At 54.2% G+C, this 57671-nt stretch carries 52 protein-coding genes (1 of these 52 running past the window's edge); 17 read left to right on the top strand and 35 right to left on the bottom strand.

The annotated features are described in order from the left end of the window. Together BW956_RS07805 and BW956_RS07800 are read right to left on the bottom strand one after the other, a co-directional pair. A protein-coding gene (locus BW956_RS07805; protein ID WP_076462201.1) for an HlyD family secretion protein crosses the window boundary here: on the bottom strand, positions 1–350 show its start. It extends 709 nt beyond the left edge of the window; only the first 350 of its 1059 coding nucleotides appear in the window; it begins with the start codon at positions 348–350; the stop codon falls past the left edge of the window. Further along, complete coding sequence (locus BW956_RS07800) at positions 350–826, bottom strand: MarR family winged helix-turn-helix transcriptional regulator (protein ID WP_076462199.1); 477 nt, start codon at positions 824–826, stop codon at positions 350–352. Before BW956_RS07800 ends, BW956_RS07805 begins: the two co-directional genes overlap by 1 nt. A gap of 249 nt (positions 827–1075) precedes the next feature. Here BW956_RS07800 and BW956_RS07795 point away from each other — a divergent pair, with 249 nt between their 5' ends. Continuing rightward, a complete protein-coding gene (locus BW956_RS07795; RefSeq protein ID WP_076462197.1) occupies positions 1076–3331 on the top strand; it encodes a TonB-dependent receptor in 2256 nt (751 codons plus the stop codon). A gap of 134 nt (positions 3332–3465) precedes the next feature. Further along, positions 3466–4086, top strand: coding sequence for a LysE family translocator (locus tag BW956_RS07790; protein ID WP_010323120.1), 621 nt, complete (start codon positions 3466–3468; stop codon positions 4084–4086). Positions 4087–4160: 74 nt separating this feature from the next. Here BW956_RS07790 and BW956_RS07785 read toward each other — a convergent pair whose 3' ends face one another. Both BW956_RS07785 and BW956_RS07780 read right to left on the bottom strand, forming a co-directional pair. Next, entirely contained in the window at positions 4161–5198 is a 1038-nt protein-coding gene (locus BW956_RS07785; RefSeq protein ID WP_076462195.1) for a TRAP transporter substrate-binding protein, read from the bottom strand. A gap of 11 nt (positions 5199–5209) precedes the next feature. Further along, a complete protein-coding gene (locus BW956_RS07780; RefSeq protein ID WP_010323118.1) occupies positions 5210–5980 on the bottom strand; it encodes a class II aldolase/adducin family protein in 771 nt (256 codons plus the stop codon). Between the two features lie 114 nt (positions 5981–6094). Here BW956_RS07780 and BW956_RS07775 point away from each other — a divergent pair, with 114 nt between their 5' ends. Next, the gene (locus tag BW956_RS07775) at positions 6095–7039 is read left to right on the top strand and encodes a LysR family transcriptional regulator (RefSeq protein ID WP_076462623.1); all 945 of its coding nucleotides are present in this window, start codon (positions 6095–6097) and stop codon (positions 7037–7039) included. A gap of 6 nt (positions 7040–7045) precedes the next feature. Here the strand turns inward: BW956_RS07775 and BW956_RS07770 are convergent, their stop codons facing one another. After that, a complete protein-coding gene (locus BW956_RS07770; protein ID WP_076462193.1) occupies positions 7046–7819 on the bottom strand; it encodes a leucine-rich repeat domain-containing protein in 774 nt (257 codons plus the stop codon). A 233-nt stretch (positions 7820–8052) separates the two neighbouring features. Here BW956_RS07770 and BW956_RS22750 point away from each other — a divergent pair, with 233 nt between their 5' ends. Next, positions 8053–10086 carry a methyl-accepting chemotaxis protein gene (locus BW956_RS22750; protein ID WP_076462191.1) on the top strand — a complete coding sequence of 678 codons (2034 nt, stop codon included), beginning with the start codon at positions 8053–8055 and terminating at the stop codon, positions 10084–10086. Positions 10087–10210: 124 nt separating this feature from the next. Here BW956_RS22750 and BW956_RS07760 read toward each other — a convergent pair whose 3' ends face one another. The 5 genes from BW956_RS07760 to BW956_RS07740 form a co-directional block, all read right to left on the bottom strand. Beyond that, positions 10211–10519 (bottom strand): DUF2149 domain-containing protein, encoded by a 309-nt coding sequence (locus BW956_RS07760; protein WP_100169786.1) that lies wholly within the window; start codon positions 10517–10519, stop codon positions 10211–10213. 1 nt (position 10520) lies between these two features. Continuing rightward, a complete protein-coding gene (locus BW956_RS07755; protein ID WP_139327147.1) occupies positions 10521–11015 on the bottom strand; it encodes a MotA/TolQ/ExbB proton channel family protein in 495 nt (164 codons plus the stop codon). Further along, positions 11015–14881, bottom strand: a complete 3867-nt coding sequence (gene cobN, locus BW956_RS07750; protein WP_217695109.1) for a cobaltochelatase subunit CobN — start codon at positions 14879–14881, stop codon at positions 11015–11017. Before cobN ends, BW956_RS07755 begins: the two co-directional genes overlap by 1 nt. Before the next feature lie 49 nt (positions 14882–14930). Next, the gene (locus BW956_RS07745; protein WP_076462190.1) at positions 14931–16865 is read right to left on the bottom strand and encodes a TonB-dependent receptor domain-containing protein; all 1935 of its coding nucleotides are present in this window, start codon (positions 16863–16865) and stop codon (positions 14931–14933) included. A gap of 182 nt (positions 16866–17047) precedes the next feature. Next, positions 17048–17380, bottom strand: coding sequence for a 4a-hydroxytetrahydrobiopterin dehydratase (locus BW956_RS07740; protein WP_076462188.1), 333 nt, complete (start codon positions 17378–17380; stop codon positions 17048–17050). A gap of 145 nt (positions 17381–17525) precedes the next feature. On the opposite strand from BW956_RS07740, the gene BW956_RS07735 reads away from it, so the two are divergent. After that, complete coding sequence (locus tag BW956_RS07735) at positions 17526–18533, top strand: MsnO8 family LLM class oxidoreductase (RefSeq protein ID WP_076462186.1); 1008 nt, start codon at positions 17526–17528, stop codon at positions 18531–18533. A gap of 140 nt (positions 18534–18673) precedes the next feature. On the opposite strand, the gene BW956_RS07730 is transcribed toward BW956_RS07735, so the two are convergent. The 3 genes from BW956_RS07730 to BW956_RS07720 are packed head-to-tail and all read right to left on the bottom strand — an operon-like array spanning position 18674 to position 21044. Beyond that, positions 18674–19321, bottom strand: a complete 648-nt coding sequence (locus tag BW956_RS07730) for a response regulator (protein WP_076462184.1) — start codon at positions 19319–19321, stop codon at positions 18674–18676. A 4-nt stretch (positions 19322–19325) separates the two neighbouring features. Further along, positions 19326–20588 (bottom strand): HAMP domain-containing sensor histidine kinase, encoded by a 1263-nt coding sequence (locus BW956_RS07725; RefSeq protein WP_076462182.1) that lies wholly within the window; start codon positions 20586–20588, stop codon positions 19326–19328. Between the two features lie 15 nt (positions 20589–20603). Continuing rightward, the gene (locus tag BW956_RS07720; RefSeq protein ID WP_076462180.1) at positions 20604–21044 is read right to left on the bottom strand and encodes a cupredoxin domain-containing protein; all 441 of its coding nucleotides are present in this window, start codon (positions 21042–21044) and stop codon (positions 20604–20606) included. Between the two features lie 164 nt (positions 21045–21208). On the opposite strand from BW956_RS07720, the gene BW956_RS07715 reads away from it, so the two are divergent. From BW956_RS07715 to BW956_RS07700, 4 genes are read left to right on the top strand one after another with little or no spacing between them, the layout of a single operon-like run. Further along, positions 21209–22384, top strand: a complete 1176-nt coding sequence (locus BW956_RS07715) for an ABC transporter substrate-binding protein (RefSeq protein ID WP_076462178.1) — start codon at positions 21209–21211, stop codon at positions 22382–22384. Then, the gene (locus BW956_RS07710) at positions 22384–23355 is read left to right on the top strand and encodes a YVTN family beta-propeller repeat protein (RefSeq protein WP_076462176.1); all 972 of its coding nucleotides are present in this window, start codon (positions 22384–22386) and stop codon (positions 23353–23355) included. The genes BW956_RS07715 and BW956_RS07710 overlap by 1 nt, the downstream gene beginning before the upstream one ends. Before the next feature lie 4 nt (positions 23356–23359). Further along, positions 23360–24100 (top strand): ABC transporter ATP-binding protein, encoded by a 741-nt coding sequence (locus BW956_RS07705; protein WP_076462175.1) that lies wholly within the window; start codon positions 23360–23362, stop codon positions 24098–24100. Next, positions 24091–24888, top strand: a complete 798-nt coding sequence (locus BW956_RS07700; protein ID WP_217695108.1) for an ABC transporter permease — start codon at positions 24091–24093, stop codon at positions 24886–24888. Before BW956_RS07705 ends, BW956_RS07700 begins: the two co-directional genes overlap by 10 nt. A gap of 32 nt (positions 24889–24920) precedes the next feature. Here the strand turns inward: BW956_RS07700 and BW956_RS07695 are convergent, their stop codons facing one another. After that, positions 24921–26648, bottom strand: coding sequence for a PAS domain-containing hybrid sensor histidine kinase/response regulator (locus BW956_RS07695; RefSeq protein ID WP_076462173.1), 1728 nt, complete (start codon positions 26646–26648; stop codon positions 24921–24923). Continuing rightward, positions 26632–27795 carry an alcohol dehydrogenase-like regulatory protein ErcA gene (gene ercA / locus BW956_RS07690; RefSeq protein ID WP_076462172.1) on the bottom strand — a complete coding sequence of 388 codons (1164 nt, stop codon included), beginning with the start codon at positions 27793–27795 and terminating at the stop codon, positions 26632–26634. Before ercA ends, BW956_RS07695 begins: the two co-directional genes overlap by 17 nt. A 225-nt stretch (positions 27796–28020) precedes the next feature. Between ercA and BW956_RS07685 the strand changes: the two genes are divergently transcribed. Next, complete coding sequence (locus BW956_RS07685; protein ID WP_076462170.1) at positions 28021–29328, top strand: NAD(P)/FAD-dependent oxidoreductase; 1308 nt, start codon at positions 28021–28023, stop codon at positions 29326–29328. Between the two features lie 352 nt (positions 29329–29680). After that, a complete protein-coding gene (locus tag BW956_RS07680) occupies positions 29681–31234 on the top strand; it encodes a methyl-accepting chemotaxis protein (RefSeq protein WP_076462168.1) in 1554 nt (517 codons plus the stop codon). A 17-nt stretch (positions 31235–31251) separates the two neighbouring features. Here the strand turns inward: BW956_RS07680 and BW956_RS07675 are convergent, their stop codons facing one another. Further along, positions 31252–31869 carry a LysE family translocator gene (locus tag BW956_RS07675; RefSeq protein WP_010323095.1) on the bottom strand — a complete coding sequence of 206 codons (618 nt, stop codon included), beginning with the start codon at positions 31867–31869 and terminating at the stop codon, positions 31252–31254. A 164-nt stretch (positions 31870–32033) separates the two neighbouring features. Between BW956_RS07675 and BW956_RS07670 the strand changes: the two genes are divergently transcribed. Then, positions 32034–33455, top strand: coding sequence for an aminotransferase-like domain-containing protein (locus tag BW956_RS07670; protein ID WP_076462166.1), 1422 nt, complete (start codon positions 32034–32036; stop codon positions 33453–33455). A 60-nt stretch (positions 33456–33515) separates the two neighbouring features. Then, positions 33516–33695, top strand: coding sequence for a PLDc N-terminal domain-containing protein (locus BW956_RS07665; protein ID WP_010323093.1), 180 nt, complete (start codon positions 33516–33518; stop codon positions 33693–33695). A 7-nt stretch (positions 33696–33702) separates the two neighbouring features. Here the strand turns inward: BW956_RS07665 and hypE are convergent, their stop codons facing one another. The 8 genes from hypE to BW956_RS07625 form a co-directional block, all read right to left on the bottom strand. After that, on the bottom strand, positions 33703–34731 hold the full coding sequence (gene hypE / locus BW956_RS07660) for a hydrogenase expression/formation protein HypE (RefSeq protein WP_076462164.1): 1029 nt from the start codon (positions 34729–34731) through the stop codon (positions 33703–33705). Next, complete coding sequence (hypD, locus tag BW956_RS07655) at positions 34721–35851, bottom strand: hydrogenase formation protein HypD (RefSeq protein ID WP_076462162.1); 1131 nt, start codon at positions 35849–35851, stop codon at positions 34721–34723. The genes hypE and hypD overlap by 11 nt, the downstream gene beginning before the upstream one ends. Further along, the gene (locus BW956_RS07650; RefSeq protein WP_076462160.1) at positions 35835–36110 is read right to left on the bottom strand and encodes a HypC/HybG/HupF family hydrogenase formation chaperone; all 276 of its coding nucleotides are present in this window, start codon (positions 36108–36110) and stop codon (positions 35835–35837) included. Before BW956_RS07650 ends, hypD begins: the two co-directional genes overlap by 17 nt. A gap of 3 nt (positions 36111–36113) precedes the next feature. Further along, positions 36114–36818 carry a hydrogenase nickel incorporation protein HypB gene (gene hypB / locus BW956_RS07645; RefSeq protein ID WP_076462619.1) on the bottom strand — a complete coding sequence of 235 codons (705 nt, stop codon included), beginning with the start codon at positions 36816–36818 and terminating at the stop codon, positions 36114–36116. A 62-nt stretch (positions 36819–36880) separates the two neighbouring features. Continuing rightward, entirely contained in the window at positions 36881–37222 is a 342-nt protein-coding gene (gene hypA, locus BW956_RS07640; RefSeq protein WP_076462158.1) for a hydrogenase maturation nickel metallochaperone HypA, read from the bottom strand. After that, the gene (gene hypF, locus BW956_RS07635) at positions 37215–39614 is read right to left on the bottom strand and encodes a carbamoyltransferase HypF (RefSeq protein ID WP_076462156.1); all 2400 of its coding nucleotides are present in this window, start codon (positions 39612–39614) and stop codon (positions 37215–37217) included. The genes hypA and hypF overlap by 8 nt, the downstream gene beginning before the upstream one ends. Positions 39615–39697: 83 nt before the next feature. Continuing rightward, positions 39698–41212, bottom strand: coding sequence for a GGDEF domain-containing protein (locus tag BW956_RS07630; RefSeq protein ID WP_175611980.1), 1515 nt, complete (start codon positions 41210–41212; stop codon positions 39698–39700). A gap of 304 nt (positions 41213–41516) precedes the next feature. After that, positions 41517–41834, bottom strand: a complete 318-nt coding sequence (locus tag BW956_RS07625) for an antibiotic biosynthesis monooxygenase family protein (RefSeq protein ID WP_076462154.1) — start codon at positions 41832–41834, stop codon at positions 41517–41519. 135 nt (positions 41835–41969) lie between these two features. On the opposite strand from BW956_RS07625, the gene BW956_RS07620 reads away from it, so the two are divergent. The 4 genes from BW956_RS07620 to BW956_RS07605 all read left to right on the top strand — a co-directional run bounded on the left by BW956_RS07620 (position 41970) and on the right by BW956_RS07605 (position 52162). Then, positions 41970–45308 (top strand): alkaline phosphatase family protein, encoded by a 3339-nt coding sequence (locus BW956_RS07620; RefSeq protein ID WP_083702974.1) that lies wholly within the window; start codon positions 41970–41972, stop codon positions 45306–45308. Positions 45309–45539: 231 nt separating this feature from the next. After that, complete coding sequence (locus BW956_RS07615; protein ID WP_076462152.1) at positions 45540–46355, top strand: gamma-glutamylcyclotransferase family protein; 816 nt, start codon at positions 45540–45542, stop codon at positions 46353–46355. A gap of 9 nt (positions 46356–46364) precedes the next feature. Then, complete coding sequence (locus BW956_RS07610) at positions 46365–47093, top strand: MBL fold metallo-hydrolase (protein WP_217695107.1); 729 nt, start codon at positions 46365–46367, stop codon at positions 47091–47093. Positions 47094–47119: 26 nt separating this feature from the next. Then, a complete protein-coding gene (locus BW956_RS07605; RefSeq protein ID WP_076462150.1) occupies positions 47120–52162 on the top strand; it encodes a diguanylate cyclase in 5043 nt (1680 codons plus the stop codon). A 12-nt stretch (positions 52163–52174) separates the two neighbouring features. On the opposite strand, the gene BW956_RS07600 is transcribed toward BW956_RS07605, so the two are convergent. From BW956_RS07600 to BW956_RS07555, 11 genes are all read right to left on the bottom strand, one after another. Then, positions 52175–52450: a hypothetical protein gene (locus BW956_RS07600; RefSeq protein WP_076462148.1), complete on the bottom strand. Its 276-nt coding sequence runs from the start codon at positions 52448–52450 to the stop codon at positions 52175–52177. A 61-nt stretch (positions 52451–52511) separates the two neighbouring features. Further along, on the bottom strand, positions 52512–53207 hold the full coding sequence (locus BW956_RS07595) for an aspartate/glutamate racemase family protein (RefSeq protein WP_076462146.1): 696 nt from the start codon (positions 53205–53207) through the stop codon (positions 52512–52514). Positions 53208–53231: 24 nt separating this feature from the next. Further along, positions 53232–53603, bottom strand: a complete 372-nt coding sequence (locus tag BW956_RS07590) for a hypothetical protein (RefSeq protein ID WP_076462144.1) — start codon at positions 53601–53603, stop codon at positions 53232–53234. A 72-nt stretch (positions 53604–53675) separates the two neighbouring features. Then, positions 53676–54035 carry a DoxX family protein gene (locus BW956_RS07585; protein WP_076462142.1) on the bottom strand — a complete coding sequence of 120 codons (360 nt, stop codon included), beginning with the start codon at positions 54033–54035 and terminating at the stop codon, positions 53676–53678. Positions 54036–54058: 23 nt separating this feature from the next. Next, on the bottom strand, positions 54059–54451 hold the full coding sequence (locus tag BW956_RS07580; RefSeq protein ID WP_076462140.1) for a VOC family protein: 393 nt from the start codon (positions 54449–54451) through the stop codon (positions 54059–54061). Positions 54452–54575: 124 nt separating this feature from the next. Next, entirely contained in the window at positions 54576–55001 is a 426-nt protein-coding gene (locus BW956_RS22745) for an NAD(P)H-binding protein (protein WP_276327825.1), read from the bottom strand. Beyond that, positions 54994–55308: an NAD(P)H-binding protein gene (locus BW956_RS22740; protein ID WP_276327824.1), complete on the bottom strand. Its 315-nt coding sequence runs from the start codon at positions 55306–55308 to the stop codon at positions 54994–54996. Before BW956_RS22740 ends, BW956_RS22745 begins: the two co-directional genes overlap by 8 nt. 122 nt (positions 55309–55430) lie before the next feature. Beyond that, entirely contained in the window at positions 55431–55676 is a 246-nt protein-coding gene (locus tag BW956_RS07570; protein WP_076462138.1) for a DUF2164 domain-containing protein, read from the bottom strand. A 285-nt stretch (positions 55677–55961) separates the two neighbouring features. Continuing rightward, on the bottom strand, positions 55962–56201 hold the full coding sequence (locus BW956_RS07565) for a hypothetical protein (RefSeq protein ID WP_244894333.1): 240 nt from the start codon (positions 56199–56201) through the stop codon (positions 55962–55964). Positions 56202–56239: 38 nt separating this feature from the next. Continuing rightward, positions 56240–56668, bottom strand: a complete 429-nt coding sequence (locus tag BW956_RS07560; RefSeq protein ID WP_076462136.1) for a GNAT family N-acetyltransferase — start codon at positions 56666–56668, stop codon at positions 56240–56242. A 102-nt stretch (positions 56669–56770) separates the two neighbouring features. Further along, entirely contained in the window at positions 56771–57223 is a 453-nt protein-coding gene (locus BW956_RS07555) for a DUF6714 family protein (RefSeq protein ID WP_076462134.1), read from the bottom strand. Between the last annotated feature and the right edge of the window lie 448 nt (positions 57224–57671).

The following is a 57671-nucleotide window of genomic DNA, read 5'->3' as shown; positions in this document are numbered from 1 at the left end:
GCCCTGGCAGCGCTCACGTTGGCCTTGGCTGCAACAATGGCAGCGTCAAGCTGGTTATTGATCTGACGTGCATCCTGCAGCGCCAGCCTAGCCTGCTCGACCGCAAGGCGGTATGGCTGATCATCAATCACAAATAACAGATCACCGGCTTCAACATGCTGGTTATTACGCACCTGAACGTCTGTCACCATACCGCTCACCTGAGGCGCAATGGCTGTTACAGGGTGCAACACACGTGACTGTGGGGTCATGGGCATCCAAAGATCAGCCAGCAGGTAGTACACAAACGTCACGGCAAAGGCGATCAGGGAAACCCGAACCCACCGGGCAAAACTTTGATCAGGTGTCATCAGCGCTTCTCCTGGTGGGTGGCACAGGCCACGGCATTGGCTTCCATCTTGACCAGAACACTGGCGAACGCATCCAGCTCCGCTTCGCTGATTCCGGCATAAATTTCATCGCGAATAGTGCCAATTCTGACCGCCAGTGCTTCAACCATCTCGGCCCCTTCTGGCGTCAACCAGAGGCAGTGCACGCGCTTGTCTTCAGGGTCGGTACGGCGCTCGACTAACCCTTGTTGCTGTAACTGATTCAGGGTTCGACTCAGGGATGACATCTCAATCGATAGCTTGGATGCCAGGGTTTGCTGGGTACAGCCTTCCCCGATTTTCTTAAGCAGCATCAATGCCGTCCAGCGCGATTCAGTCATGCCCAGCGGTGCAACGGCCTGGTTCACCGCACTTCGCCACTGCCTGTGTACACGCCCCAATACCGCCCCCAGAGACGGCTCGATGGTTGTGTGCAGCGAGGTTGATTGATTTGACATGACTGACTCCAAAATACTTAGCTTGCTAAGCATTATATCAATTCATTTTTAGTTAGCAAGCTAAGTAAATGAGCCTGAAGTCAATTGAGCACTCGAAACTGCGACCCTTTGTCACACTGCGACACTGTGTCTCATCCCAAGTGCAAAGGCATTGCCTAAAATCCGGCTCCATTCGTACACACTCTGCCCATTTGGGCCCCTTCTCATGGGCAGAGGTAGATAACCTCGTTCAACATGCCAGGAGTCAGGATGAGCCTGAATTACACCCAGCCCAATGTCCCCTATGGACGGCTTTCCCTTGCCATTGCCTGTATCACACTGGCCCAATCGGCCAATGCTCAGGATCCCATTGTGGTTGAAGGCACACTTCAACAAACGCCCCGCGATAATGCCGTACAGGTGGAGCCTTCGGCCCTGGAGCAGCTGCGCGCCGCAACCAGCGACAGCGCCAGCCTGCTGCGTGACGTTCCCGGCGTCAGCCTCTACGGAGCTGGCGGCGTGTCCAGTCAGCCGTCCATTCACGGCCTGGCGGATGACCGCCTGCGCGTAAAGGTGGATGGAATGGATCTGATTGCCGCCTGTCCCAACCATATGAACCCGCCCCTGTCCTATGTTGACCCCAGCAACATCGGCCAGCTCAAGGTGTTCGCAGGGATCACACCGGTCAGCCTGGGTGGTGACAGCATCGGCGGCACTATCGTTGCCGACAGGCCTGAGCCCGAATTTGCACGCACCGGTGAAGCCAACCTTATCAAGGGCGAAGTCGGTGCCTTTTACCGCAGCAACAACGATGCAATCGGCGGCAATCTATCCGCAACGCATGCGACCGAGAGCCTGAGCATCAACTACAGCGGCTCCTGGAGTCAGGCCGACAACTATACGGCCGGTGACGACTTCAAGGCTTTTACCGATACCGGCCGTCCCGGTCATGATTTGCCACTGGATGAAGTTGGCTCCACCGCTTATGACACCCAAAATCACAATCTGAACCTGGCTCTCAAGGCCGGTGATAATCTGTTTGAAACCCGGTTCAGCTACCAGGATATGCCCGAACAGCTGTACCCGAACCAGCGCATGGATCTGCTTGAAAACGAGCAGAAGCTGATTAATCTGGCCTGGACCCGTCGCATGAACTGGGGTGTCATCGAAACACGTGCCTATCATGAGCAGGTCGATCACTTCATGGATTTCGGTGACGACAAGCGTTTCTGGTATGGCTCGCTTTCAGGCCCCGGCAACCCGTGCAGCCCGATCAGTTTCCATGGTGACCCTGCCGGCACCTGCGCAGGCGGCATGCCGATGTATTCGGAAAGTAAAAACACCGGGCTAAGCCTGAAAGCCGATATCGACCTCAACGCTACCAACCTGCTCCGTGTGGGTACCGAGTTCCAGCGCTTCCGTCTGGATGATTACTGGACCGCTTCCGGCGGCGGTATGGGGCCAGGCACCTTCCAGAACATCAACAATGGCCAGCGTGATCGTAATGCGCTGTACGCTGAACTTGAAACTCAGCAAAGTGATCAGTGGCTGACACTGGTAGGCGTACGATACGAGCGCGTCAGCACGGATGCTGATGACGTACACGGCTACAACACCGCCATGACCGCTGCTGGCATGCAATACATGGATTCCATGGCCTTTAATGAGCAAGACCACAGCCAGACTGACCACAATGTGGACCTGACCGCATTGGCGCGTTACCAGTACAGCAACACCCTGGACATTGAACTGGGCCTTGCCCGCAAGGTGCGCTCACCCAATCTGTACGAGCGCTACACCTGGTCGACCTGGCCGATGGCCGCCACCATGAACAACTTTGTTGGCGACGGTAACGGCTATGTGGGTGATGTGAACCTCAACCCGGAAACCGCTTACACTGCATCTGCCACCTTCGACTGGCATGCCAGTGACCGCAGCTGGGTTGTTACCGCGACCCCGTTCTACACCCATGTCGACGACTACATCGATGCTGTTCAGCGTGCCGGCTGGGCAGAAGATCAGTTCAACGTGCTGCAGTATGACAACCAGTCAGCACGTCTTTACGGTGTCGACCTCTCCATGCAGTTGCCGTTGGCCAGCAATAGACTGGGTACCTGGGGTTTCAAGGGCGTGATCAACTATACCGACGGTGAAAACCGTAAAACCGGCGATGACCTCTACAACATCATGCCATTGAATGGCCGCTTCACGCTGACGCACCAGAAAGCCGGCTGGGACAATGCCATCGAATGGATTGTGGTTGATGAGAAGGACGAGGTATCAGACATACGCAATGAGATCAGCACCTCCGGGTACAGTTTGATCAACCTGCGTGCCAGCCATAGCTGGGATCAGGTGCGTTTGGACCTGGGCATCGAGAACCTGTTCGACCGCGCCTATGCCCTGCCGACCGGTGGTGCCTACACGGGTCAGGGTCGCACCATGTCCATGACCGGTATTCCCTGGGGCATTGCCGTACCCGGCATGGGTCGCTCCGCCTATGTGGGCATCAAAGTCATGTTTTGATTATCGCAGCTGTTCGGCGTCCGATAAATCGGGTGCCGTTCGGCTCTAATGAGCGCCAATACATTCACACGGCTGGCACACTGCGCTTTCCTCGCACATAATGCATGTCTCTTTGCCCTCGGGAGACTCAGGTCATGACAGTTGAAAGCGCATTCTCCTTTTTTATAGCCGTACTCATTTTCGGTATTACACCCGGCCCCGGTGTCTTTGCCATCATGGCGCGAGCCTTGATGCATGGTGCCACCAGCTGCCTGCCGATGGCGCTGGGCATGATTGTCAGTGACATCCTCTACCTGATTGCCGCCTGTCTGGGCCTGGCGACCATTGCCACCCATTGGTCCGAGCTCTTTACCGTGATTCGTATCATTGGCGCTGCCTACCTGCTCTACCTGGGCTACAAGATGTGGACCGCGCCCGTCTCCAGTGACGAGTTCAACGCCAGCAAAAGCCAGAAAGGCAGCGTAGCGGCCAACTTCCTGCAGGGGTTTCTGATTTCAGCGTCCAACCCCAAGGTCATCCTGTTCTACATCGCTTTCCTGCCCACCTTTATGGATCTGAGCGTGCTTAGCAGCGGTGATATTGCCCTGGCGTCAGTACTGACATTGGTGGGTCTGCTCATTGGCCTGATGGCGATTGCCGTTTTTGCCGACAAGGCTCGGGGTTTCTTCCGCTCACCGCGAGCCATGAAGGGACTGAATCGCAGTGCCGGGTCAATCATGGCCGGTGCCGGTGCTTATCTGGCGCTGCGTCACTGACGCCTTAGCCCCCCTCATAAGCACCATTGAAACGAAAAGGCCCTCAATCGAGGGCCTTGTTGTATATTAAACGATCAGTTTTTGCCGCTCTCATACTCTTTGCTGTCATAATCCGCAGCAATGCGCTTCAGATCTTCCAAAGCAGCCGATGCATCCACCGGACGATCCGCCACGGTTTCGATCCAGGCGTCGTACATGCCATCTACCTTTTCGGCAAAGGCCTGCGTGATAGGATCATCCTCAGACAGTTCCTTGATGCGGACTCCCATCCCCCTGGCATCTTCCAGGCCTGCCAGGTCGGAGTTGCCCCAGGCACGTCCCGCCAGTGCTGACAGCTTTTCACCGGACACCGACAGGATAGCCTGACGGTCTTCTTCACTCAGATCCTCAAACACGTAGGGGTTCATAAAGATGGTAAATGCTGTGGTATACATGCCGGACGGGAACAGCGTGACATCTGTGACCACTTCACTCAGGCGAGAATATTTAAGTTCCTGAGCCGGCAGAAAGACACCGTCAATCACGCCTTGTTGCATCATTTCGTACACTTTGGTCACGGGCGCAAACACAGGCACCACATCAAGGCGCTTGGCCAGATCATTAACAACCCCGCCACCGGTTCGCATTTTCTTGTTCTGCAGGTCCGACAGCTGATTCACCTCGAATGTGGTCATCAACTGGCCAGGGCCATGCACAAACATGCCCAACACCTTCAGACCCTCAAACTCTTGCGCGGGCTCAAAGTGCTGCTTGTATACACGCCAGAGTGCCACGGACAAGGCTTCGGGATCTGCCGTTTCACCGGGAATTTCGACAACCGCTGGCAGCTTGAAGCGTCCGGGCAGATAGCCGTTAACACCAAAACTGACGTCTGCAACACCATCCTCAACCAGGCCGAACATGGATTTGGGATGGCCGGAGCTGTACTCAAGCTCGATTTTTACACGCCCGTCCGTTGCTTCTTCGACCCAGTCTGCCCAGGTGGGCCAGACAACATCATTTTGACTACTGCTGGCCGGCAGCCAGGTCGCGACTCTTAGCGTAGTCTCAGCGAAGACGGGCGCGGACAGCAAAAGTGCACAGGTACATGAGATGGCTTTTATTATTTTCATGGTTGGGCCTTTTAATATTTATAGGATGGATCTTTTTTCTCAATCAAACGCTCCAGTGCCGCAACAGCATCACGGCCCGAGCCATATTTCGGATTAAACAGCGGGGTATCACGCGCACAGCGCTGCAAAACCTCATCGGGAATATCCAGGGTTTTACCCATGGATTGGGATGCCAGCTGCACCTCACAGGCACGGTTAAGCAGCCACATCAGGGAAAAAGCCTGCGGCAGGTCAGCACCGATAATGACCGGGCCATGATTTTTCAGCAGCAAAACCTTTTTGCCTTCACTGCTGGCGACTATTCGCTCACCTTCATCCATCCGCACGGTAATGCCTTCAAAATCGTGATAGGCGATCTGGTTATACAACTGTGCCGAGTAGAAATTGGTGAACGACAGGCCCTCCTCCAGGCAACAAACTGCCAGCGTCGGCGTAGTATGCACGTGCATAATGCAGTGGCCATCGGGAACCTGTTTGTGAATGGCGCTGTGAAAAGTAAAACCGGCAGGGTTAATCGGCCAATCCGAATCGCCGATGATATTGCCATCAATATCAATCTTGACCAAATTGGACGCACGCACCTCGCTGTAATGCAATCCAAATGGATTGATCAGAAAATGATCCGGTTCTCCGGGTACACGCAATGAGATATGATTATAAATTGATTCGTCCCAGTTAAGGTGATCAAAAATCCTGTACATACAGGCAAGATCCTGGCGCGCTTTCCACTCTTCTGCGCTGTATTTCAGCGGACGATCAAAATATAAATCCTGCTTTTTCATGTGGAATTATTCCCGTCTGTTTATTGTCGGGGTCCAGCATAGAAAAAGGGCTTGGATGAAAAAATAAACAATCCCGTATAGCGGGTATAGGCAATGCCTATAGGCTTGAATAACGTGAATACGAAACAGCTCACCTACTTTGTAAAATCCGCCGAATTGGGCAGCATCGCCGCCGCTGCGCGAGAACTGGATATTTCTCAGCCCAGTATCAGTCAGCAGATTTCCGTACTGGAACATGAGCTGAAAACAACACTGTTCAGCCGAGATGTTCGTGGCGTTTGCTTAACCGAAAACGGTGAGCGCTTTCTGGCACATGCCCGCTCGGTTCTGCGCCAGCTGAATCAGGCACAGTCGGAACTGCATCAGGCTTCGACAATACCGACCGGCCAGGTTGCGCTTGGTATGACCCAGCCAATCTGCAACATTCTTGCGGTACCGCTCGTCAGCATGATGGAACGGGAGTTTCCCGGCATTGAGCTCAGCATCTACACCGGCTATTCATCGGATCTCAGCCGCATGATGCAGTCGGGCACCCTGGATATTGCCGTCTCTTCACACGATGACAGCGATAACACCCATATCCGCCATGAGCGTTTTTTTCGCGAGAATATTTACCTGATTATCGGCCACAACCGGACGTTTGATTTCCCCGAGGAGTACCTGCAACAAGGCAGCATTCCCTTCCAGGCACTGCAGCATCATGATGTTATGGTTACCAGCCGTACGGACTCCCTGGGTTTTTTGATTGAGCAGTATGAGCAGGAAACCGGGCATTACCTGCGTAAGCGCCAGCCGTACGGCCAGCTGATGACCACATTAAGGTACGTGACCGAAGGACATGGCATGCTGATCACACCTTCATCCTCTTTCTTTCATCTGGAGCGCAGCCAGGAGGTACAGGCGCTGGAGATCATCGAACCTGCACTCTATCGTGATGTATACCTGATGACCCCTAGCGATCGCCCCCTCACCAATGCCATGGCGCAGGTTATTGAACAGATTCGTAACCTCACCACACAAGAAAATGCCAACGGCCACTGGCGAGGGTTATTAGTCTAGAAAAAATCAGGATTCACAGACCTCAGGACCATAAATAACCGCATCAGCACTCAACCGGGATTTCAGGCGACCCATATCCTCACACAGGTGGCGTTTCTGCTGCTTTTTACCGCCAATGCCGACCAATTGCATGCTGGCATTACCCAACAGAGGTTCTACCGAGCTGACAGGGTTGGAATAAATCTGCAGGCGCTTCAACTCCGGTTTGTCGGCCAGTGCGCTGATGTCGGATATGTGGTTATAGTTGAGTATCACCTCCTCCAGTTTGCTCAACTGGGCCAGCGCGCTTATATCGCTGATGTTATCCTGCATCGCAGCCACTATCCGCAGCTCCGTTAGCTGGGCAATTGCGGAGATATCGCTCAATTCAGAACTGAGATTCGCCTGCAGCTCTTCCAGATTCTCAGCCCTTTCCAGTCCCTTGAGCGTGGTCATCTGTTTGTTGCTGGCCACCGATATTTTACGCAGCGCAGGCATGTCTCCCATGCTTTCCAGGCTGGTCAGGTCATTACCCTGCAGATACAGCTCTTCCAGCCCCGTTAACTGTTCAAGTCCTTCCAGGCTGGTGATGCCTTTCTTCTGACACGACAGCTTCTTCAATTGCGACAGGTCTGTCAGTTCCTTCTTTTTCATGGCGTAGGATACACAGACCCCAAGAGGCAAGTCGGCAAACTGGTCGGTATAGGCTGCCCCCATTTGTGGCAGCTTTAGCAGTAACAAAAAGCCACCACCTGCCAACAGCGCCATGAGCACCATCCGCTTGAACACCTTCAAAAACATATACTCACTCCCTGAATGATCCCTGTCAAAAGTGGCCTTTGTTAGCGCCCATTCGGTTGAATTGAACGACAATTGTAAGGCAAACCCTGCGTAAAAGAGGGAAAATGGTACCAAAGAATTGTATTACCTCAGGGTGACATCAGGCTGTAATAGAGCCAACGCAGAGTAGCGGCCCTGAGATCTCCCCCACCTCGAGGGCGGGACACACCCGAGAGAGATTGCAAGGAACCACCATGGGACTATTTGAACGTATCAATCCACGCAGCCGTGCTGCCAGTACACCTGTTATCACAGTGCATGCATCACTTGCGCAGCTCAGTGACAGACTTAACGTCATCAAGCAGTCCCCGGCGCTGGTGATCGGCTTTGTATCACCCCATGTGGATATCGAGGCCGTTGCCAGGGCCATAAGGCAGCGCTTCCCCTCCATTCCGGTTAGCCTCAGTACAACCGCAGGTGAGCTCTGCAATGAAGGCAGCCGCCTGTACTGCGAGACCGGTAATCACTGGGATGATGTGGTGCTTCAGCTGTTCTCTCCGGCCGTTGCCAGCCAGGTAGAGGTCGTCAAGGTCCCGCTAGGCAGCGAAGACCTTCGCAGTGGCCAGGCGTCGATGTCGCTTCAGAAGCGTGTCGAGAAAATGACCGCGGCTATCCGCTCGCTGCGCGTCAACATGGCGATCAATTATCAGGACACACTGGCATTTGTGGTTTTTGACGGGCTCTCATCGTCGGAATCCTTTTTCATGGAAGCCCTCTATGACTCTGACCGTTTCCCTTGCCTCTTCGTCGGTGGCTCAGCCGGTGGCAAGCTCGACTTTCAGCATACCTGGCTACATGACGGGCAGCAGAAACTAAGCAACCACGCGCTGATTACATTCATCAAAATGCCACCCAGCGTGCGTTTTGGCGTATTCAAAACGCAGAACTTTGAACCCACATCATTCAGTTTCAATGTGCTGACGGCCTCACTTGAGCAGCGTTACATCCATCAGGTGATCGACAGCCGCGGCGAGATTACCACCATGGTAGCCCTGCTCGCCCGCCAACTTAACTGTCGACCCGATCAACTGGAACAGCAGCTGGCCGATTACTCCTTTTCAATTCGCGTGGGCGACGAGCTCTTTGTTCGCTCCATTGCGCGTATCGATACCGATGCCGAACGTGTTCACCTGTTCTGTGACGTCGCCCCGGGTGAAGAGCTGGTCATGGTGAAACGTACCAACATTATTCAGGCCACCGAGCAGGCGTTTGCACGCTTCATGCAGGGCAAGCCCGGTACTCCCATTGCGGGACTGCTCAACGACTGTATCCTTCGCCGCCTCTATAACGATAAAGACCTGCCGGGCATGGGACGAGTATTCGGGGATATTCCACTGGCCGGATTCTCGACCTTTGGTGAGATTCTGGGGCTTAACCTGAACCAGACGCTGACATCCATTTTCTGGTTCAACGTGGATGGCCCCCAGACGTCGTTCAAGGATGAGTATGTTGACGGTTTCATTGCCCGTTATGCCGAGTTCAAGGCCTTCTTTCTGCGCCGGCAGATCAAAAAACTGTCGGGGCTGAACCACGTCATCGTGAAGCAGATCGAGCAGTTCAAACGCGATGATTTCAGCACCTGCTTCGATACCCAGGGACTGGACTCGGCTCTGTTACCGGTATTTAACGGGTTGGGTGATCTTGGCAATGAACTGGCAATCGCTCGCGAAGCCCGACAGCGACTGGGTCATGAACTGAACCAGTGTGCCGGTAACCTGCACCACTCCGTTGACGAACTGACCGACCACGTCAGCACTCAGGTAAGCGCCGTCGACCAGGCAGGCGCCACCATCAACGCCATGTCGGTTCAGGCAGAGGAGGTGGCACAAAGTGCGCGTGAACTGGCCGTGTCCAGCAGCCAGATCCAGAACATTGTTCAAGTCATTCAGCAAATCGCGGACCAGACTAACCTGCTGGCACTCAATGCAGCCATCGAAGCAGCACGTGCAGGCGAGCTCGGCCGCGGCTTTGCGGTAGTTTCCGATGAAGTACGCAGCCTCGCGGAAAAGTCTCGCCACAGCGCCGATGAGATCGGTCAGGATATTGTGAAGCTGTCCGAGGAGATCAATAAGGTCGCGCAGCAGATCGAAGGCCAGTCCGGAGCGGTAGGTGAACTGTCTTCCATGCTGGATGCACTGACAGAGGTGAGCAACCTGACATCCAACAATTCATCCCGTACCAAAGAGGTTGCCGATACACTGCTGGCACTGACTGAGCAGACGGGGTAGTTGTTATAAAATCAAATCTTTTTGAGCTAACTACTATTAGCGGTAATAGCCAGCCTTAAGTTTTGCAGGCATTGGACTTCCCTGTCCAATGCCTATTCGCAACTTGATGGATAAAGGTTATGGTCTATTCCGGCACATACACCATGCGCCCATCAGGTAAACGATAGGTAATCCCGGCCTTTACGCCTTCCCCTTCTCCCATCTCTCCACTGCTTTCATAGCGGGTGAGTTCTTCCCCTTTTTTTACGGTTATGCGCATATTGTCCTGCCCCGGGTTTTCAACCACCACGACATTGTCGGTCGCAAAGGGATTCAGGGGATTGCGTACAACAACCAGCAAAAGGATGACCACGATCACCAGAAACAGGTCGATTAAATTGACAACCGAAAGAATGGGATCATCATCTTCATGGTCGATAAAACGTCCTGCCACCTCAAACACCCTCTTTTTTTTGGGCTGCCTGCTCACGTTCAATCAGGCGCAGTTCTTCAAACAGCCAGCGGCGTCGGATATTCAGGACAACAAAGCTCAAGCTGGCCGCAATCAGCGCCAGCGTTACACCAGCAAAAGCAACCACCATGTTTGAACCCACGGAGGCCACCTCATTTTCGGCCAGCGCCAGCAAAGCAGGGCCCATAGGTATCAGGGTTGCAACCAGCCCCAGCAAAGGACTGACCCTTGAGGTAAGACGCAGCTTTTCCAGACGTCGCATGATCCACAACTCCAGGTCATCACTGGTAATGCCTTGGCCTCTGGCAAAGTGGGTCAAACCCGAACGCACAGGGGAGTGGCGGAACATTACTCCATCTGCCAGCAATTGGCCGGTAGCAATCAAGGCATAGGCCAGGGCAACCAGAATCAGAACTAACGCCGGCACCAGGAAGATGCTGGTAATTTGATAAAGCAAGGCCTCAAATTGGCTCATCATCAGGTAATTTCTCTATTATTGAGGTGATTTTTTTGTTCACGGTGGGCTCGCCAGGCGCCCGATGCCAACAGCAGTAACATGAAGACCAGAGCCAGGCGGAATGACCAGTCATCCTGCTTCGGAGCATTCATTTCTTGTGCTTCCAGCACCTGCCCCTTCACTTGCTGACTTGGCTGCCCATCGTCCTTCATACTGATATCAGCGCTGTCTGCTGAAGAGGATGGTGAAGGCTGAGCAGACAGACCAAATCCAAGAGCCATATCCTGGATGTAGTCCACGGTTTTAGGTGCACCCGGCAGGGCGCCCTTTTCCTGTAAGGTTTGCCAGCGCTTTGTCAGTTGCTTGAGGGTAGTTTCATCTGCTTGCCAATACCCTTTGCGAACAGCTTCGACCATTCGCTCAATCAACTGGGACTGGGCATCAGGATTCTGCTCGGCAAACCATTCATTCAAACCCAAATCATGACGGTCCATCACATAGGTTTCATGCATGGCTTGCCACTGATCGGCACGCACCATGCCGGCATCCATTACCTGCCAGCCAAACAGGTTGTTGACGGGTTTCAGCATCTGGACAGCACCCGAGTAGCCCTCGGCCTGCATGGCCTTGATCCATTGCGGGTTTTGATAACGGGTTCTTAGCTCGGCAGATAGAAATGCTGCTGCATCAGCGATACGAGGACTATTGCCACGGTAATCCGACACGTACAGCGCAGGGTTTTCCCCTTTTTGCTGACGAACCGCAGCCGAAAGCCCGCCCAAATACTCGAAAGGATGGTCCGTTGACAGCAAACCATGCATTTGGCTGGAGCGTGACATCAAGACGGCATCGACCTGTGCCAGCTGATCTTGCAGCAAATTCAAATCGGCAACCGGCCTGCCCCATTCATGGGTGGTGAATACATGGGACTGGCTAGCCACGAACGTATCAGCTAATTGACTGTCATCCTCCCAGGCAGTGGAATTCATGGCGAGATCAGTGACGCCACTGCCATAACTGCCTGGAGGACTGCTAAATAACCGAGCACGTGACAATTGCCTGGCCTCTTCATCAGAAAGCCCTTTTTGACCCAAGGCATCGGCCAGCTGACGACTCTGCACCGCGATTGGGTTAGATGGATCATCCCGTTCGGACAGTAACTCAATGACTTCAGCATACTGCCGCATGAGGCCATCGAACTGATCCCGATAGACACTGGTCACCTGCAACAACACATCTATCCTGGGATATTTGAGCTCGGCTTGAGGAATAATCTCCAGTTTGCGCACACGGCCGCCTTCATCCCAGACCGGACGCACACCCAAGGCATGCATGATCTGAGCTTCAATCAGCCCTTGGGTACGTATGGCCTCTGAGGACCAGAGGGTGAAAGCCAGGCGACGCGGAGAGGTCCCTTCGTGTTCTTCCCGATAGCGCTCAACCAGCTGATCCAACATGCCTTCTGCAGCGGCATAGGCAGCCTTGTTGGGAATTTTGTCCGGCTCGAAGGCGTACAGGTTGGTACCACTGCTGGTAGCCGGGTTTCGCACCGGATCACCACCAGGGCCCGGTGTAACAAAACGGCCCTTAAGGCCTGCCAACAGGGCTTCCATTTCATTATCCATGCTCAGATGGACATCATTGTCGAGTGCCTGCTGCAACAAGGTCATCAGTGGCTCAGGCAATGCCTGTTCTGGCAATTTCCCGCTGGCTAGCGTCTCGGCCAGAAGCTGATAGGCAGGCTGCTGTTGCAACTGTTCAGACTCCAGCGCCAACAACTCATCACCTTCAACTCCAAGGGCATCAAAATATGGTATCCCGAGCTGCTGTAACACCGTCATGACTCGGTGTTCAGGCGCAGATGCTGTTCCAAAGGTATGCAGGCCCAGTGGAGTTGATGCTGCGGCCAGCTCATGCAGGTGATCATGCAGTGCTGCCGCAAATGCCGGCGGGTTGGAACTGAGGCCTTCCTCATCCCAGCCCATATCCAGATGCAGGTTCTGCTCGATGGCTGCATTCAATAGCTGCTCGCCCGCCTTAACCTTCACCGGACCCGAGTCCAGCATTTGATAGGTATGCATGAGTTCATGCAGGTGCGTCAGTTCAGCATACAGACCGGCTGGGCCAAAGGCCGGGGTCTGATGACTGATGACGATTGCTCGTCCACGTCGCTTGGCCTGGAGTGCTTCGCCGATATTGTCCTGGATGTAGGGATAGAATACCGGCAGGTTACCGACCGCCAGATTCGGATAATCGTAGGCCCAAAGCCCCCTATCCTTACCCGGTGTCCATTCCTGGGTGCCATGGGTTCCCAAGTGGATCAGGGCGTCAGCACCATACACTTCGCGTAAATATAGATAGCTAGCCAGGAATAAATGCCCTGGCGGCTGCGCACTGTCATGTACGTTCGCACCCAAACGGTCCGCGCGCGGCGGTTGAGGCATCCAGATGAAATTTCCCAGTTTAATGGCAGGGATAACAAACTGAGGTTCCCCATTCAGGGTACGGATGCTCCAGTGCTGATCAGGCTCTCCCCAAGTGTGCAGCACCTGATGCTGAATGTTGCCTGGCAAAGACGACAACCACTGGCGATAGCGGCTGACCGGGAAACTGATCGCCTGTCCCTTGGCCAACAGTGCGTCCAGCTGATCATGACGATAAAGTCCTGACAGCATGGATTGCGCCTTGTTGATCACGCCCTCCTCGTCCAGAGGTGACAGCGAATAGCCACTGGACGCCAGTTCTGCTGTTATGTCTGCAATACTGCGCGGTACATTCAAATGAGAAGCCGAGAGGTTGCGTTCACCCGCAGGGGAGTTCCAGAACATCAACGCCAGCTTGATGGATTCTGGTGCCTCACGCTGCAGCCTGGCCGTAGCCAGAAAACGTCCGATCAGCAGTTCAACTTGCTCCGGGATGGCCACACGGCGGCCATCTTCCATCGCTGACAGCACAAGCGGATCCGACATACCCCAACGCTCTGGCGTAGCCATGAGTACAGCAGCCATTCCTGCATCCATTCCCTGAACCTGACTGCGCCATTGAGCTAGGGTTTGTCGACTACTCAACCCCATCACCACAGGAATATTCAGCGCCCTGAAGGCCTTTTCCATGGCCTCACCGTCCAACATGTGCGTGGTGTTCAATAACAAGGTTGGCTTTGCCGGGGCCAGCATATCGTAGAGAGCATCACTCTGTTTACGGCCGTACCAAAACAGCAGTGGCACTGCTCCCGTAGACTCGATAGCAGCCACCAATTGATCATGAAACGCGGTCTGCTGATCGCGCAGTACACCCGATGACATAGCGATTGCCAATACCGGTGCATCCTGCTGCCAGCGATCCTTGCCCCAGGCAAAATAGGCATCCAAATCCGTGAATGGCTGCTTTGCTGCAGGGTGGTAGTAGCCAGCTGTCGGCAGAGGCACGGCGGGAGGAAGCTGTGCGGTAGACTCACCCCGATGCCAGGCAGACAGGTACTGCATCATGTGGGTCAGGTTATCCTTGCCCCCGGCAGCATAATACGCCGCCAGATCATGCAACACCCGTTCAGGCAACTGACCGCCCTTTACTGGACCCCCACCCACTGCCAGCCAGGGACGTGAGGAGTTCCCCAGCCATGGCTTGCTGAATGCCATCACCTGGCGTCGGTCACTGCCACGAGGGGTATCCAGAATCACCAAATCAGCGTCAAACCAGGCAGCGGCATCAGCTGGCGCCTGCTCGATCTGGAAAGCTGTCAATTCGATCCCGGCATCCAGCGCCAATACCTGTAGGTCAATGAACTTGCCCGTCGATACAAAATCATTGCTGATCACATGCACCCGCGCAGACTGCGTGTCGGTTGCGCTGACAGACGCTGAACCCGACAGCAGTGCAAAAAGCACACACCAACATAGAGAAAACCTTATATCTGTCATGGTCATCAGATCAGACTCAGAAACGCGCCGTCAGACCAACACGAACAGTCCGTCCTGGCTCTGCCAGACCAAAAAGCTCAGATTTATCCAGCAAGCGGGTATCCATCAGGTTTTCGACCCCGGCATTTACCGTCAGGGCAGAGTCCAGATTCCATGCCAGGTCCAAATGGTGCAGCGCATAGGACGGGGAATATTCACCATCGCCTACATACTGACGCCCGATCAACTCCGAACGCCAACGTACCTGACTACGCGGCTGAAAATGCCAGCTTACTGCCAGGTTGGCACTATGTTCCGGCCTGAACTCCAGTGGATCGCCGGTGCCCCGGTCTTCTGTATCCAGGAATGTGTAATTCAGGCTCAGATCCACAGACTGCAGCAGGTGCATACCCCAACCAAGTTCAACCCCATTGATCACCGCCTCATCGATATTTTCGTAATATCGAATCTCACGACCACGTATACCACAGTCAATACTGCAGACAGACTGAACAAGATTATCCAGATTGTTCCGGAACAGGCGTGCTGATGCGTTCCAGTTATCTGACATGTACTCCAAACCTAACTCTGTAGTAGCCGATTGCTCAGGCTCAAGGTCCGGGTTGCCATAGACCCAGAAGCGACCTCCAGCTGCAAGTACCTGATAGTCGGGTGAAAGCTCACTCAGAGTCGGAGCCCTGAAACCCTCACCATAACCGGCTTTCAAAACCAGGTTGGGACGTGGTTCATACACAGCATACAGACGTGGACTGACTTCATTGCCATAGCGTTCGTGGTTGTCTACGCTCGCGCCGGCAACCAGCTGCAGATTACGTGAGAGGGATACTTCATCCTGGAAAAACAGGCTTTTGTGTAAAGCAGAGTCTTTACCCTGAGCATCGACACGCGGGTCATACAGCGTTTCATGACGCAACTGACCGCCCAGTGTCAGCCAGTGATTTCTTCCCACTCCCGTCGAAAGGTGCCCCTGAGCAACGCGATCTTTGACCTTTTGCCGAGGCGTAGCGGTACTGCCGGCGGTCCGTGTATTGTCCCGTTCTACTGAGGACTGATACGCTGAAATAGCGCTACTTCCCCACGTCCAGTCCCCCTTGTGAGCGAGAGAAACTTGTTCAGTCTCGACCTCATCATCCGAGTTGTAGTAACCACTGCGACTCGCCACATTACGGTTGCGCTCATCCTTCCCTCGGGTATAGCCAAGATCGATGCGCTGATTGTCAGATGGTGTCCAGATCAAATTGCCATGCACTGAACGGCTATCTCTGGCTTCAATTTCGGATACCTGCGGATCTTCTATAAGCTTGAGCTCATTCTTCTCCAGCCACTGACCCGACAGATTCATGGCGAGGGTACCGGGTACTACAGCCCCACTCATATAAAAGGAGGTTTTACTGGCATCCCCTCCGTCTCGATCATCCTGCCAGACCCGCGTTGTGGAGACTTCGCCGCTGAACTCATCCTCGGGCACACGTGTAATCAGGTTTACGACCCCACCCAATGCATCCGAGCCATAGAGAGACGATAAAGGCCCCCTGACAACTTCAATCCTCTCGATAGCAGACATGGGCAGCCAGCCCAATTCGAAGTCCGTGTGTGCCATAACGCCATTGCTTGAACTGACACGACGACCATCAATCAAGTACAACGTATGCTCAACCGGCATACCCCGAATACTGATGCCACGTCGTGTTTGCCCAATTGAACGAGTATTTACGCCTTCTTCTGCACTAAGTGCATCAGCCCAATCATCCGCATTGGATAACTGGAGTTCTTCGCGGTCCACAATTGAAATACTGGCAGGCGCATCAGCAAGTGATGCGCCATGAAGATTGGCAGTTACAACCAGCACATCATCGCTTGCTTGAGTAGTTTCAGCCCAGACCTGGGCATTAAAACCTGTTACAAGTGTCAAGGCTGTGGCAATCAGTGCCGGATTGGAAGGGATGGACATGTGATACGGGGACTCCGAAATGCTATGTTATAAGATAACATTATCCATCAAATATCGGCTTATTCAATTCTCATTTACAAAAAGAACCCGCCCCCCTTTCATTCTGTAATGGAAAAACTGCAAAAAACGATGGATCTCGCTGCGTGATTCAAGTGCTAACGTATACTGCCAGGGCTCAGAATCTATATCCCAGGCAACTGATCAACTCGCGCCGCCAGAATGAAATCGTTCTCGTGTAACCCGCCGATCTTGTGTGTCCAGATTTCAATGCTGGCATGGCCCCAGCCGAACTGTATTTCCGGGTGATGCCCCATATCCTCGGCCAGCTCACCAACCTGATTGACAAACCTGAGCGCACTTTGAAAGTCGGCAAAAGTGAAATCACGCTTGATTCTATTGGCCTGCGGTGCCAACTCCCACTCGTTCACCTGCTCCAGGTAAGGTTGAATCTCCTCTCGAGTCAGCGCGGGGATACCGCCCTTACAGGGCACGCAACGGCTCTCTGCCAATGACATGGCACACCTCCTGCTCAATTGATGCATTCGTTTTCCAGTCTAGCTGCTATCGCATGTGTTTCCTTAAACCAGCTTAACGGGAGCAAAATGGATTGAACACAGCCGCCAATTTAGTTAACATATTAAGTTAATGAAGGAGATCCCAATGAACATCAAACTGTCGGTTGTTGACCAGTCCCCGGTGCATGGCTCCCACGCCAAGGTTGAAGCCCCGCGCCTTAGTATCGAACTTGCTCAGCTGTGCGACCAGCTTGGCTATTACCGCTATTGGGTGGCCGAGCATCACGACAGCGTTCATTTTGCCAACCCCTGCCCGGAAATTCTCGTCGCCAGCATTGCCAGCGTGACACAGAACATCCGTGTTGGCAGCGGTGGTGTCATGCTCTCCCACTACAGCCCGTTGAAAGTCGCTGAATGCTTCAAGATGATGGCGACGCTATTTCCGGACCGCATCGACCTCGGCGTTGGCCGCGCACCGGGTGGCACGGGTCTGACATCCCATGCACTGGCGTTCCCGCACGAACCTCATCATGGCGACCTGTACGCTAATCAGGCTCATCTGCTGGCGGGATTTGTGCAGGGTACCCTTCCGGATGACAACCCCTACAGCAAGATCAAGGTTCTGCCGGACAGCACGCCGACACCTGAACTTTGGATGCTGGGTTCCAGCGGCGGCAGTGCCGGTCTTGCCGGCCACCTGGGTTACAACATCGCCCTGGCCCGCTTCATCGACCCGGATAACTGCCACCCGTCCATTTTCGAGCAGTATGCCGAGGAATGGGACAAGGCCGGTCATCAGGGTAAAGCGAACAAAATGCTGGCCATCGCCTGCATCTGCGCCGAAACAGAAGAGGAAGCGCGCCTGCGCGCCGGCACTGCGGTGTACCGCAAACTGGCAGCACAGCTTGGACAGCGCGAAGATTTTCTGACGCCTTCAGAAGTACAGGATCGCTACCGCCAGATGTCCGCATCCGAGCAGAGCGCCTACGATCATATTCTGAGTGGCTACACGGTGGGTACTGCGGATCAGTGCTGGCAGGAGATAAACGAGCTGGCGAAGACGTTTAGCTGTGATGAAATTGCCACGGTAACCGTTACCCATAGTCACCATGATCGAATGGACAGTTACCGACTACTGGGCAGTCAGCTCTAATCGATAGATTCCCCTCGAATAGCGCTCTTCGTCAGGCACTATTCATTTTTTGCTCGCCGGCCTGGGTGTAATTTCAGGCCGGTTTTTTTTGTCCAATTTTAATCAAATCGATGAAGCTGATTGCCCAGGGCATATCCGCTCTATGCCTGCCCGCTCGGCCCCAGTCGCAACACCCCACACTCAATCGCCAGATGCACCAGTTCAGCCGTCGAAGAGACCTGCAGCTTGTTTTTCAACAAAGCGCTGTGGTTGGAGACCGTTTTCACACTGATGCAGAGCTGATCAGCAATGGTCTTTGGCGTAAGACCGCGTGCCAGCATGACAAAAATCTCAAACTCGCGTTGCGTCATACCGGACAGGCGTGGATCCATGCCACTGTTACGTTGCAGCGCAAGCCGCGTGGCCAAATCATGCTCAACATAGGGCTGGCCACTCAGTACCTTGCGTACCGCTTCAAGCAGCACTTCGGGGCTGCTGCTCTTGGTGATATACCCTAAAGCACCGGCATCCAGAGCCTGCTGCACCATGGGTAGTTCATCGTACATACTGAAAAACAGAATGCGCGCATCAGGCGCCCGCTGTAGTATACGACGCGCCACTTCGATACCACTGATATCGGACAGGTTAATATCCAGCACGGCCACATCGGCCGGCTGTTGCTGCCAGAGACTGACCGCCTCCCAGCCAGTGTCCGCTTCAATGATTTCGCATTCATCCAGCATCGCTGACAGCAGGCTTGCATACCCCTGACGTACGACTGCATGGTCATCACAGAGAAGTATTTTCATAGTATTAGTCCATTACCAGCGGGAGACTGAGTTCTATCCGCAAACCGCCGCCGGCCGCAGATAACAGGTGCAGGTCAGCGTTCATGTATCGCGCCCGCTCATGCATCGACCTGAGTCCAATACCCGGCCGCACATCTGCCGACAGCCCCTGACCGTTATCTTCGACTCTTACATTGAGGGTATCGCCACGAACCTGCATCCCGATTTCGACCAGAGATGCCTGCGCATGCCGCGCCACGTTGTTCAGCGCTTCCTGCAGCAAGCGGTAGAGATGGGTTGAGGTTTCATCGCTTAGCAGGGGCATGCCGCTAATTCCCAGTCGGCAATCGACCCCACTGCTGCGTTGCCACTGTTCCGCCAGACTTCTAAGAGAGTCTTCAAGCCCCAGTGGTTCAAGAATCACGGGATGCAAACTGCGAATCAGGCGCCTGAAACCCTGCTGCATGGCTTCACAGTCACGCACGATCAGCGGAGCACTTTTGCTCACCTTTTCCGCATCCCCCGATACCTGACTGATCAGATAAGCCTGTGCACGAATGCCGGTCAGGTACTGCCCCAGGTCATCATGCAGTTCTCTTGCCAGATAGGAGCGTTCCTTTTCCTGCAACACCATCAGCTCACGGGTTAGCCGACGGTTATCTGCCTGCTCCTGCTCAAGGGCCTCAGCCATCCGGTTGAAGTGGCTGGCCAAACGATTGGCCTCAGGCACCGAATAGGATTTGAGCCGGGCCGTGAAGTGCCCCTGTTGAATCTGATCAAGTGCGCGCAACACCTGACCAAACGGCCGCATGCCCTGAGACAGCCCCCAGCTGATGGCCAGTATCGACAAGGCAGCGCCACCCATGAACAGGGCAAAAACCTGCAGAGCAGACTCCCAGACTTCTTCCATTTCATCGGCCGGGTCTGCCATCACCACCAGGGTTCGGCCATCCGCCAGCGGACGCCGACGTTCAATACTCGGCATATCCTGGGGCCAGATCCAGGATGCGAACCACTCAGGTACTTCATCCATCTCAAGCGGCACAGGCGATTGGCCAGCACTCAGTACAGCCAAGTGCATGTGTCGCCATTCGATCGCCAACAGAGGCTCCAGGCGCTCGGGGTCCTGAGCTACTTGCTCCAGCAACTGGTCGGCCACCGCCATGCCCGCCTGAAGCTCACGCAGGATATCGGTCTTGGCTTGTCGCATCAGGCCAAAGAGACTGATCAGAAGCGCCAGCATAAACGCTGACGCGACCAGCAGGTTCAGGCGTACAACGGCTTTCATGGATCAGTCCGGTGATCAGCGAACGCTGAACACGCCTTCCATGCCCTTGTGCTCCAGGCCTTCCATGTAGAATTTGTACTCACCCGGTTTCACCGGCACGAAGTAGATTTCCGCTTCGCCTTCGCGCTCAAACTCAAGCTCTTTCAGGGATACCGCCTTGATCTCCATGTCGCCCGCTTCAACCTTGCGCAGGTAGATGGATCCGAAGAATTCCGGTGCCTTCATGGCGTATTCCTTACGACCTGTAGACTCAATTGCCAGCTTATAGGCCTGACCGGTTTCCATCTCATAACGGGTCTGGGACATGGAGTAATCACTTTGCTCACTGCCCAGCACCAGGTCCGGCAGACGCTTGGGTCGAATAGTGAGGTCGCCCTCGGCGGATGCGGGAACAGAGACCAGCACTGTTGAGGAGATCAGTGCAGCAAGGGTCAGAGAGCGGATGGGGGTACGCATGATAGATTCCTGTTTTTGTTGTGTCTTTTCCCCACCATCCTAGTGTGCTGCGCCCGTGGCAACATACTACTTCGGTACTGAATCTTTGCGACTTTCTGAATATTTCATCCTGCACGGTGGCGGCCTAAGCTGGGCCCCATAACAATGATAAGTTGCGAGTTTTAATGATGAAGACCCTGCCCCGCCTGCTGGCTGCTGCAGTTACGTCACTGCCTCTGATCGCCCACTCCGCTGCGCTGGAGATCAACATTGGCTATGTAGGATTTGAGCCTGACCACGGACCGGTTCTCTCCAATATTCTGCCAGAACCCGCAGATGCCGGCCTGAAAGGTGCCGAGCTGGGAATCAACGATAACAACACCACAGGTCGTTTTCTTAAACAACACTACACCCTGCACAGCGTCAGTACGGAGCAGCCCACAGAAGTGGTGAGTGCGGCTATCCGCCTTTACGACCAGGGCGTGCGTTTATTCGTGCTGAATCTGACCGCGGAGCAGCTGACTGCTGTCGAGCGAGAGTTGCCTGACGATGTACTGCTGATCAACTCCGGCAGTCAGGACAATCGCCTGCGCACCCAGGCCTGTGTCCCGGGCATGCTGCACACCATACCTTCCCGCGCCATGCTTACCGATGCTCTGGCCCAGTGGTTGGCCAGCAAACGCTGGAACCGTTGGTTGATCATTGAAGGCAACCAGAACGACGACCAGCTGTATGCCGCTTCACTGGAACGTAGCGCCAAACGCATGGGCGCCAAGGTCATTGAACGCAAACAGTGGGACTTCGATACCGACCTGCGCCGCACCGCCCAGAAGGAGCTTCCCCCGTTCACTCAAACCGATGAGTACGACGTCGTTGTCGTCGCCGACGAGCGTGGCGACTTTGGTGAATATGTCCCCTACAACACCTGGTACCCACGCCCGGTTGTGGGCACTCAGGGAATGAGCCCGGTTGCCTGGCACCGTGTGGTAGAAGCCTGGGGCGCTGCCCAGCTGCAAAGCCGTTTTGAAAAGCTTGCTGACCGCTGGATGAATAGCCGCGACTACGCCAGCTGGGCCGGTGTGCGTACGTTGGGTGAGGCTGTCACTCAAACCCGCAGTAGCGACCCGGCCGAACTGCAGCGCTTCATTCTGTCAGATAAATTCCAGCTGGGTGGTTTCAAGGGCCGCAAGCTGGACTACCGCGGCTGGAGTGGTCAGCTGCGCCAACCGATTCCGCTGGTCCATCCGCGCGCGCTGGTGTCCCAGTCGCCTCAGGAAGGCTACCTGCACCCGAAAACCGACCTCGATACGCTGGGATTTGATGCCAGCGAAAGCCAGTGTTCCGTTAAAGGAGATGCCTGATGTTCAAGCCCCCTTTCATTAAATCTCTGCTACTGAGTGCCCTGTTGGCTGCTCCTGCAGCCCAGGCTGCTACGGCCTACGTATCCAACGAGAAGGACAACACCCTGTCCGTTATCGATCTGGATACCCTTGAAGTGACCAAAACCATCGACGTGGGCGAACGCCCACGAGGCATCGCATTGTCCAAGGACAAGACCAAACTCTACATCTGCGCCAGTGACTCCGACACTGTTCAGGTGATGGACCTGGCCACTCACAAGATCCTGAACAACCTGCCTTCCGGCGAAGATCCCGAGCAGTTTTCACTGCACCCGGATAACCGCCGCCTCTACATTTCCAATGAAGATGATGCCCTGGTAACTGTCGTGGATACCGAAAGCCACGAAGTTCTGGCACAGATTGAAGTGGGTGTGGAACCGGAAGGGATGGCCGTAAGCCCGGATGGCAAATGGGCGGTTAACACCAGTGAAACCACCAGCATGCTGCACTGGATTGATACTGAAACGCACGAACTGGTCGACAATACACTGGTTGATCAGCGCCCGCGTCATGTTGAATTCACCAAAGAAGGCGACATTCTCTGGGCATCGTCCGAGATCGGCGGCACTGTTTCCGTGATCACCGTGGCAGACCGCCAGATCATCAAGAAACTGAACTTCAAAATCCGCGGTGTGCACCCGGATAAAATACAGCCTGTCGGTGTTAAACTCTCCGCCGATGGCAAGTACGCCTTTGTCGCACTGGGCCCATCCAACCATGTTGCCGTAGTCGATGCCAAAAGCTATGAAGTACTGGATTACCTGCTCGTAGGCCGTCGTGTCTGGCACATGGAATTCACGCCGGATCAGAAATATCTGCTGACCACCAACGGCGTGAGCGGCGATGTTTCCGTGATTGACGTTGCCGATATGAAAGTTATCAAATCCATCAAAGTCGGCCGCTACCCCTGGGGTGTGGTGACACTGGACTGATTGAATGAGCCTCAGCGTACACCAACTCAGTTTTCGCTACGGTCGGCGCCAGGCGCTGGACAATATCAACTTCAATTTGCAGGAAGGGCAATTGAATGCCCTGCTGGGACCCAATGGCGCAGGCAAGAGTACACTCTACGCCCTGCTCACCCAGCTCTATAGTCTGCAGGATGGCGAAATACGGCTGGATGGCCAGACGGTGAGGCAACATTCACGCTTACTGAAGCAAAAGCTCGGCGTCGTGTTCCAGCAAAGCACGCTGGACCCGGATCTGAGCGTGCTTCAGAACCTGGAATACCATGGCGCCCTGCACGGCCTGTCTTCACGTCAGGTGCGCCAGCAGGCCGATGAGCTGCTGGCTGAAATGGGGCTGGCGGATCGCCTCAAAGACAGTATCCGCAGCCTCAATGGCGGTCACCGCCGCCGTGTGGAGATTGCACGTGCCCTGCTCCATCAGCCATCCATTCTGCTGCTGGACGAAGCCACTGTTGGCCTGGATACAGCTGCGCGCCAGGCCATCAACCGTCATGTACGTCAGCTTTGCCAGGCACAATCGTTGACGGTGCTCTGGGCCACGCACCTGATCGAGGAAATCCAGCCCCAGGACCCGGTGCTGGTACTGCATCAGGGCCGCCTGCTGGCAGATGACAGTGCCGAATCCATCTGCATGCAACACAATGCTACCGACCTGTCTGATGCATTTGAGCAACTCACTGGCCTTAAGGATTCACCTGCATGCATCTGAACGCCTATTTCATCGCTTTCAAGGGCATTCTGAAGCGTGAATTTTTGCGCTTTATTCACCAGCGCACCCGCTTTCTCAGCGCATTGGTCCGCCCATTATTGTGGCTGGTCGTGTTTGCCGCCGGTTTTCGTGCTGCACTGGGGGTTTCAATCATCCCGCCGTACGAAACCTATATCACCTACGAAACCTACATCCTGCCGGGCCTTTGCTGCATGATTCTGCTGTTTAACGGCATGCAGAGCTCATTATCGATGGTGTATGACCGGGAGATGGGCAGCATGAAGGTACTGCTGATGAGCCCGCTGCCCCGCGCCTGGCTGCTGTTTTGCAAGCTGATCGCCATCGCACTACTGTCGCTGGCACAAGTGTATGCCTTCATCGGCCTGGGCTGGCTGGTGGATGTGGAGCCACCGCTCATTGGTCTGGTTACCGTGCTACCTGCCCTGCTCCTGACCGCGCTGATGCTGGGGGCAATCGGTCTGTTTTTGTCATCTCGGATCAGACAGCTGGAGAACTTCGCCGGGGTGATGAACTTTGTCATCTTCCCCATGTTCTTCATGTCTTCAGCGCTCTACCCATTGTGGAAGATGCGCGAGTCCAGTGAATGGCTGTATTGGGTCTGCAGTGTTAACCCCTTTACCCACGCGGTTGAGCTGGTTCGCTTTGCACTCTATGCCGAATTCAATGCCACGGCCTGTCTGGTGACAGCAGGCACGGCACTGGTGTTTACCGTGCTGGCGTTGATGGGATTCAAAACGGAGCAGGTCGCCAAAAGCAAGGCACGCTAGGGCGATAGTTTGTGCAAACAGAATGGCCGACGTCAGTCGGCCAGCAGATGTGTCATCAAGGCACGCAATTTGCCGGGCTTCACCGGTTTATTCAGCACCAGCACACCGGCATCCCGAAACGCCTGGCGTGTTTCCGAGCTACGATCGGCTGTCAGCATCACCATCGGGACAGAGTGCAGGCCGGAGTCATTCAATAACCGACGCAATTCCAGACCGGTTTGTGCGGCCTCAAGGTGGTAATCCGCCAACACCAGGTCAGGCGTCACAGCCTCAGCCGATACAACCGCCTCTTCCAGCGTTGCCGCCAACTCTGTCGTTACTCCCCAGCCAGATAGCAGTGCTTCCATACTGGCCAGGATTTCCGGGTCGTTATCCAGTACGAGAACACGCCTGTCAGTCAAGGCATCCGCATCCAGCTTGGGTGGCTGAACCAGGGGTGCGAGGCTACTGGGTGACTGCGTTGCCAAAGGCACACGCACCTGGAAACAGGAGCCGGACCCCACGACCGAGTTCAGGCTTAGCGGGTGCTCAAGCATGCGCGCCATCCGCTCGACGATGGCCAGCCCCAGCCCGACACCGCCCTTGCGGGACTGGTGATGACTCAAGCGACAGAATTCCTGAAAAATCGCTTCCTGCTTGTCTTCGGGAATACCACCACCGGTATCCCAGACCTGCAACAACAGGTGATTTGCCTGACGCCTCAGCCCCAGCAATACACCGCCGCTGTCCGTATAGCGAAAAGCGTTGCTGAGGAAATTACGCAAAATGCGTGTCAGCAAGCGTGGGTCACTGGTGATCCATAGATCGCGACTGTGTACCCGAAAACTCAGTCCGGCGGCTTCTGCTACAGGTTCAAACTCTCCCTGCAAGGATTCAAGCAGACGGCTGATGGGGAAACTCTGAAACTCCGGTTTGACCGCGTTCTGGTCCAGCTTGGAAATATCCAGCAGGTCCGTCAGCAACTGTTCGGCGCCATCAAGTGCCAGATGCACGCGGTCCACCAGTCGCGCTTCGTCCGCGGGCAACTCGCGCTCCTGCAGAGCAGCAATCAGCAGCCGAGCCGCATTCATCGGCTGCAACAAGTCATGACTTGCAGCCGCCAGGTATTTATCCTTACTGCGGTTGGCAGCTTCAGCATCCTCACGTGCCTGCAGTGCTGTCTGTTCTGCCTGCTCACGGATCTGAACTTCCTTCCACAACCGGTCGTTGAGCTGCACCAACTCGCGGGTACGCTCTTCAACACGCTGTTCAAGTTCTTCATTGAGCGAGCGCATGCGTTGCTGCACCCGTTTGCGCTCGGTGATATCCGCTACGAAGGCGACGATGGCAGTCTGATCTTCCTTCTGCCGCAGCAGAATGTTCATGGAGACTTCGACCGGCATACCATTGGATTTGCGCAGGCGCGTCTCGTACAGAAACAACTGGCCGTCATTTATCAGCCGCGCCGTCATCAAACGAAACTCCTGCTCACTGAACAGAAGATCAGCAGCGAAGTTGAGCCCGTCCGTCATCGACGCGGCACCCGGATACTCACAGATGCGGGCCAATGCCCGGTTAACCTTGTTGATACGCCCCGTCAGATCCATCTGAAAAATGCCGTGCAAGGCATTTTCGAACAGCCATTTATAACGGTTGCGCTCATCCTCAAGCTCTTCAACTTTGCTGAGCAGCTCGGGGTAATAGCTCTTGCGTGCCGACTGGCCACCCAGGCCAATCAGGTCTTCGAAGGTTGCTTCAGCCGTGTCAGAGGGCTTCTTCATATACCGCCTCAACGTCACGCAAGTTAGACTTGCGCGGGTTGGTCAGAATGCATGGGTCTTTAATCGCGTTTTGACTCAGATACGGGATATCCGTGAGGTGTACCCCCTGGTCCGCCAGGCTCTGATACAGGCCGACTTCGTGTTTCAAAGAGATCACGTGCTGCATCAGGCGGCGCTTGATCTGGGACTGGCTCAAGCCACGTGGGTCGATCCCCATGGTTTCAGCAACTACGCGAAAACGGTCGGTGGCGGAGATGTAGTTATAGTCAATTACATGCTCCAGCAGCATGGCGTTACACAAGCCATGTGGCAGGTCCAGATAACCGCCCAGGCTGTGGGACATCGCATGCACTGCCCCCAGAATGGCATTGGAAAATGCCAGCCCGGCCTTCATGGAACCCAGCATCACCTGTTCACGCAGATGGTTGTCTTCCGGTTGCTCAACCAGCAGCGCCAGATGGGTGTTAATCAGGCGAATGGCGTCCAGCGCATGCATATCGGTAAGCGGGCCGCTGCCGGTGGACACAAAGGCTTCAATCGCATGAACCAGTGCATCAACGCCGGTGCAGGCGGTCAGAAAAGCATCCATGGTGCGCGTTGTATCCGGGTCGATCAGCGCCACATCCGGTACAACCGATTTGCTCACAATGGAAAATTTGAGCTTCTCGTCCTGATTGGAAATGATGGCGAACTGGGATACATCGGCGGATGTACCGGCCGTCGTGGGAATAAAAATCAGCGGCGGAATCGGGCTTTCAATTCGGTCGATGCCTTCAAACTCGATAATGCTGCGGCCATGGGTACTGACAATGCCGATCCCCTTGGCACAATCCATCGGGCTGCCACCGCCCACAGCAACAATGACGTTACAGCCATGCTCGCGGTAGATTTCAGCCCCCAGTGCCACCTGCTCTACACGAGGGTTGGGTGAAACTTGGGTAAAACGAACACAGGGTAGGTCCTGCTCTGCCAGTAGTCCTTCTATTTCATCGACCCAGCCGGCCGCTTCAACACCGGGATCGGAAACCAGCAGCACCTTGCGTGCACCGAAGGTTTTGGCGTAGTTGCCAACGGTCTTGCGCGCGCCGCTTCCGAAGATGATTTCCGGAGAAACAAACTTGCGCAGACGAGAGATGTCCGAACTCATATTCCTGCCTCACGCGGGAGAGGAACCCCGCAACGTCGTTCTTGTTATCGTTTCGCCATTATACCTGTGAGGTGTGTCGGAGCCAGCCTACAAAAGTGCACAAAACGTCACAAAAGACGACAAGCTTTGTCCTCGATAAAACTTTAGTATTAGGTACTATTGTCCTCATTAAATCTCGCCAAGGCAGCAATGCGCTGTTACAGGTAACGGAGGACAATCCCCAATATGGATACCAAATCTCCCCTATATCAACATGTGGTTATTGTCGGCGGCGGCGCCGGCGGACTTGAGCTGGCCACCCGGCTGGCACGCAAGTATCGTCGTAAGGGCCTCAAGGTCACGCTGGTCGATTCCGAAACCACGCATATCTGGAAACCCCTGTTGCATGAAGTGGCAACAGGATCATTGGATGCCGGCATCGACGAACTGAGCTACAGCGCTCAGGCACGTAGCGCCGGGTTCAAATTCCAGGTTGGCCGCATGGAATCAATTGATCGCGAACAGCGGTGTATTCACCTGGCGCCGGTAAAAGGCCAGGACGGCAAGACACTGCTACCGCTGCGCTCGCTCTACTATGATTACCTGGTCATGGCCGTGGGGAGTGTCACCAATGACTTTGGTGTTGAAGGCGTTGCCGAACATTGCACCTTCCTTGATTGCCGCAGCGAAGCAGAGCAGTTTCGCCGTACCCTGCTGGAAGCCTATCTCAAGGCCAGCAACAGCCCTGACCAGCGCCTGCGTATCGCCATCGTGGGTGCCGGTGCTACAGGTGTCGAGCTTTCCGCCGAACTCTTTAACGCGGCACGCGAACTAGCCGCCTACGGTCTGTCCAAACTGGATCGGGACCGTATGGAAGTGATCCTGATCGAAGCCGGGCCCAGTATTCTGCCAGCCCTGCCCGAGCGTATTTCGACAGCAGCGCGGCAGGAGCTGAGCAAGCTGGGTGTGCAGGTGCGCGAAGATACACGTATTACCAGCGTTACCCCCGAGGGCCTGCTGACAGACAAGGGCGAGATGATCGAGGCCGAGCTCAAGGTTTGGGCTGCCGGTATCCGTGCGCCTGACTTTCTCACTCAGCTGGACGGGCTGGAGTGCAACCGTATTAACCAGCTGGTTGTTACACCTGACCTGCGCACGACACAGGATGATCGTATCTTCGCTCTGGGCGACTGTGCAGCCTGTCCCAAACCGGACGGCACTGGCAACGTACCGCCCCGTGCCCAGGCAGCACACCAGATGGCGACCCATATTTTCAAGCAGTTCCGCAAGATTGTGCGTGGCGAACCCCTGCCGGCGTATGAGTACAAGGATTATGGCTCCCTGGTCTCACTCAGCCGCTTCAGCACCGTCGGTAGCCTGATGGGCAACCTGACCAGCGGCAGCCTGATGGTAGAAGGACGGCTGGCACGTGTTGTCTATGTATCGCTCTATCGACTCCATCAGTTAGCGGTACACGGCTATATCAAAACCTTCCTGATCACGCTGGTGGATCGCATTAACAAGGTGATCCGACCACGACTTAAATTGCACTGAATCATCAAGCCTGCGGTCACACCGGATTTGCAGCACTGAGCTTTGCCGGCCCTCTGGGCCGGTTTTTTTTGCCCACGTACTAATTGATTTGTGTGCATTTCCCCCTAATTTTGCGGCGTCATAACAAACGTTTGTTTCATATGCATTACATTGACTATCACGAAAAACCCCATAGAATGCGCCCCTTTTTCGCGCTGGCCTTATAAATCATGCACATCTCGTTTTTTGACTACACTGAAACAGCTGTTTGCCTGTTTTGCACACCAGGCAACAGCAAGCCAGTCTCCTGGCTGCGGTATTGCCAAGCAACGGAACCTGACCAGGCTATAACCGAGTTTGAGGCGAACGACGCATGAGAAAGAATCTGCCAGTTACCAACACGGAACGCCGTTTTGAACCTCATGAGAAGTTGATTTCGACAACGGATACCAAAGGCAAAATTACCCACTGCAACGATGTCTTCGTCAATATCAGTGGTTATACCCGGGACGAATTGATCGGCCAGCCACACAATCTGGTCCGCCACCCGGATATGCCCGAAGCCGCATTCAAAGTAATGTGGGAACACCTGAAGGCTGGCAAACCCTGGATGGGGCTGGTCAAGAATCGCAGCAAAAATGGTGATTTCTACTGGGTCAACGCCTATGTCACCCCGGTAACCGAAAATGGCCACACCATCGGCTATGAATCAGTGCGCACCTGTCCTTCTCGTGAGGATGTGGCCCGTGCTGAACGTGTTTACACTCAGTTGAATCAGACCGGAAAGCTCCCCAGCCGTCTCCAGTTGCCCTGGCCATGGCTATGCCTGGGTGGCGGTACACTGGGCGCGGCGGCCTTGAGTATTGGCGGCTGGCCTCTGGCCGGATTGGGACTTCTGGCACTAACCGCAGGTGCTACCCAGCTGGCACAGCAACATCAACAGCAACGCAAGTTGAAAGACCTGGTGGCGCTGATGCCTGCAGCCTTCCGGCATCCGGTTGCAACGGCAACCTACACCGATTCATTAGGGCCTGTTGCTGAAGCAGAAGTTGCCATTAAAAGTGAAGCGGCACATCTGGATACTGTCTTGACGCGTATTGATGACGCCTCCTCCATCTTGAGCACCCAGGCCAGTTCAAGCCTGGAAATGTCCGAGCAGGCATTTGATGCCATGAATCGCCAGCAGCACGAAACGAATCAGGTGGCGGCGGCCATGCACGAAATGAGCGCCACCATCAACGAGGTTTCCGGACATGTCCAGGAAACCGCGCAGCAGGCAGAAAACTCCAGTCAGACAGCCCTGCGTGGCAGAGAACTGGCCGCCACCACCAGTGATTCAATCGCTCGGCTGGGTAAAACAGTGAGCGGTATTTCTGAAGCCGTGATGTCACTGGCAGAGCAGACCGAACAGATTGCACAGGCAGCAGAGATGATTGAGCAGATTGCCGATCAGACGAATCTGCTGGCCTTGAACGCGGCCATAGAAGCAGCCCGTGCCGGTGAGCACGGTCGCGGTTTTGCTGTGGTAGCTGATGAAGTACGAAGCCTGGCCCAGCGGACTCGAGAATCTACTCAGGAAATTCACGGCATCGTGGACGAACTTAAGAAACGAGCCAGCTACTCCGTAAACGTGGCCAAGGAAGGTGAAACCGAAGCAGCGGACGGATTAACCCAGGTTGAAGAAGCCGGCACCCTGCTTAATGACATTGCCGGCATGATGGATAACATCGCCAACATGTCCATGCAGATGGCAACCGCCATCGAAGAGCAGGCCCAGGTATCCGAGGACATCAACAAACAGGTCGTTAATATTTCCGACCTGTCAGATATCAGCCTTAACCGGGCGCGAGATTCGGCCGACACCACGCGTGAGCTGCGCAAGGTGTCGACCGATATGCACGAACTGGTAACCGGCTTCAAGCATTAAACCAAAGCCTGCCAGAATCACATCAGGATCATGGCCACGCAGGCAGCTGTCAGCGTGCCCATACCGAGATTGAAAAAGCGCCAATGGGCAGCTGTTTTCAACAGGCGGCCGATCATGACACCAAAGCCGGCCCAGAGCGAGATGGATGGGAAGCCAATCACCGCCATCACCACAATAAACAGCAGTGCCGAAGCCAGGAAGGCATCCCCGACCAGCGTAAAGGAAGCCAGACCTGAAATGGACATAACCCAGGCCTTGGGGTTTGCAAACTGGAAGGCAGCGGCCTGCAACAAACTCATGGGCCGAGCATCTTCATCGCCCTTGGTATCAGGCGGCGGTGCACTGGCAATCTTCCAGGCCAGCCACAACAGGTACACACTCCCCGCCAGTTTCAGCAATGTTTGAAACTCTGGCCACTGGGTAAACAGCGTTCCAAGACCCAGCGCGACCGCCACATTCAATAACGCACACCCCAGCACAATACCCACAATATGCGGAACCGTTCGGCGAAAACCGAAGTTGGCTCCCGAGGCAGTCAGCATCATGTTGTTAGGCCCGGGTGTTGCTGTCATGGTGAAGACAAACACCGCTACAGGGCCTAGCAATGGCAAGAGATCAGGCAAGGCATTATTCATGGCGGCAGTCCTGGATTGTAGGGGGTTCTTTAAAGTATTGATTGGCACAATTATCAAATTGAATTGATACAATTGACTCTAAACCCCAGCAGGTAATGTCACAATGTTTACTTTGTGACACATACAATCTATTGTCAGGGTGACAATTCTGCCGGAGACAGACCATGGATCTGCATGATCGCGCACGCCAACGCTGCCAGTGGCTACCCGAACTGCCCGCTTCAGCCTCACCTTTATACAAGGCACTGGTTGAACGCCTGGCCAGCGACATTGCCTCCGGCACACTAAAACCTGGAGACCGCCTGCCACCACAGCGTCTTTTGGCCGATGCCTTGCAGGTGACTGTGGGCACGGTTACCCGCGCCTATCGCGAAGCAGAACGCCGTGGCCTGGTAGAAGCTCGTGTCGGCAGTGGCACCCGCGTTAAAGGCGGACAGGAGCAGACGCCCCACTTCCACCACTTGAGTCGCGCAGGTCAGGACAGCATCGATCTTTCACTCAGTGTGCTGATTCCCAACCCGCTCAGAGAACAGCAGCTGGCCGCAACACTTGAGCAGCTATCGCGCATGCCTGATGCCATCCAAACGGTGATGAACTATCAACCCGAGCAGGGCTGCCCGCAACAGCGCGCCCAGCTCAGTGATTGGCTGGCTCGGCAAGCACTGGAGATCGGTGCAGATGAAATGATCATCACCGAAGGCGGGCAGCATGCAGATTTCCTTGCCTTGCAAGCTTTGATCAAGCCAGGTGAAGCCGTTGCCTCAGCTGCACTCACCTACCCGGGCATGATTGCAGCTGCACGCCAACTGGGCCTTAAACACCTCGCTGTGCCCTCGGATGCAGAAGGCATTCGTCCTGATGCCCTTGAGCGCCTGTGCCAGCAGCAACGTATCCGCCTGCTCTATGTGATGCCGGAATACAGTAATCCCGGCGGCGAACAAATGACCCAACAACGCCGTGAAGCCATCGTTGAAATTGCTCGCCGGCATGACATGCTGCTATTGGAAGATGGTGTCCAGTTTGTGCCCAAGGAACTGCGCGGTACGCCCCTGTTTGAGATGGCTCCCGAGCGCGCCCTGTACATTTTCAGTGTCTCCAAACTGCTGGCGGGTGGTTTGAGGTTTGGTGCTTTGCGCGCGCCAGCCAATCTGATGCCGCAGTTAAGAGCTGCCTTGCGTGCTCAATGCTGGGCGCCGCCCGGCTTGATGGGGGCCGTGGCCTGCCGCTGGCTGGCCAGTGGGGAGGCAGACGCCATCCTGAACTGGCAGTGGCAGGGCCTGCAGGAGCGCCAGACCCTGCTGCATGACATTTTGGCCGGTTACACCGTGCAGTCACACCCCTGTGGTTTCCACGCCTGGCTTACCCTGCCCGAGCCCTGGCGGGCTGCCGATTTTGTTCGTCACGCTGAAACCCGTGGCATTATCCTGATCGCCTCGGACCCTTTCTGTGTTGGCAGCCAACCCGCCCCCCAGGCCGTCCGCATCTGTCTGACACCTCCAGCTGACACCGACCGGTTAAGGGAAGGCCTGCTGCGATTACGGGAAATGCTGGATGAAGCGCCGCCCATGCTGGCACCGCTGATTTGACCAGGCCCCGTCTCGGCGTGTTATATAGAGTTACCCCCATTTTGAAGGAGTATCAGCAACATGAGTGTGGAAATTTCCGGTCTGTTTGGTCTGATTCTGCTGGTTCTGGATGTGATGGCCATCATCAAAACCATTCAAAGTAACGCCAGCACCAGCACCAAGGTCATTTGGGTCGTTGCGATCCTGCTGCTGCCCTTGCTGGGTCTGATTCTCTGGTTCCTGTTCGGCCCCAAAGGCTGACGGTCATTTAGCAAATTCTCGGCAGCTGCTCACCGGTCAGTGGCTCAAGCAAACGCCTGCCGCCGAAGCCGCTTTGCAGCTGCACCTTTCCTGGCAACTCTGCCACCACCTGTCCAATCACCTGCGCATCACACCCGTATGGATGTGCCCGCATACTGCTTAAAACCTCATCTGCAGCTGACGCTGACACAGCAGCCACTAACATACCCTCATTGGCGAGATACCAGGGCTCCAACCCCAGAATTTCACAAAAGCCTCTTACTTGAGGTCTGACTGGCAGCGAACCTTCCTGCAGCACTATTCCTGTTTGCGACATCTGGGCAAACTCATTCAGTACCGTTGCCACACCACCGCGTGTCGCATCACGAATGGCATGAATATCCGGGCTAACCTTTAGCATCTCCTGAACCAGTCCATGCAGCGGGCGACTGTCACTGCATACATCCATCTCCAGTGCCAGATCGCCGCGTGCCGCCAGTACGGCTGCGCCATGATCGCCCAGGTAACCGCTCGCAATCAGCACATCACCCGGCTCGCATCGACGGGCTGCCAACTCAACGCCCTGGGGTATAACACCAACGCCTGCGGTATTGATAAACACCCGGTCGGCCTTGCCTCTGGGCACCACCTTGGTATCCCCGGTCACAATCGACACATTCGCTTCGCGGGCAGCACTGGCCATGGATGCGACAATTCTTTCCAACAGAGCCCGCTCAAGCCCTTCTTCCAGAATCAAGGCACAACTGAGGTAACGCGGAATAGCGCCACCAACAGCCAAATCATTGATGGTGCCATTAACGGCCAGACAGCCAATATCTCCACCGGGGAACTCTATCGGGTCAACCACATAGCTGTCCGTGGTAAAGGCCAGGCGGTCCCCCTGGCGAATGAAGTCAGCCAGCTCTAAACGCGCCTGATCTTCTCGCTGGTACAGGTGTTCATTATCAAACGCCTGCAGAAACAGGGATTCCACCAGCTGACTGGATGCCAGACCACCTTCCCCCTGTGCCAGCGAGATACGTTCTTTATCCGACATCCCTGTGCTCCCCGGAACGATACAAATACCTGGCGGCGCAAGCACCTTCGGAGGACACCATCAATGCGCTAACCGGTTGTGACGGGGTACAGACTCTGCCAAACAACGGACAGGCCTGAGGCTGAAGTGCGCCCTTGAGAACCTGGTCACAGCAGCCCTGCTCAACGATGTCTGAAGGCTTGGAAGCATCACACAGGAAATGCTGCTCGGCATCGAAGTGACTGTATTCAGGCCTGAACTGAAGGCCTGAGCCGGCAACCTCTCCCAGCCCTTGCCAGTAATCACTGGCACGGGGCTCGAACAGCGTCGATATTGCCTGCTGCGCCTGTGCATTGCCCTGCTTTCGCACTACTCGGGCATACTGGTTCTCAATAACTGAAGTCCCGCAGGCCAACTGTTCCAGCACCATTTGCAGGGATTGCAGAAGGTCCAAAGGCTCAAACCCCGATACCACCAGTGGTTTGCCATAAGCTTGAGCGACAAACTCGTAGGGCTCGGTGCCAATGACCATGCTGACATGACCTGGCCCGATAAAGCCGTCGTTCTCAAGCTCAGGGTCGTCCAGCAGTGCTTTCAAAGTGGGAATGATGCTGATGTGCCGCGCCAGCATGGTGAAATTTTCGACGTTTTCCCGCTCAGCCTGCAACATGGTAAGTGCGGTTGCCGGAATCGTTGTCTCGAAGCCGATGGCAAAAAACACAACTGAATGATCTGGATGCTGTTTGGCCAATGCCAGTGCATCCATGGGGGAATATACCGTGCGCACATCAGCGCCGGCTGCGCGGGCCTGCAACAGGCTCATGCGGGTGCCCGGCACACGCAGGGCATCGCCAAAACTGGCCAGAATAACCTTTGGCTGCAGCGCAATCTCAATGGCCGTATCAATTGCATCCCTTGGCAGCACACATACAGGACAGCCCGGCCCATGAATCAGCTCCAGCCGGCTCGGCAAAAGCCGGTCCAGGCCGTACTTGAAGATAGTGTGCGTATGACCACCACAGACTTCCATCACCCGCACCGACTCGCGATTTGCCAGGGGCGCTGTATTCAGGAGTACCTTGATCCGCTGCAGCAGGTGTTCAGCCAGCTCGGGATCTCGAAATTCATCCACGAATTTCATGGCCGTCCATCTCCTGCTCCAGCGCTTTCATCTCGTTCAGTAATTGCAAGGTCCGTTGTGCTTCATCAGCATCAATGACACTCATGGCAAACCCGACATGGACCAGTGTCCACTGCCCTATCAGACTTTCGGGTTCGGTCGTTTCATCCAGCAGACAGGCCAGGCTAACCGAGCGCCTCACACCACTGATCTCTACCCAGGCAGTGCCCAAGTCAGCGTTATCAATGGCGATTATTTTCCCCGGCACACCCAGACACATGGCTTACTCCTGGTCAAACTGACGCTGGAGTGTTTCCAGCTCTTCCTGTAATTGATTGATACGGTCAGCCACCAGTGCCTGATACGACTCTTCCAGCCAATCAAGCCAGCCTTGCAAACCGGCCCCGGTTTGCGCTGAAAGCTCCAGCACTTCGATGTCGGGATTAATCAAACGGGCATTGGCGATACATTGCGCCACGTCGAAATCAACATGGGGCAAGAGGTCGATCTTATTGATCACCATCATCTTCGACGCCGCAAACATGTCTGGATATTTCAGTGGTTTGTCATCACCTTCGGTGACCGACAGGATCACCACCTTGGCCGCTTCCCCCAAATCAAAATTGGCCGGACACACCAGATTACCGACGTTTTCAATATAGAGAATGCCATTTCGCAGCATACCCAGGTCATCGAGTGCATGACTCACCATATGCGCATCGAGATGGCAGGCAGAACCAGTATTAATCTGCACCGCGTGAGCTCCCGTCTCGCGGATACGGTCAGCGTCACGCGTGGTTTGCTGATCACCTTCAATAACACCCACTTCAATACATCCGAGCTGGGCCATGAGCGTTTCTTCCAGCAAGCGCGTCTTGCCTGCACCGGGGCTGGACACCAGATTCAGCACCAGCAGGCTGGAATGCTCAAAGTGTGCCCGGTTGGCCTCGGCATGCCGATTGTTCAAGCTGAACAGATCCAGTTCCATTTTCAAATGGCGCCGTTCTTGTGTTTGCTCAGATACTTCATTACACCCACAGACTCCGCACATTACTCCACCTCCAGCTCCTTGATGGTCAGATTATCACCGCTGATCAAATCCACTGCGGCATGGCCACAGTGAGGACAGGGGTCGAGCCGACTGCTTGGGTTGGATATCTGACCACAGTCACGACAGCGCGCGGTAGCCTGTGACGGCACCATGTGTAAAGTAGCGCCTTCCGCAAGCGTACCCGGGCTGCAGGCGCTGAAGGCAAACTCCAGTGCCTCGGGCACTACCCCAGCTATGGGTCCAACATCGAGCCAGATAGCACAAACACGGCTGAAACCTTGCTGCTCCGCCTGTTGTTGCAGCAATTTGATCAAAGATCGACACAGTGATAGTTCATGCATTCGGCTCTCCTTCACCTTGCTGCTGCCCTTGCACTCGCGCCAGCGCTACAGCAGCCTGTCCCACACTCAATCCCGCATCGTTACAAGGCACTCGCTGATGACACAAGGGAGTGTACCCCAGCTGCGCAATACCCTGCTCCAATCGTTCACTCAAGAACCGGTTCTGCATAACACCACCGGTTAGAACAACATGCTGAAAGGGGTGCATTTGTCCCAACCGATACACCATGTCGAGCAAGCAACGAATCACCCCCAAATGAAAAGCGACAGCTATCTCGCATCTTGGGCGTGATGCCCGCAAATCATCGACCAACTGGTACCAGAGTGGTGCTGCCTCCAGTTGCAGCAGACCTTGCGCATTCTGCTGACATTGCAACGTATAAGGCTCTACATCCTGACAGTCAGACGACTGAGCCAACTGCTCCAGTTTGATCGCAGCCTGGCCTTCGTAGCTGATACCTTCAGCATAGCAGCCCAGTGCAGCCGCCATGGCATCAAACAGACGCCCCATGGAGCTGGTTATGGGTGTATTCACCCCTTTGTCGATCATTGCCGTGATGGTGTCCAGCGGTTTGTCTCCAAGGCAGCTCCAGACTGTGCGGGCAGCTGACCAGTCCATGCCGGCTTGATGTAACTGACTCGCCAGTATCCGCCATGGCTGAAGAATGGCCTGTTTCCCACCCGGCAGAGGGAAAGGCTTAACCTGCCCTACCCGGCGGTAGTTCGCATAATCACCCAGCAGGCATTCACCACCCCAGAGACTGCCATCTTCCCCATAGCCGGTACCATCGAGACACAACGCCAGCACAGATGGTCCATTAAGCGGGTAAGCATTATCCACCAGGCAGCTGGCCATATGCGCGTGATGGTGCTGCACAAATGCCAGGGGAGGAGAGTTTTCTGACCGGGCCTGGCGTGTACTGATGTAATTGGGGTGAGCATCACAGGCCAGCGACGCAATATCGGCCCGGCATTCTTGCTGCAGCTCTATCCGGGCCTGCCGGTGCGCCTGGTAAGCATCAGGCGCTGCCAGATCTCCAATAAAGGGAGTCATGTGCAGGCCCTGTTCATCACTGAGGCACAGGGTGTTTTTCAAATCCCCACCCAGTGCCAGCACCGGCACTTCAGGGTTAAAACCGGCCGGGAGAGGCAGGTACAAGGGCGCAAATCCTCGGCCAGGGCGCAATACCTGCAAAGCCTTCCCGGCAACCACTCTGACCACTGCGTCATCAATCCGGCGTTCAATAGGCCGGTCATGCAGCAACAACCAACCCGCCAGAGGTGCCAAGGCCTTACGGGCATCTTCATTGTTGATCACCTGCAACTGGCCACTGGGGTTGCCGCTTGTCATCACCAACGGGCCACCAAAGGCCTGCATCAACAGATGGTGGATGGGTGTGTAGGGAAGCATGATGCCCAGCTCATGGCTGTCTGGCGCGATGGACTCAGCCAGAAGCTGTTGCTGTGAGAGTGCAGCCTCGATGGTATGAAGAGAACGCTTTCGGCACAGCAAAATGGGCGCTTGAGGCGAACTCAGATAGTCGGCCTCGGTACTCGACAGCTCTACATGGGCCTTCGCTGCCTCAGTATCCGCAAGCATCAGCGCCAGCGCCTTGGCAGGCCTCCCCTTTCGCTGTCGCAGACATTTCACCGCTGTCTCATTACGTGCATCACAACAAAGATGGAATCCGCCCAGTCCCTTCAACGCGACAATCTCACCCTGCCGCAGTCGTTGTGCCAGGAAGGTAAAGGTATCTTCCGGAGTTATAGACTCTGCCTGGGGGTTCTCCAGCCACAAGCGTGGGCCACATTCGGGGCAGACATTGGTTTGTGCATGAAAACGGCGATGCTCCGGGTTCTGATACTCTTCATCACAGGCGGAACACATGGGGAAGCCGACCAGCGTGGTGCTGGCTCTGTCATACGGAAGCTTGCGAATAACCGTATAGCGAGGCCCGCAGTAGGTGCAATTAATAAACGGGTAGCGATAGCGGCGATTGTCAGGGTCAAACAATTCCTGCAGACAATCTGGACAGGTCGCAGTATCCGCAGGCATTCGCGTATGCTGAAAGCCGCTTGAGGAAGGCTGGATAGAAAACGCTTGCCGAGATATCTGCTCAAGGGTTAGAGCGTCGTTCACCGGTTCGATATCAAGTCGATGAATATCTGCCTGTGGCGGCAGCAATGCTGAAACCTGTTGAGTAAATATCTGACATTGCTGCTCATCAGCCCAAAGCAGCACTTCAACACCGCCAGCTGTATTTTTGACCTGTCCGGCCAACCCGCATGAACGAGCAACGTGCCAGACAACAGGGCGAAAACCTACTCCTTGCACACACCCCTGATAGCAAAGTCGAAACAGTTGAACTGAAGAGTCGGCATCCTTGGGCATACAACATCCAGCCAGGCATTCAGTTTTACTCTAGCGCCGAAGGCCCCGGCAAGCCAACCGATGATGCCAGGCTGTCAGGAAATTCAGCGCTTAGCCTGGCTCACCCCCGTGGTTCTGACAACTCTATCTCGTCCCTCATGCTTGGCCTGATAAAGCGCCGTATCCGCCGCGTACCAAATTCCTTCCAGGGTCCCCTTGGCCGGCACCAGGCCGATGCTGGCGGTGATCCCAAACCGACCGCCATCAGGACTCACCAGCTCTAATTGACGTACCGACTCCAGTATTTGGTTGGCAATCTGAGTTGCCGCTTCTATGTGGGCGCCAACCAATAACATGACAAATTCTTCACCGCCGACGCGGGCAACCAGGTCTTCTTTGCGACGATGGCGTGTAAGCACCTCGGCAAAGGCCTGCAGTGCAACGTCGCCGGTCTGGTGGCCAAAGCGGTCATTCACGCTCTTGAAGTGATCGATATCCAGCATCAGGAAAGAACAGTTCATGCCATCCCGGTTTGCCAGGCTCAGCATACCGGGGATTAACTGCTGCAGACCATTACGGTTATGCACCTGTGTGAGCTGATCAATAATCGCAATTTCTGAAAGTTTGCGATTGGTTTGGGCCAGTTGCTGCGACAACCGACGAAACTTGAGGATCACGTACCCTGCAATCATCAGTAGTACGGCGCTTATCCCCCCAACCTTGATCGCCAGCCAGTAGTTGTTCGGCTGCCTGTCTTCAAACAGAAAACCCTCGAGTGCGGGGACTGCAGAAGTCATGCCCAGGTCTCGGTAACTGTCAGCAATAAATTGCCAGCGCGCCGGGTTCATATGCCCCAATTGCACCAGATCAGGCAGGATCAAACGTCTGAGTGTACGCGCTTCAAAGCGAAGGTGATCGATGGATTTTTCCGGAGCATATTTCTCATGAATGACCTGCACCGACTCTTCAAGATTGGTCAATGCGTACTCCCAGCCCTTGAGCGATGCATCACGGACACGAGCCACAAGCTCAGGGTTGCGATCGGCCAATGATTCACGGGTAACCAGCACATCCGCATAGAAGTTCACGCCATAGTCACGCGGATTGATCAGATTATACTCAATACCCTGCTGGGTCAGCACATAAGGTTCATTCGAGATGTAGCCATCATAGGCATCCGTTTTTCCTCGGATCAGGTCCTCAACATCAAAGGATGTGTGCTGAAATTCGACATTGAGGTTGTTGTACTGATCCTTGCGCAGAACCGTCAGCAGCTCGGCACTCTCGGGTGGCGGCATCAACATGGCACGCTTGCCCGCCATATCTTCAACGGTTTGGATATTGGCGGATTTGAGGGTAATCCAGACAATAGGAGATGTTTGCATGATGGCAGCAACGGCCTGAACCGGCTTACCTTCCATACGGTCAATCACGACGCCGGAACTGGTGATCGCAAAATCGGAACGGCCAGACATCAGTTCATCCAGGGGATTCAATGCACTGGGACCACCTTCCAAGAGCTTCACATCCAGGCCGGCTTCTTTGTAGTACCCCTTTTCCAGCGCCATGTAATAGCCCGCAAACTGGAACTGGTGCAGCCAACGCAGCTGAATCGTCACGCTATCCTCAGCCTGACAGATCCCAGACATCGAAAGGACAAGCAGAGTTACCAGTGCATTCGTGATTTTTGACAATCCGATTTTGAAACCCGCCTTCAATTCGTATCACTTGCCATAAAGGTTATTGCGCTGGTTGGCTTCTCTTGAGCATTTTTCTCTGGCAAATGTCGTCCAGCAGTGCAGCCGTAGCTCAGGAAAAGACCTTATTGAGCATATGCCATTGGACTCGAGCCTGCCATGTATCTGAAAATACAAATCGCAAAAAGCTACGTCAGTTTAATGACAAGATTGTGACAAGGATTCCTTAAAGGCCGTATTCCCGTTCCACTTTTGCCACGCGTACACGGAAATCGCTATACCATTGCTCCCGCCCCAACTGCTGGGCTTGCTGGTGTTCGGCACACATTTTCCAGTTTTTAATCGCCTCAAGGCTCTCCCAATAAGACACCGTAATACCCAACTCTTCACGCACGGATTCAATACCCAGGAACCCCGGCTGTTGTTTTGCCAACTCGACCATACGATCAGCCATGGCAGCGTAGCCCTGATCCCCTTGTGTACGGTGATTACTGAAAATCACCGCATAGTAAGGCAGCTCGGGGGTATTAGCGATCATCGACATCCAGCCGGCTCCTTGTTGGTCACTTTACTAGCTCAGTATAACTGTGCGGGTTTCCCCTTCAGGGCTGTATGCAGGATAAATAAATGTGTTATCTCTTAGAGACGTGGAATCATTCATACCAATAAGGAGACTGTTTTGCATAATCAACCCTCACCGGAACACCCAGCCTCCAGCGGCTCCAGTATCGATATAGGATTGGGGTTTTATCATGAGATTGAAGGCCTGTTCCGCTTTGGTGAAAACAGTCCATCTTTGGAAGATGCGATCACTTTCGTATTCAGCCAAACGCTGCAAAGGGATCAGTATTTTGGTGCTTGGGCACAGGCATACCGCAATGGCGATGGTGAATATCGGCTTAGAATTACCAGCCCCAACGGTGATGTGTCTGCCTATCGAACGCTGATACCGAACTACATTCAAGCAGGTAAAAAAGCGTTAGCCAATTATTACGAATGCATTCCCGAATCGGCGCGCAAGGGATGGGAATTTTTGCTCCCGTTCGGATTGGCTATGACAAAGGTCAGATCAGTACAGCTACTTCATTTCCCGCCACTGGAAACCCTTACCTACAAGGACTACTTGTACTCGCCCACAAATCGCCGTTGGGAATGCCTTCTGGCCGAGAACGGGTTTGATGGCAATAAGAACGCATCGGTTGAACGTATCGTTGATGTGGCACCCATCGCTGCACCAGGTGGCGCTGGTCACGAACTAAGTGATTACAACAACGCTTTCATTGAATATGCAAAACTGCAGCTCAGCAACTACCTGCATCCTCTTGTTGAGACTCAGGGGAGCTTCACTCAACCAGTAGTCGCCTATGGCGAACCCGTGCATGCCTGGCTGAAAGAGGCTTTCTCGCTTGAGCAGATTCCCAAAACGCTCGACATAATCCAACTGAAACTTACGCCTGCTGAAGAGGGCCAGTCTACGCCAACAACCTGGGTGCTCTGTGCCAACCATCCCAGTGAATATCTATATGACACTGACCTGCCCATCCGCGACGCATTCAAACCCAATGGCGACTACCCGGCACCCATTGAGGTGATGTGCCAGGATCTGATCGCGGCGGGTTGGCAAGCGTACATGGCAGAACACCCCTGCGCCGACCCTCATAAGACACTGTCAGACCTGAAAACGCATTGGGGATGGGACGACAAAACAGGAACCGTCCTGAAAGAGCAAGCCGGCCCCATTCTGGCAATCATGGAATCGCAAAACCGGGAATTCAATCTCGATAACAACAGCTTCACACCAAGCACTGCTCAGGCTAGTGCAAACGCCTTTGCCCTTCTGCGCAGCACCGATTCAAACCGGTACATACCCTATGCATTTTTACCCCATGCCGAGGAGGCATTTGTACCTATTGAGTTGAAGCCAAGCGCATATTACCCGTCAAACCACCGTCTTATGCAGGTAGGCGGATATCTGGTGGAATGGACACCGCCATCATCCGACGATGAGGCTATCCATTACCGTCTTTTGAAGTACGATCGTAACAGCAGCAACCCACTGGCAGAGAAAACACTGGGCTACGGCTCTTGGCCCAAGGAAAAGTTTTTTGGTCATTACAGATCCAATTTTGGTGCAAGCTTTGACCAGATTGAGCTTATCGGCCTGCCCGGATATGTCCTCAGCATCATTCCGGCAGCTGGGCGAAGAAGCTATCAACTTTGGAGTTTTGACCCCTTTGCCGAAGAGGATTGCCTCTTCGCGGGAGAATTTAAAGAAGGCGGCTTCCGGGATATTGCATCTGACCGAGAGCTGCACCCAATCGGCAATTTTGTGCTTGACCGCAAAGGCGCTGAGTATCGCCTGTGGAGTTTTGATCCTCAGTCCCAGCCCCCTCTATCGTTACCGACCATTCAATCCGGGACCTGGAATGATATAACTGAAAATGATGCCATGGCGGTAATCGATATGCAGATTATCACCTGGAAGCCTTCCAGCCCTCACGAAGGCTGCAAAATCTGGCATTTTGATCCCAAGGCCTCAAACCCCTTGGGTGACAAGCCGATAAACACTGCCAAATTACCCGCGGGCTTTAGTGAGCATTCATTCTTGTTTGGCGTTGTACCCAGCCAGCCTGCAAACCCCGCTGCGGCAGAGAAACCCGGCACAATCGAGTTCATGCGCGAGAAAATCGAACATGTCGTGTATTACATGCTGGAAAGCAGGTCATTTGATAATGTTTTAGGCTGGCTGTACGAACGTGGCCAGCAAGAGGGTATCAACTGGATTGGTCCTCACCCGGATGGCTTTCGCGGCCTGGACACCTGCCTGTCCAATCCCATGCCGAATGGCGAAAAGGCCTTTGTCAGCCAGTATGAGGGCGGCAAACTGAGCAATGCCTTTGTATTGGGTGGGCCCGCTCAGGACCCCTGGCACGATAACAGCGACGGCCTGATGCAGATGTTTCATGGTTATGCCGGCTATTACGACAGGTCCCGGCCTACCATGGATGGTTTTGCATGGAACCAGAACAGCCCAGCCGTGATGTCCAGTTTCACCGCTGAACAACTGCCTGTTCTTAACGGACTCGCACTTAACTTTGCGGTCAGTGATGACTGGTTCAGCTCACTGCCGGGCGGCACCGATGTTAACCGAGGCTTTTCCGTCAGCGGGTCTGCCTATAACCGTTTAGGCACCTGGGAAGGCGGCAGCGCTTATCAAGACTGGCCTGATCAGGCACACCGCCAGTCTGTCTGGAAAACGCTCTGGAGCCACGGCAATAAAGACTGGAAAATCTACTACAGCATTCTCTGGCAAGAGGCGGTATTTACACACCAGCTCTACCTCAAAGGCCAGATACCTGAAGTGGATTCAGCCTGGGCGAAAGCAGTACTTGAACACAAGCACAGTGATACCTTGCCAGATTCACGCTGGATTTCCCCGCTGGATCAATTCTTTGATGACATCAAAAATAACAACCTGCCGGCATTCAGTTATCTGGAGCCGGCCTGGGTTGGTTCCGAATGTACGTCCTACCACCCAGGTTCTTCAGCATCTGGCATTAACTCAATAGTGCCGGGAGAACGCGCCCTGAATGAGATTTATCAGGCATTGAGCCAGAATCCGGAGGTCTGGTCGAAAACCTTGCTGGTCGTGACATTCGACAAGAGCGGTGGCTTATTCGATCATGTCGCACCTCCCTATGCCGCAAAACCCTGGCCGAAAGACTGCGTTGACGGGTTTGAGTTCGACATTCTCGGCCCACGAGTGCCTGCCATTTTTGCTTCGCCATGGATCAAACCCAATTCTGTACTTCGCAGCTCTGAAAACCAGGGGTTTGACTCGACATCTTTTGCCGCCACCCTTCTGGACTGGCATGGCATAGCAAAAAGCACCTGGGGACTTGGGGATCGAATTACTCAAGCCCAAACACTGGAAACACTTCTGAATGAGCCTAAGGCCAGAGAAAAAACGCCTGTCTTCACGCCGCCTTATGACAAAGACTTTCCTGACAGGAACTAAATGACGTCTGAGCGGATACCGCCGGCAGTCACCATAACTTTGACGACTGCCGGCACTTGTATTTCAGTTAATTGTAATTCCGGTTATAGAAATGTACCTGATAGCAGGTTAGTCTTTCTGGTGGCTTGTAAAACAGACACTTGAAGCCACACTTGTGTTTCACAGTTTTGCATTCAGCGTGACCTGAAGTGTCAATGAATGTGATGTATAGACAGGTACGATCTGCACCCAATGTTTAATTACTTCGGCTTTGGTTCCAACATGAGCATGCTGTCGCTGAGAGCCAAGGGCGTAGATCCCCTTGCATCGCGTAAAGCCGTGCTGCATGGCTGGCGACTGCGCTTCAATGTTCAGCATTTCTTCAGACACGAAGGCGGGGTTGGCAACATCGAATATACGGGCAACTCCAATGACCGTGTACTGGGTGTATTGCATGCCTGCCCGGATGAGGCACTCGCGCTTCTGGACGCTGCCGAAGCCTATGGACACGGTTATGATCGTATTGATATCGACGTCGAGACATTCACCAATAGCCATGATTTAGTCAGCGAGCGCGTAACTGCACTCGCTTACATCGGCATGCCCAGTTTCATCAATGAAGACTGTTTGCCCAGCCGTCGTTACCTGAACATACTGCTGGATGGTGCCCGACAGGCCGGTATAGACCCAGGCTACATCGAAACGCTCGCCCGCCAACCCGTCCACCAGCCTGAGCCTTATCCAGCCTTCAAAGCGCCCAGTGGTGACTACCCCTGCTATGACAGGGAAAGCCTGGCAAAGGAACCTCTCTACACAGCACTTTACGGAGCTGTTTTTGATATATCAGTGGCACGGCCCATGCATGAATACCTCAAGGGCTTTTTCGGCGGCAAGGATATGACGCTGTTTCATCTCCAGCGACTGGACAGCAGTAATGTAACCGAAACCATGGACGATATCCGGAAGGGACACCTCAATCAGGCTCAGCTCGACTACCTCAATGCTTACCTTAATGAGTATGCACGCGAGTACCGCTATGTGGGCCGATACAGTTATGACAATGAATAAGGATCCTTTATGACTCAGTCTACAGTGTCTTCCTTCCCGCCGGCTTTGGCACATGGCGAAATCGAAGAAGTATTCAAGGATGTTTTTTTCGTCAGCGGCGCCATGGAAACGCGCTTGATGGATCTGGACTGGCAGTTCAGCCGCAACATGACCATCGTCCGTGACGGTGAGCGCCTTATTCTGATTAACAGTGTGCGCTTGAGCGATGAGGGGTTGGCCACTCTGGAGCAGCTGGGCAAGGTGACGGATGTTATCCGCCTCGGGGCATTGCATGATCGCGACGATGCCTTCTACCTGGACCGCTACCAGGCACAATATTGGGTCATGCCCGGCCTTGAAGGTGCAGCCGGTACAACGGCAAAAACGCTTACCCCTGAAACTGACTTGCCCATTTCAGACGCGGCCCTGTTCCAGTTCAGCACAACACAGATTCCCGAAGGCATTCTGTTCCTGAGCCGAGAGGGTGGCATCGCCATTGCCTGCGATGCACTGCAGAACTGGCTCAGCCCCGATGAGCACTTCTGTGATGCCTCGCGTGAGCGAATGGAAGGCATGGGCTTTTTCACCCCAGCCAATGTTGGCCCGGTCTGGCAGCAAGCCGCACAGCCGGCTGCGGATGACTTCCAGCGTCTGAAAAGCTTCAGCTTCAAACACGCCCTTTGCGGTCACGGTGAACCTCTACGTGACCATGCACAAACAGCCTTTGCTGATACCTTTTCACGGTTGTTCAATTGCTGAATCGATCTCCTCGTCAACGACACCTGATGCAGAGCCACGTGGAGCTGCCCGGTTTTACTATTTTATCCTGCATCTGGCGGCATGCTGGACGGGTCGCTTATCGCGTCCAACGCCAGTCCGATGGCATGCACTTATGCGCCGAAACACTGGATGCGGAATATCCCGAGCGACGTCAGGTTGCAACGCTGCACCATGAGGCCAACATTCTTTCACGCCTGGAGAGTGTAGAGGGTGTTCGTAAAGTCCATGCGCTACTGCCCCACGGCAGTGGTAACCTGGCGCTAATAACCGACCTTTACACCGTTTCGCTGGACACTCTGTTGCATCACCGGGAACAGCCTCTGCCGGTGTCACAGGCACTGGAAATTGCCCTGGATCTGACGCAGACACTGAGCGACATTCACGCCCATAACATCGTACACAAGTCGCTCAGCCCCGCTAATGTGCTGATGGACCCGGATACCGGGGCGCTGAAACTGGCCGGGTTCAGTATCGCTTCTGAGCTGGATCAGGAACGGCAGAATACCGAACTTGATCATCAGCCCAAGGGAACACTGGCCTATATCTCGCCCGAACAAACCGGGCGCATGAATCGCAGCCTGGATTACCGCTCAGATTATTATTCGCTGGGCGTACTGTTGTACGAACTGCTCACAGGACAGCTCCCCTTCCGGGCTGACAACACGCTTGAATGGGTACATAGCCACATCAGCCAGGTGCCGGATTCGCCTGGACAGGTCAACACTCAAGTACCCGAGATGGTTGCCGCAGTTGTTCTGAAGCTGATGGCGAAAAGCCCGGAAGAGCGTTACCAGAGCAGCGAAGGGCTTATCCATGATCTGTCTCTGTGCCTGGCCGCCCTCAAGCAAAGCCAAAAAATACCCACATTCACCCTGGGCGAAAAAGACCACCTGCAGAAGTTTCTGCTGCCCCAGGCTCTCTATGGACGCGAGCGCGAGCTGCAGGAACTACTCGACCTGTTCGAGCAAGCCGTAGAAGGCCAAACACGTTTTTGTCTGGTACATGGTTACTCAGGCGTGGGTAAATCCGCACTGGTTAACGAAATCGACCGCTATCAGGTACGTGAGCGCGGTTTCCTGGTACAAAGCAAGTTCGACCAATATCAGCAGAGCGGCGCCTACTCCGCGCTGGCCGCAACCTTCCAGGCGCTGGTCCAGCAGGTTCTGCTGGAGCCCGAATCAGTATTGGCCCAATGGCGTAGCCGCCTGACAGCAGCACTGGCACCCAATGCTGCCCTGGTGATTGACCTTGTGCCCGAGCTCGCCCTGATCATCGGTGAGCAGCCACCTGTTACCGAATTGCCTCCGGCCGAAAGCCGTAACCGCTTGCAGCTGGTCCTGACGGCATTCCTGCGTGTGTTTGCAGGCCAGGGTCATCCGGTCGTGCTTTTCCTCGACGACCTGCAATGGAGCGATACGCCAACACTGGACCTGTTGCGCCGTATCGTGACCTCGCGTGAACAAAGCCACCTGCTGCTGATTGGTGCATTTCGCAGCAATGAAGTAGGCCCCGGTCATCCACTGCGACTCATGCTGGATGATCTGGCACAGCACCAACGATTACACGAGATCCCGGTGGGTCCTCTGGAACTGCCTTCGGTTGAACGCCTGGTTGCCGAAACACTGCGCTCCGAGCCCAGCGCCACCTGTGAATTGAGCCAAATGCTCTTCGACCGTGCGCACGGCAACCCGTTTTTCACCAACGAATTGCTGCGCCAGTTGCACTCTCAGGGGGCTATCTGGTCAGACCCAGGCAGCGGGCAATGGCATTGGAAGCTGGATCGCGCCAGCTGGGAAAACGCCAGTGACGATGTTGTAGAGTTCATGCTGACCAATTTGCGCCAGCTACCAACAGACACCCAAAGAGTGCTGCAGCTGGCAGCCTGCATTGGCAACACCTTCAACCTGCACACATTGGCTGCCATCTACGAACATAACGTTGCGCAAACGGCGCAAACGCTTCTGCCGGCGCTCAAGCAGTACACCCTTTTACCGCTCCATAACGATTATCGGCTGGTCAACCACCCTGATGAAAAGCTGGAGTTAAACCCCTACTACCGCTTTCAGCATGACCGCGTTCAGCAAGCGGCCTACAACCTGATTGACCCCGCAGCACTCCCCGGCATGCACCTGTTGGTAGGCCGGCTGCTGCTTCAACATGCCGGTGGCGCGATTGATAACGAGCAGCTGATTGATATTGTTAATCACCTGAATCAGGGGCGTGCGCTGATTGAATCAGACGTTGAGCGTGAGCAACTGGTTCAATTCAACTATCGTGCGGGCGTTCGTGCCCGCGAGGCATCGGCCTATCTGCAAGCACTGGAGTATTTGCAAACCGCCAGGGAACTGTTGCCAAAACAGGCCTGGTCCCTGATGCCGGAGCTGATGAAAAACCTCAGTGCCGAGATGCAGCTATGTCTCTATCTGACAGGACAGACTGACGCAGCAGACGAATGGCTGGAAGACATGCTGCATCATGCTGAATCCGACCTTCACCGTGCGGACATTCTTTCCATTCGCACACGCCAATGCGCCACCCTTGGCCGCATGGAAGAATCCATTCAAGCGGCGATTGAAGGCCTGGCTATTCTTGGGGTCGACTTCACCAAACAGCCTGGCTCCGAGGATGTGGCACGTGAACGGGAAAGGGTTACCGAATATCTGGCCGGACGCAAAATTGCCGACCTGGTGGATGCCCCCATCATTGATGACCCTGCCACGCTGACGGCCATGCGATTACTGATGGAAATCTTCGCTGCCGCCTTCCTCTCCGGCAGCAACCTGTTCAGCTATCTGGTGCTTAAGTCGGTTAACCTGGCACTGCACCGGGGCAACTGTCCGGAATCAGCTTTCGCCTACGCCGCCTATGGCATGCTGCTGTGCGGTGAATTGGACGAGCCCGCTACAGGTTTTGAATATGCCAAGGTCGGACTGGCGATCAATGAGCGACTGGATGACCTGAGTCTCAGAGCCCGTGTCATTTACGTCTACGCCATGTTTGTGCACCACTGGAGCCAACCCTGGTCCACTCTTACCCCATGGTTCCGCAAGGGGATAGAAGCGGGCTATCAATCCGGTGATTTGTTGTACCTGGCCTATAGCGCCCAGGATTGTGTGATCTGGGACCCTTCAATGGACCTGGAAACCGCACGCCGCCTGCATGAAGAGAACCTTGAAATTGTGCGCGAGTGTGCCTATCAGGATTCCCTCGACTCCGGCACCCTGTTCCTGCAGATGCAGCGCAACTTCCTGGGCGATACCCTGGCACCAGACACACTGAGCAGCGCAGATTTCGATGCCGCCCAGTGTTTTGCTGATATGCACGCGCGCCAGTTCAAGACAGGCATCGCCAATCACCATATTTACCATGCTGAAGTCAGCCTGTTGTACGGCGACTATGAGCGAGCGCTGGAGTGTGTTCGCCTGCAGGACCCCTTGATCAAGTCGGCGATGTCTCTGCCCCAGTTGGTGCGTTTCTACATCGTGGCCAATCTCACCCTTACCAGTGTTTTCCCTGACATGGATGAATCAACTCGGAACAGCACACGCCTGCGACTGGAGCAGGACCTCGCCCGCATGACTCGCTGGGCAGATAATTGCGAAGACAACTTCAGGCACCTGCAATGGCTGATGAGCGCCGAACTGGCGCGCATTGATGATGACTCAGAACGCGCACTGGAACTTTACGATGCCGCCATTGATGCCGCTCGCGCCAGCGGTTTCCTGCGGGACGAAGCGACGTCTTTGGAGCGTGCAGCCCGACACCTGCTGTCACAGGACAAGCAGCGCTCGGCAGAAGGCTACCTCCGCGGCGCCTACAACCTCTATAACCGCTGGGGTGCCAAGCGCAAATGTGAACAGCTGGAAGCTGAATTTCCCGTACTGCATCGGATACAGCAGTCTCATCAGCAAACAGTTGAAACACCGCTGGCCAACCTGGACCTGGCCTCTGTTATGAAAGCCTCGCGGAAAATATCCGGCGAGATGCGACTTGAGCAATTGCTGTACACATCACTGGATATTCTGCTGGAAAATGCCGGTGGCCAGTGGGGCTGCATCGTTGTCCGTTCCGGCGATCACTGGACCGTCGAAACCTCGACCCTGCACATGGACAGTCTCAAACCACTGGCACTGCCTGAACACTCTTTACTCAGCGATCATCAAGGCAACCGCATTGCCTTGCCGATGAGTGTGATTACCCAGGTGTTCCAACGCGACGAAGCCATTGTTCTCAATGATGCGGCCAGAGAAGGTCCATTTGTAAACGACCCATACTCCGTGCTGCAACAACCGCGCTCTGTGCTCTGCGTGCCGATAAAGCGCGATCGCTTTGAAGCAGCCATTTATATGGAGAACAACCTGAGTGACAGCGTGTTCACTGAGGACCGAGTGGAGCTGATTCGATTACTGGCAGCTCAGGCTTCGGTTGCAATTGAAAACGCACGGCTCTATTCGCAGGTGCAGGACTACTCCCATACGCTTGAGGCCAAGGTGGCAGAACGCACGGCAGAACTGGAAAAAGCCAACAGGGAGTTGCAACGCCTGGCCGATCGCGACGGATTGACTGGCGTTGCCAACCGCCGCTCAGGCGATGCCTACTTGAACGACACCTGGCAGCGCCTGAGACGTGAGCAACAGCCTCTGTCGGTTATCATGCTCGACGTGGATCACTTCAAGCGCTTCAACGACAACTACGGCCATCAGATGGGCGATGATTGCCTGACCAAAGTCGCCCATGCCCTGCAGTCTCAGCTGCAACGCTCCAGTGACATGGTCGTCCGCTACGGCGGTGAGGAGTTTATGCTCATCCTGCCCAATACTGACCGCAACGGCGCTATCCAAGTGGGTGAAAACGTTCGCCTGGCTATTGCCGCTTTGAGCATTGAACATCAGCACTCCACTGCCAGCCACCATGTCACCATCAGTGTAGGCTGTGCTACTGCCACTCCAGATGGTCACAACAGTTCAGAAGAACTGATTTTTGCCGCTGACCAGGCACTCTATACCGCCAAGCAGGCTGGACGTAACCGGTTGCACGCTGCCGGGTAAAAGCCGTCCCGGTTACCATCCAAGCCAGCCTGCCACTCTCACGATACTGCGCCAAACATGACCCAGAATGGCCGGGAAAAACAGCGGAAACAGAAATGCCAATACTGCAAAAATGGCGATAGAGCTGAGCAGATAGCCACTACCCAAAAAGCCACCCCAATACGCCAGCTCTTTATTGATGAGCAACCAGATGATTACTGCAGTCGGTATCGAAAAGAACAGTGACGCTGCAAGTGCAATCAACCGTGATTCGATAGAGCCCTCGTCCCTGGGGGCTTTGCGCCTCATGTCATTGTCTCCCTGAGAGTTGTGTGACAGGCCGCCGTGATTGCGGATTTAACTGTAATTTTCAAGAACTGGTAGCCCAGTCAACCGCCTTTGCTGCGTGTATCGCGGTGGTGTCGTAGAGCGGAGTTTCGGTATGCGCCTGATTGATCAGCATTCCGATTTCGGTACAACCAAGAATAACGGCTTCAGCTCCGTCTTCCACCAGCTCAGCCAGGATACGCAGGTACACGTCACGGGAGTTGGCGTTAATGACTCCAAGGCAAAGCTCGTTGTAGATGATATCGTGCACTTCCTTACGGCCCGCCTCATTGGGCACAACCACCTCTAGCCCGTTTTGGCTGGAGAGTCGATCCTTGTAGAAGGCCTGCTCCATCGTAAACGCCGTGCCCAAAAGCCCAACCTTCCGGATTCCATCTCTGAGCAGTACCTCAGCGGTCGCATCCGCAATATGCAGCAGCGGAATACCGACGCTCTGTTCAACCTCCGCCGCAACCTTATGCATGGTATTGGTACAGATCAGCACGCAGTCGGCACCACCGGCTTCGACACTTCTGGCAGCATCACAGAGAATATCAGCAGCACCCTGCCAATCCCCTTCACGTTGCAGTTTTTCAATCGGGTCAAAGTCCACGCTGTTAAGGACTATTTTCGCGGAGTGCAATCCACCGAGGCGCGCCTTTATGCCCTGATTTATTTCACGGTAGTAGCCAAGAGTACTTTCCCAGCTCATGCCGCCGATCATGCCAATGGTTTTCATATACGACTCCTTGTAGAGGGAAAGTTATAGCTGAGGACCTGTTGGAAACACATTAGTGCGATGAACATGGCCGCATTGATGGCAATGATAAGTGATGGGCACCTTGCTCCTACCGGCAAATGCCGCTTTCTCATAGCGACTTGCATTGTAAACGGCACGACCACCGCACTTGGGGCATAACCCCGTAATCAAAAAGCGAAAGATGACACCCGCCAACAGCACACCCAATGCAGCCGGCAGCATGCCAAACAGGATAAAGCGAACGAATTTGCCCTGCAGGACTGCAGGGAGATCAGGCGCCAAGGCTTCATGAGTACTCATTCCCAGCATGAAGCCAGCCAGAAGAAACAGAATGTTGGTTAGGAACAGCAACCCCAGGTGCAGGCGTATCGGCATATTCTTATCCTCTTCCGTGAAACAATCAGGATACCGTTGGTCTGTCTAAGGGCACTGGACTCTATCGACCAACTAGGGGGCTCTTCTACCAATGAGCGCGCAAATTTGGCTCCGGCCCAGCCATGCACGCAGGGCTGAAAAAATCAGAATCAAGCTGGCCGCAACAAACATGGGCCACTCGGCATGTATGACATGAGTCGCCACGGCACCGATCATCATGAGCGCCAGACACCCACCCGCCAGGGCAGATAGCCGAGGTAACAACAGCGCTACACCACCCAAAACCTCAATCACACCGATAAAATACATGAAACCCAAGGGGTATCCCCAGCGTTCAAAGGCCTGTAGCTCGAACTCAAGCCCTGCCAACTTGGCACTGCCGGAGGCTATAAATATTAGCGCCAGTACAGCACACAACAGCTTAATCTTCATGCCTCAACTCCCGGCCCGAAGGCTCATGATAAACCGGCTTGTTGTCTGAAACCGGCTTCGTCGCGAATACTGATCCGGTTACCGTCCGGATCAAAGAGGGTAATAATCGAACCCCAGTCGTTCTCAACCACCTCTGCGTCTATGCCCTTAGCTTGAAGGGACGCCAATGCCTGATGGATATCCGGCACATTAAAGCGAAGCTTTGTTGGACAACGGGACACATCCTTGCCTGAGGGCACGGCGACGCCTTCGGTCTCAATCATCAGATAGGCACTGCCAAACTCAAGGCATGTTAAGCGGAAGTCACCCTCCGTTTTCGAAAACATTTCAGGCAGGTCAAACACGTCCTTGTAAAACCTTACACAGGCATCGAAATGCTCAACGTTAAGGATAATGCCATAGTTATCGATCTTCATGGGATTCGCCTATTTTCAGGACAAGCAATACGTAAAGAGGATAGAGTTAAAATCAGGTATCAGCCTGAGGTAAGCAGACTCAACACACGAATAATAACTATCACAACGTAAATGGCATTCGGTGTTAAACATTGTAAATCACTGGCGTTTTTCCTTTCCATGTACGCCATAAGATCTCATCGGTCACTAGCTCAACCATAAAATGCGCCACATTGATGCGGCTACTCTTCCCCGAGTTAAAGATAGCGCTTCTAGTCGGTGAGGGGCATACCCTGTATTCCGACACCTGTTGCTCATCAACCAGGCTGTCTGGGCGTACTGCAACCCATTCAACTCCGCATGCAACACTGGAGTCCTCACTACCGATAACCTGACGCAGATGTTCAACTGCACGTTCATTGTCGGCATGAGGCGGTACCAGCTGACGAATCAGACCAACCACACAGGTTTCAACAAAGGAAACCTTCTCCCCCAGGTCCGGGTTACGGCACCCTGTCGAGTTCATCAATATGAATTTAACAGGCTCTGTTCGTTGCAGACCTTTAATCAAAGCGCACACACGCCTCGTCGCCTCTGTAACAAGCCACCTGGGTTGTCCATATACCCCCCTTGAAACTCAGGGTATGGCCCAGGCAGGAAATGACAGCTGTACAGCTGCAAAGGTGCTGAACAAGCGCTTCGTCGCTCAGCTCCAGAATAGACGCATGAATAACCGACAAACGCTCATGCTCACCAATAGAGTTCAGAAACAGTTCGGGAGACCTTACCATCGCACGTACAGAGAGCCCACGACCAAGCAGCTGCTCAACTACCCGCCGGCCGGTGGCGCCACTCGCCCCCAAAACCAGTACAGTCATATCCAAGGCTCCTTAAGGTTTTGTATGTTTCGACCGGTTATCGGCCACGTGCAGGTACCCAAATGTTGTTCAACCCGGATATTGAGCCTCGACAGAAGACGCTTCATTGTCTGCGGGCAGGGTCAAATAATGGGCTTTTCCATCTCTTGTATCAAATACCCTAGCTTTTCAGTTTTCTCCAACACCAGAGTCTGAGCATCAGATAATCCTTGATTATAGAAAAAAGGGCCAATCTCCTTAGCAAATAATTCGATCAAGAACTCTGCATCAAAGCCACCAATATCATAATCCAGCTCATCATTGAAATGCATCTTAACTTTATGAACAATGCGCTCTATATCATCTCTGGACAGCTTAATATCACTCATAAAACTCACGAAATATTTTACATTGAATAGAAAGTTAGAACTTATTAATAATCCTAGCATGTAATAATAATGGACAAATACATAAATAATTCACTTAATAATTAATGATTAGATACAACACGACTGGACAATGATTTTAATGCTCCATCGGTGCTTGGCAATTCAAGAACCAAGCACCTCATAAACATAGAGCTTTAGGCCTGAGACCGCATCAAGGGCTTTCACATGTCAGCTCAGGGCTTACCAGGACATGCACTCACTGGATTTATCAAGTAAAGATATGGTCTACGGATCTAATGTATCCTCAGACCCGGAAAACTGAATGATGCTATTACGACTTGCAGCTACGTCCTGCACGCGTCTGCAGGCTTCATCCCTGGTGCTTGTGGGGACTTTTGATACCAAAAGACTTGCTCCCAGCAAATGAAGCTTAATGTCTTCCAGAATAAGCGATTTGACTGCGGCATCGCCTTTCTGACTGAAAGCATCAACATACGCCGCGGCTTGTTCAAGCTGACGATCCAATTATCTATCCTGCCTTACATGGCCCCCTGCTTTGGTTGTTACAGGTATCTATCCAGGACCAGCTGATTCTTCACAAGCGAAACCCCCTGATTCCTGTAAAATTTGTGAGTATCCTCACGCACTGAATTACAACGAACACGAAGATTAAGACCCATTTCCGCAGCCCATGTCTCTGCACGAGACACAAGCGCAGTACCAATCCCTTTCCGCTGATAATCGGGATGCACCGCCATACCGCAGATTTCAATGAAAGCTGTGGATGCTACCCGTACGGATCGATGAGCATGCAACCAACCTACTACGCCAACATGATCCTCAAATACCCAGAGGCAGTCACGCTCAGAACGAATGAGCTCTGACAGGTCGCTCTCTATATCTGAGCTGTCACGACTGGCATAACCAAGGGCCTCCGATGCTTCCACTATGGCATCAAAATCAAGGTTAACCGCGTCTCGGATAGAACTCATGAATTCTCCATTGCTGGCCTCATTGATTTGTTCAGGCGTAGCAATAACACACCAACAATCTATTTTTGAGACCTTGATCTTTCCCTGTTAAGTTCCTAACCGTCACCGATACAATGTCTCAGACCCCCAGTATTCTTCCAGAGCAACCATGGCCTGATCTTGCCACACGGACTCGTCCGAAAAGGCGAGTCTGTCGAGAACAGAAACCACCAGAGCTTGCTCCTCTGGAGAGAGTGAGCCAAACCGAGGAGGCTCTTGGTCTGGAGGCCTCAGATTAGATAAAAAGTGATCAACCGCCATCGAGCCTGGGTCGCTAATTTTCTGAAGCGTATAACCCAAAAGATAAGGTAGATAATAGCGCCAAGAGACCGCGTCCAAATACGTAATGCCGCAAAAGTAGGTCTCTAAATATTCTGGTGAAAGCCTATCGATCGATGGGTCGTACTCTGGAGCCTCTCTGTATTCGTCGATCGCATCACCTCCCCTGAGCGACGTTACCGGCTCTGTTGGTAGGCCTTTGAATTGAGACAAAAAACCAGGATCGATGCCATTCATAGAGCTCAACGCTTTACTTTGGGGCTGTAGTGAAGCACAACGGAACGTTGGTCGCAGCCACGATAGAGGTGAACACGACCACTGAATTGGTGTCTACAGGCATACAGACTCACTCCATCTATCTCCACGATCACTTTATAATTCCGCAAAGCCACTAAGCTTTTACCTGAGCGAACCTCGATGTATCTATCGAGCCGCGGGCTCCTTACCAAGCTTAAGAGGGCAGCAAATAGCTCTCGCTCGCTGATTACAGAGTATTGTAGCTTCTTCGTAGTTTCATCAAACTTACACCGCTGTATAAAGTCCGACAACTTTTCATAACGCATTAAATGACTTAACGAGAGCCACAGTCACTTGTATGGATAATTCTCTGTGTTTTTCGGGTAAATTGGGACCCACCCTCAACGGCCATTGAGGGCCTTCATGCAGCAGCTCGATTGAGCGACGG

Source organism: Marinobacterium stanieri (genome assembly GCF_900155945.1).
GTDB classification, from domain to species: domain Bacteria; phylum Pseudomonadota; class Gammaproteobacteria; order Pseudomonadales; family Balneatricaceae; genus Marinobacterium; species Marinobacterium stanieri.
This window is presented reverse-complemented; position numbering and strand designations above follow the sequence as displayed.

Excerpts from the sequence above, each read along its gene's own strand:
- BW956_RS07800 (WP_076462199.1), bottom strand. The coding sequence starts at position 826 with ATGTCAAATCAATCAACCTCGCTGCACACAACCATCGAGCCGTCTCTG.
- BW956_RS07795 (WP_076462197.1), top strand. The coding sequence starts at position 1,076 with ATGAGCCTGAATTACACCCAGCCCAATGTCCCCTATGGACGGCTTTCC.
- BW956_RS07790 (WP_010323120.1), top strand. The coding sequence starts at position 3,466 with ATGACAGTTGAAAGCGCATTCTCCTTTTTTATAGCCGTACTCATTTTC.
- BW956_RS07785 (WP_076462195.1), bottom strand. The coding sequence starts at position 5,198 with ATGAAAATAATAAAAGCCATCTCATGTACCTGTGCACTTTTGCTGTCC.
- BW956_RS07780 (WP_010323118.1), bottom strand. The coding sequence starts at position 5,980 with ATGAAAAAGCAGGATTTATATTTTGATCGTCCGCTGAAATACAGCGCA.
- BW956_RS07770 (WP_076462193.1), bottom strand. The coding sequence starts at position 7,819 with ATGTTTTTGAAGGTGTTCAAGCGGATGGTGCTCATGGCGCTGTTGGCA.
- BW956_RS22750 (WP_076462191.1), top strand. The coding sequence starts at position 8,053 with ATGGGACTATTTGAACGTATCAATCCACGCAGCCGTGCTGCCAGTACA.
- BW956_RS07755 (WP_139327147.1), bottom strand. The coding sequence starts at position 11,015 with ATGATGAGCCAATTTGAGGCCTTGCTTTATCAAATTACCAGCATCTTC.
- BW956_RS07745 (WP_076462190.1), bottom strand. The coding sequence starts at position 16,865 with ATGTCCATCCCTTCCAATCCGGCACTGATTGCCACAGCCTTGACACTT.
- BW956_RS07740 (WP_076462188.1), bottom strand. The coding sequence starts at position 17,380 with ATGTCATTGGCAGAGAGCCGTTGCGTGCCCTGTAAGGGCGGTATCCCC.
- BW956_RS07735 (WP_076462186.1), top strand. The coding sequence starts at position 17,526 with ATGAACATCAAACTGTCGGTTGTTGACCAGTCCCCGGTGCATGGCTCC.
- BW956_RS07730 (WP_076462184.1), bottom strand. The coding sequence starts at position 19,321 with ATGAAAATACTTCTCTGTGATGACCATGCAGTCGTACGTCAGGGGTAT.
- BW956_RS07725 (WP_076462182.1), bottom strand. The coding sequence starts at position 20,588 with ATGAAAGCCGTTGTACGCCTGAACCTGCTGGTCGCGTCAGCGTTTATG.
- BW956_RS07720 (WP_076462180.1), bottom strand. The coding sequence starts at position 21,044 with ATGCGTACCCCCATCCGCTCTCTGACCCTTGCTGCACTGATCTCCTCA.
- BW956_RS07715 (WP_076462178.1), top strand. The coding sequence starts at position 21,209 with ATGATGAAGACCCTGCCCCGCCTGCTGGCTGCTGCAGTTACGTCACTG.
- BW956_RS07710 (WP_076462176.1), top strand. The coding sequence starts at position 22,384 with ATGTTCAAGCCCCCTTTCATTAAATCTCTGCTACTGAGTGCCCTGTTG.
- BW956_RS07705 (WP_076462175.1), top strand. The coding sequence starts at position 23,360 with ATGAGCCTCAGCGTACACCAACTCAGTTTTCGCTACGGTCGGCGCCAG.
- BW956_RS07700 (WP_217695108.1), top strand. The coding sequence starts at position 24,091 with ATGCATCTGAACGCCTATTTCATCGCTTTCAAGGGCATTCTGAAGCGT.
- BW956_RS07695 (WP_076462173.1), bottom strand. The coding sequence starts at position 26,648 with ATGAAGAAGCCCTCTGACACGGCTGAAGCAACCTTCGAAGACCTGATT.
- ercA (WP_076462172.1), bottom strand. The coding sequence starts at position 27,795 with ATGAGTTCGGACATCTCTCGTCTGCGCAAGTTTGTTTCTCCGGAAATC.
- BW956_RS07685 (WP_076462170.1), top strand. The coding sequence starts at position 28,021 with ATGGATACCAAATCTCCCCTATATCAACATGTGGTTATTGTCGGCGGC.
- BW956_RS07680 (WP_076462168.1), top strand. The coding sequence starts at position 29,681 with ATGAGAAAGAATCTGCCAGTTACCAACACGGAACGCCGTTTTGAACCT.
- BW956_RS07675 (WP_010323095.1), bottom strand. The coding sequence starts at position 31,869 with ATGAATAATGCCTTGCCTGATCTCTTGCCATTGCTAGGCCCTGTAGCG.
- BW956_RS07670 (WP_076462166.1), top strand. The coding sequence starts at position 32,034 with ATGGATCTGCATGATCGCGCACGCCAACGCTGCCAGTGGCTACCCGAA.
- BW956_RS07665 (WP_010323093.1), top strand. The coding sequence starts at position 33,516 with ATGAGTGTGGAAATTTCCGGTCTGTTTGGTCTGATTCTGCTGGTTCTG.
- hypE (WP_076462164.1), bottom strand. The coding sequence starts at position 34,731 with ATGTCGGATAAAGAACGTATCTCGCTGGCACAGGGGGAAGGTGGTCTG.
- hypD (WP_076462162.1), bottom strand. The coding sequence starts at position 35,851 with ATGAAATTCGTGGATGAATTTCGAGATCCCGAGCTGGCTGAACACCTG.
- BW956_RS07650 (WP_076462160.1), bottom strand. The coding sequence starts at position 36,110 with ATGTGTCTGGGTGTGCCGGGGAAAATAATCGCCATTGATAACGCTGAC.
- hypB (WP_076462619.1), bottom strand. The coding sequence starts at position 36,818 with ATGGAACTGGATCTGTTCAGCTTGAACAATCGGCATGCCGAGGCCAAC.
- hypA (WP_076462158.1), bottom strand. The coding sequence starts at position 37,222 with ATGCATGAACTATCACTGTGTCGATCTTTGATCAAATTGCTGCAACAA.
- hypF (WP_076462156.1), bottom strand. The coding sequence starts at position 39,614 with ATGCCCAAGGATGCCGACTCTTCAGTTCAACTGTTTCGACTTTGCTAT.
- BW956_RS07625 (WP_076462154.1), bottom strand. The coding sequence starts at position 41,834 with ATGTCGATGATCGCTAATACCCCCGAGCTGCCTTACTATGCGGTGATT.
- BW956_RS07615 (WP_076462152.1), top strand. The coding sequence starts at position 45,540 with ATGTTTAATTACTTCGGCTTTGGTTCCAACATGAGCATGCTGTCGCTG.
- BW956_RS07610 (WP_217695107.1), top strand. The coding sequence starts at position 46,365 with ATGACTCAGTCTACAGTGTCTTCCTTCCCGCCGGCTTTGGCACATGGC.
- BW956_RS07605 (WP_076462150.1), top strand. The coding sequence starts at position 47,120 with ATGCAGAGCCACGTGGAGCTGCCCGGTTTTACTATTTTATCCTGCATC.
- BW956_RS07600 (WP_076462148.1), bottom strand. The coding sequence starts at position 52,450 with ATGAGGCGCAAAGCCCCCAGGGACGAGGGCTCTATCGAATCACGGTTG.
- BW956_RS07595 (WP_076462146.1), bottom strand. The coding sequence starts at position 53,207 with ATGAAAACCATTGGCATGATCGGCGGCATGAGCTGGGAAAGTACTCTT.
- BW956_RS07590 (WP_076462144.1), bottom strand. The coding sequence starts at position 53,603 with ATGCCGATACGCCTGCACCTGGGGTTGCTGTTCCTAACCAACATTCTG.
- BW956_RS07585 (WP_076462142.1), bottom strand. The coding sequence starts at position 54,035 with ATGAAGATTAAGCTGTTGTGTGCTGTACTGGCGCTAATATTTATAGCC.
- BW956_RS07580 (WP_076462140.1), bottom strand. The coding sequence starts at position 54,451 with ATGAAGATCGATAACTATGGCATTATCCTTAACGTTGAGCATTTCGAT.
- BW956_RS22740 (WP_276327824.1), bottom strand. The coding sequence starts at position 55,308 with ATGACTGTACTGGTTTTGGGGGCGAGTGGCGCCACCGGCCGGCGGGTA.
- BW956_RS07570 (WP_076462138.1), bottom strand. The coding sequence starts at position 55,676 with ATGAGTGATATTAAGCTGTCCAGAGATGATATAGAGCGCATTGTTCAT.
- BW956_RS07560 (WP_076462136.1), bottom strand. The coding sequence starts at position 56,668 with ATGAGTTCTATCCGAGACGCGGTTAACCTTGATTTTGATGCCATAGTG.
- BW956_RS07555 (WP_076462134.1), bottom strand. The coding sequence starts at position 57,223 with ATGAATGGCATCGATCCTGGTTTTTTGTCTCAATTCAAAGGCCTACCA.